This is a genomic window from Cupriavidus sp. 86D6, assembly GCF_057815095.1.
Window position 1 is genome coordinate 57,672 of sequence record NZ_JBYPSB010000007.1, and the last position, 55,465, is coordinate 113,136.

Sequence of the window (55,465 nt, forward strand, 5' to 3'; positions counted from 1 at the left end):
AGCGCTCCGCGAACTCGCGGACGCCGGCATGATCGCCATGGAATACGGCGCCATCCATATCCTGAATCTCGAAGGACTCCGACAATTCGCTCACATGGGCGATTGATCAAACAATTGCAGCTAACCTGGCCGCATTGCATCCGGACAAGGAGGATGCAATGCGGCTTTCTTCTTACACGATCTCAACGGCTACGGCCGTGGCTTCACCACCGCCGATACACAGGCTTGCAATGCCTCGGTGGCCACCGGTCTTGCGAAGCGCACCAATAAGCGTGACCAGGATTCGCGCACCCGATGCGCCAATGGGATGACCCAGCGCACATGCCCCGCCGTGGATATTGACCTTCGCCCGGTCTAGCTGCAGGTCTTGCACGGCGGCCATGGCAACGACGGCAAACGCCTCGTTAATTTCCCAAAGATCGACCTCGGATGCGGCCCATCCCAATCCGTCAAGAAGCTTCCGGATCGCGCCAATCGGCGCGGTAGTGAACGTCGCCGGAGTCTGTGCGTGCGTCGCATGGCCCATGATCCTCGCAACCGGCTGCAGTTGCATCTTGTCGGCAATGGACTGCCGGGTAAGGACCATCGCTGCCGCCCCGTCCGAGATCGAACTCGAAGTGGCGGCCGTCACCGTCCCGTCTTTATTGAAAGCCGGCTTCAAGGTGGGCACACGATTCAGATCAGCCTTCAAGGGCTGTTCATCACGCGTTACCGACACCGGCCCCTTCCGTGTATCGACGGAAATCGGCACCGTCTCCCACGCGAAACTACCCGCGTCGATCGCAGCCTGCGCACGCAGGGTCGACATCACCGCCCATTCGTCCTGCGCCTCCCGCGTGAAGCCATACATCGCAGCGCAATCCTCGGCGAACGTGCCCATCAGGCGCCCGCGCGTGTCGTCGCTGTAGTGGTCCTCAAGTCCGTCCAGGAACATATGGTCCATGACCTTGCCATGGCCGAGCCGATAGCCAGCTCTCGCTTTCGGCAGCAGGTAGGGCGCATTCGACATGGACTCCATGCCGCCAGCGACCATGATGTCATTACTGTTTGCCAGCAGCAGATCGTGGGCCAACATGACCGCCTTCATCCCGGATCCACAAACCTTGCTGATGGTGGTGCTGGGCGTAGAGAGCTCCAGCCCACCACGAATACCGGCCTGCCGGGTGGGCGCCTGTCCAATGCCCGCCGGTAGGACGCAACCCATGAGCAGTTCCTGAATGCATGACGGAGTCACGCCGGCCCGCTCCACAGCCGCACGGATGGCCGTCCCGCCCAGCTCCGGCGCCGTCAAGGATGACAGCTCGCCCTGAAACCCGCCGATAGGCGTGCGCGCCGCCGAAAGTACCACGATAGGGTCGTTTGTCGCGTTTAACATGAATCCCTCACTTCGCTGCCATACGAATGGCGCCGTCCAGTCGAATCACCTCACCATTAAGGTACGAATTGCCGATAACGTGCCGCACAAGATCTGCAAACTCCTGCGGCCTGCCCATGCGCTGGGGAAACGGTACGGATGCTCCCAGCGATTTCTGCACCTCCTCGGGCATCGCGAGCAACATAGGCGTGCCCATGATCCCCGGTGCAATAGTTACCACCCGCACACCGAATCGCGCCAGTTCGCGCGCCAGCGGCAGTGTCATTGCCACGACAGCGCCCTTGGAGGCGGCATATGCGCATTGACCGACCTGGCCGTCGAAGGCTGCAACGGACGCCGTATTAACGATGACGCCCCGTTCGCCGTCAGCCGACGGTTGCTGCTCTGCCATCAGTGCCGCCCCAAGGCGAAGGACGTTAAACGTGCCTGCAACATTGATCTGAAGCGTGCGGCTGAACGATGCCAGGCCATGTACGCCGTTCTTGCCAATCACCTTTTCAGCAGGAGCAACGCCAGCACAGTTGACGAGGCCACGCAACGGTCCGAGCGCAGCAGCGAAATCGAACACCTCCTTAACGCTATCCTCGTTAGTGATATCGGCCCTGACAAAGACACCGCCAGTCTTGCGCGCGACGTCCTGTCCGTTGTTCGAATCGAGGTCGACGATAACGACCTTCGCCCCCTGCTCAGCGAGTGCTGTAGCGGTAGCAGCACCGAGGCCAGAGCCGGCCCCGGTCACCACAAATACGTTGTCCTGAATCTGCATGTCTAGGGAAATATCCGGTTCAGCGGTTGGTGGATGGGTGCACGTCGAGCGAGGAAAGTGAACCTTCCTGCGGGGGTTGCACGGATGCGCTTTGGCGGTGGTCGATGAGCATGACCGCCAGGGTCCCGACCAGGCCGGCAAAGCCGATGGCCAAGAAATTCTGTTCAAGTGGAAGCTTCATTGCCACGAGTGCGCCGATGAGCACGGGTGCCGCGATGGCGCCGAGGCGGCCAATGCCCGAGGCGAAGCCCACGCCGGTCGAACGGATGGAGCCCCGGGTAGAACTCCCCTGCGTAGGCATAGGCAAGCAACTGCGTGCCGAGCGTTGAGGCGCCGACGACGAACACGAGCACGAACAACAGTTCGGTCACCTTCGTATACCCCATCAGCGAAAGCGACACCGCACCCGTGGCGTAGAACACCACCAGCACGTGTTTGATATTAAAACGGTCACCCAGCCAGCCCCCGCCGATCGCACCACATACGGCACCAATGTTGAACACCAGTACAAAGTTCAGAGCCGAGCCGAGGCTGTAGCCGGACATCGCCATGAGCTTCGTCAACCACGAGCTGAGCGAATAGACCATGAAGAGGCCGGTAAAGAAGGCCACCCAGATCATCAGTGTGCTAAGGGCGCGTCCGCGGGCGAAAAGCGCCGCGACCGGGGCGTTGGAAGCCATCGCCTCCTGGGGCAAAACCAGACGATCACTTGGCGAAATCTGCAGCTCAGGGGCAAGCTTGCGAACGACAGCACGAAGTGCGTCATTCCGCTGCTTCCTTGCGAGAAACGCCATGGATTCCGGCATGGTCCACAAGATGAATGGGATGAAAAGCACCGGCAGCCCGGCAACGAAGAACACTGCCTGCCAGCCGTATGCTTCAATCAGCCCCTTACCAGTCAGAGCGACCAGAATTCCGCCGATCGAATACCCCGCGAACACAATGGTGACGAGCCGAGCTCGGATCTTGCTGGGTGCGAACTCTCCCATCTGGGCCGTCACGACAGGCAGCACGCCCCCAATACCTAGGCCTGCCAGGAAACGCGTGACACTGAAGCTGATCGGTTCAGTCGTCAGACCTGCGGCAGCGGTAAAGACGCTGAACAAGGCAACGCACAAGCAAATGGACAACTTGCGGCCGATCTTGTCGGCGAGCGTGCCCAGATAGATTGCGCCAAACATCATGCCGAACAGTGCAGAACTCGCCATGAAGCCTGCCTTCGTTGCGTCGACTCCCATCTGCTTCATGATCGACGGCAGTGCCGCACCCACTACCGCCAGATCGTAGCCATCCAGCACGAGGATCATTACGCACCAGAAGAGAATCGTCCGGTGAAAGCCGGAGAACTTGGCTGCGTCAGCCACCTTTTGAACGTCAATTTCTTTTGTCATCGTCTCCTCCATTCTTGATGGATCAAATCATTTTTGAACTGCAGTCATTCGTTGTGAAACGTCGTAAAGCTTGAGGCGGGTTCGCGCTCTGATGCCAGTGAGTTCTCGATGCGCTCCTCGTCGGCATATCCGAGACTCATCCCGACCACGAACTTCTCCTGGGCACCCATTGCCAGCTCCTGTTCGATGATCCGGTGGTACTTCATGAACGCAGCCTGAGGACAAGTACTCAGGCCGTAGGTGCGCGCCACGATCATGATGTTTTGCAGGAACATCCCGTAGTCCAGGAGGCTCCCCTCGTTCATCACGCGGTCCACCGTGAAAAATAGGCCGACAGGCGCATCAAAGAAGCGGTAGTTGCGGCCGTGCTGTGTGTGCATGCGGGCCTTGTCGCCCTTTTCGATGCCAAGCAGGCTGTAGAGCTTCCAACCCACCGCGCGACGGCGATCGAGATAGGGAGCCGTCCATTCAACCGGGTAATACGCCCACTCGTCGCCGTGCTCCGCGGCAAGTGCCGGATCGTCATCCACGGTCCGAATCGCGGTGCAGACTCTGTCCTTGGCGGCACCCATCAGCACGTGCACCTTCCAGGGCTGTATATTCACGCCGCTCGCAGCAAACCGAGCGGTATTCAGGATCGCCTCGACGACGTCAGCGGGTACGGGCTGCGGGAGGAAGGCGCGGACGCTACGGCGCGTCGTAATCGCCCATTCGACCGCGCCACGCACCGCAGGAAGCTCATCAGGAGGGGGACTCAATCTGTTCAGGTTCACGCTAACGCTCTCTACTCAAAATGGCTGCAACAGCCTTTCGGGTAAGAGACTAGGATTCGCGCTGAACGGGTACTGTCACATAGCCGACAATTCCGGGTTATTCCTGCTGTCGACGCCGAACGTGTCAGCACTGTCCTGTGCAAGACAGTGTCGCAACAGGAATCGACTTACTTTGCGGGTTCCATGTGTGCGCGTATCGCAGTACTCATAGAACTTATAGAACTCGGTAGGAGACAGTCGTGAGCAACAACATTTACGAAATCGGCCTGGAGCGCAATAACGCCAACCACGTGCCATTGACCCCACTGCACTTCTTGGACCGCTGCGCGGAGCAGTATCCGGACAGGGATGCCATTGTTCATGGCAACTTCCGCCAGCCCTGGAGCACGACCAGGGAGCGCTGTCGCCGCCTTGCGAGCGCTCTTGTCAAGCTCGGCATCGGAAAAGGCGACACCGTGTCGATCCTCGCGCCCAACACTCCGGCAATGGTGGAAGCCCATCATGGCATCCCGCTGAGCGGTGCGGTACTAAACGCAATCAACTGCCGGCTCGATGCCGACGGCGTGCGCTTCATCCTCAAACACGGCGAAGCCAAGGTCCTGTTGGTGGACCGGGAATTTTCCTCTCTGGTGACAGCCGCCCTTGAGGGGCTCGACAATCCTCCGCTGATCATCGATATCGTCGATACATTGGCGCCTGAAGGTGATCTTATCGGCGAGTTGGAATATGAGCAGTTCCTCCGGCAAGGCGATGCCGATTTCCCGGGAATCTATCCGAAGGACGAATGGGATGCCATTGCGCTCAACTACACCTCCGGAACGACCTCCGATCCCAAGGGGGTCGTCCCGAGCCATCGTGGTGCATATCTGATGAGCCTGCTGCAACTTACGGACTGGGGCATGCCGCGCGGGCCGAAGTACCTGTGGACGCTGCCGCTCTTCCATGCCAATGGCTGGTGCTTCGCTTGGGCCATCACTGCGGCGGCGGGCACGCATGTGTGTCTGCGCAAGGTGACGGCGGCAAACATCTTCCAGGCAATCGACGCACACGCGGTGGACCATTTTTGCGCGGCGCCTATTGTGCTCGCCTCTCTCGCGAACGCGACCGAAGAGGAGCGCCGAGCGTTTTCGCATCCCGTTCGCATCCGTACGGCGGGCTCGCCGCCCCCCGCCACGGTGCTAAAGGCCGTAGGCGAGATGGGCTTCGATGTCGAGCACGTTTATGGGATCACGGAGGCTTCCGGCACGCCGGTCAGTTCATACGCCAACCCCGCATGGAACGCCATGTCGCCGGACGGCAAGGCGCGGCTGATGGCTCGACAAGGCAATCGTGCCGCCGCTCTCGAGGGGCTATATGTTGCCGATCCCGACACCATGCGCGCCGTCCCTTGGGATGGCCGGACGCAAGGCGAACTCCTGCTGCGAGGCAACATCGTCATGAAGGGTTACCTGAAGAATCCCGAAGCTACCGAACGTGCCTTCGCAGGCGGATGGTTTCACACTGGCGACGTGGCTGTCGTCCACCCCGACGGGTACATCCAGATTACCGACCGCTCCAAGGACGTCATCATCTCAGGCGGGGAGAACATTTCTTCTGTAGAAGTGGAGGATGTCCTCCATCAACACCCGGCCGTCCTGATCGCGGCGGTCGTCGCCCAGCCCCATCCGAAATGGGGCGAATCGCCCTGTGCCTTCATCGAACTCAAGGATGGCTGCGCCGCGCCATCAGAGGCCGAAGTCATTGCATTTTGCCGAGAGCGCTTGGCGCACTACAAGTGCCCGGTACGCGTTGTCTATGGAGCGCTACCCAAAACAGGCACCGGAAAGATCCAGAAATTTCGCCTGCGTGAGATGGCCGGCAGCCGCGAAGCCATCACCGACCTGGCAGGCTCACGCTAACCCATCTGCCGCACTGAACTATGATTGACTGCATTATTGACGGGCATACCGCACTGGTGTCGCTGAAGCGCCCTCCGGTCAACGCCTTCAACATTGAGAGCCTCGTCGCCCTCGACGCGTTGATCGGCCGGCTGAACGCCAATGTCGAAGTCCGGGCAATTGTAATCACCGGCGAAGGGAAGTTCTTCAGCGCAGGTGCAGACCTCAAGGAGATCGCCACTGGCGATCCCAATCACCCCCGACGCGTCGCCCAGCACTTTGGGCGCGCCTTCGAAGCACTCCAGAACGCTAGGCCTGTAGTCATTGCCGCGATCAATGGGTATGCCCTTGGAGGAGGTCTGGAATGTGCGTTGTCATGCGACATCCGCATCGCCGAAGCACACGTCCAGATGGCGCTGCCCGAGAACGCGGTCGGGCTTCTGCCTGCTGGTTGCGGTACCCAGACCTTGCCGGCACTCGTGGGCGAAGGCTGGGCGAAGCGCATGATCCTGTGCAATGAGCGCGTGGATGCCGAAACGGCGTTAAGGATAGGCCTGATTGAAGAGCTCGTGCCAACCGGCACCAGCTTGGAGACCGCGATTGCGCTAGCGCAGCGAGCATCCTCGGTAAGCCCTACCGCGGCCGCAGCCAGCAAGAAGCTTATCCAACTGGCGCGCGAGGGCGTACCGAGAAACGCCGCCTTGGCCATCGAACGCGAACAATTCCTGGGCCTGTTTGATGGCGAGGACCAGAAGGAAGGTGTGGCCGCGTTCCTCGAAAAACGATCGCCCCGTTGGCGTAGCCGTTAGTCTTCGCTACCGTCCCCAACTTTGGAACTCGCCTCGTTCTGAGTCAGGTTCAGACGACCGCTTGGCTCAGTACTTCCGTCACTCTAATCCAATGTGCCGAACGACAAAGGGTTGGGAACGGCCGATTGGAGGCGGATAGCAGTAGTTCGAGCGAATTCGGGGCTATGCGGCGCCCGTTATCTCCGTGCGTGTGCGTCGGGCGCGTGACTCACGGTTAAGCTCCCGCGACAGCTCTGCGTGCTCACGCATGCGATAGCTGTTACCCTTGATGTTCACGAGATGGCAGTGGTGGAGCACTCGGTCAATGAGCGCGGCAGCCATCACTTCATCCCCGAAAACAGCTCCCCATTCTTCGAATCCCTTGTTGGAAGTCAGCACGGTGGAAGCATGTTCATAGCGTCGGCTGATGAGCTGGAAGAACAGCACAGCGCCGCCGTGTGTGATCGGCAGGTAGCCAATCTCGTCGACGACCAGCAACGCCGGATGGGTTAGCACCGTGAGACGACGAAGCAGTTGTCCCGTCGCCTGCGCTTCCTCAGGTGACGAGATCAAGTCGATCAAGGTCCCGTAGTAGACGCGACGGCCCCGCTTGGCTGCGGCGACGGCCAGGCTGATCGCGAGGTGGCTTTTGCCAACGCCAGGAGGGCCAAGCAGGACGACGTTCTCCTTGCGCTCGACAAAGCCGAGCTCGTGCAAGCTCTCAATTTGTTCGCGCTTGATCGATGGCTGAAAGGCGAAATCGAAATCCTCCAGGGTCTTGATAGCAGGGAGCCGGGAAGAGTGCATTGCCGCCATCAGACGGCGGTTGTTACGCAGCTTTATCTGCGCTCCCAGGAGGCGCTGAATTGCTTCAGACGCCGTTAGTTGGCCGCTGTCGACCGCGCTGAGGATCTGGTCGATCGCCTCGAGCGAGCCTGGCATCTTCAGATCCGCCAGCATATCGCGGATAGCTTCGCGCGGTGACCTGGCGGCGCTCATCGTTGATCTCCCGCCAGTCTGCCGTATTCGGTCAGGGAACGCCTCTCCACCCTAGGCAAGTCCGCGGCGGGTATCCGGCAAGTCGGGCGGTCTGACAGGGTTGCCACGCCTCTATACGGTGCTCGTGCCGACGGCTGAAGTAAGGCCAACTCGTCGCGTAGAAAGCGGGCGTCGGGCGCCTCTCCAGTGGTCCGATGTTTCCGCTGGTTGGCTTTGCGCATTACCCACGACAACGCCTGGGTATTCAGATCTGCATCATTGAGGAATTCCCGACCGTAGAAGAAGCTCTGTCGGACATATCTGATGGGCCGCTCCACCTTGCCTTTGGTCCTGGCCCGATACGGGCGACAAGCGCGGATGCGAAAGCCCCAATGACGAGCAAAGCGCGAGAACTCGACGTTCTCTAGCACCCTGCCGCCGGCGCCACGCTGATCGTCGACCACAACGGCCTTCATTTGGTCGAACAGTAGCTCCAAGGGAACGCCACCATGGAAGGCAAAGGCCTCTTCCAGGCCTTGCATGAGCACCTCCATGCTTTGGCGCGGGTAAAACTGAAGCCACATGCGCCGCGAATAGCTCAGCACCACGAACAAGGCGTACCGTTTGCCCCACGGCAGCCGAAACTCGGCGAAATCAACTTGCGCCTGCCGTCCGGGCGGCGTCTCGAAACGCACGACTGGCTCTGGGACCGCACCTGGGCGAATTTGTCGCACGAACTCCTTGACCTGCGAATAACCGCCCTCCTAGCCGGCAGCGCAGATCTCCTCGAACAGCCGCATCGCGGTCAGCCTCGGGTATTCCGCCAAGCGTGCCGTGATGATGCCGCGGAACTTATCAATCTTGTGCGGCACCGGTGGGCGGCACCGGTACCGCAGTGACTCGTTATCCCGTGAGCGATCGAGTTGCCCTGTGTCAATCCAGTAGTAGAGGGTGCGCAGGCTCACGCCCAATTGCCGCGCGATCTCCGTTTTGGACAGGCCTTGTTCCAGATAGTGTCGTAGCAACACGCGTTGTTCCCTCCCGTACATAGGCGGCTCCAAAGGCTCTTTCGGAGCTGCCACCTTGCCCTAGCGTGCAATTTTCGTCCGCCAGTTCTGTGCAATTTACGTCCGCCACCCACACCCTGCCGAATGACAAGGGTGAGAGGCAGTGGATGGGACGTCTGACCGAAGCCAATCCCTGTATCATTCGCCGTGGGCGCATGGGAGTAGGCGCAGTAGTCGCCACACCGTCAGGCCGAATGGCGGCGCGACGGCACTTTCGCTTGAAATATGGATACCGACCCCGTTGAAATGATGAACCTCGACGACAAGACGATCCGCAAGTTTTTGATCGCAAGGCTTGCTTCCCTATCGAACAAACCGAAAGCAATTATCGAAGAATTGCGTGTGCACAACGGTAACGCCATTGCAGACGTTGTGACGGTTCACAAATACGCACACTGCTATGAAATAAAGGGCGACACGGATGCAGTGCGTCGAATCCTCGTTCAGCGCCAGTTCTACGACTTAGCTTTTCGCCGAATCACGCTAGTGACGACGGATCGTCACCTTGACAACGCGCTTTGCTTGGCACCCGCACATTGGGGCATTATGGTCGCATCCCAATCAAGAGGAAGCGTAGCGATCCGTTACGTACGAAACGCCAGTCGGAATCCGCTGTATGACACGCGTGTGGCGTTAATGACGCTTTGGAAATCGGAGTTGCTCGAGGTTGCGCTACCGATTTCGCCCAAAAAATTGGATAAGCTAAACCGCGCGCAACTGACAGACCTCATTTCGCTTAACGTCTGCCAAGGAATGCTATGCGAAAAAATCGGTGATCGCCTCGTAGGGCGATCCAGCTACGCCGAGAAGCTTTTAAACATATAACTAATATGCGCATTGATTGTCGGCTTTAGCACACTGGCCGGCGTCACCATGACCCCTGTGGCAGCAGTCCTGTCCCAGATAAATTGATCGCCAAACGAAAATACCGGCTTACGGTAGAACGTCTTGGTGACGATTTGCGCAAAAATATCGTTGTACTGCAAGTTACCGCGCGGATGGGATTTCAAGGCACCGCCGCGCGCAACGTAATGTATGTCGCCATGGGAATAGACTACTTTCGCAGTCATGACGTTATACATAACCTCCGGCGCTAGCTTAACGTCCGAATACAATGGACTAACAATCGTATAGTCGCCACAAAATAGCTTTGAACCAACCACTTGCTTTCGCAGCGCCCGATAAATAGCCAATTCGACGCGGGAATGATCGCGCTCAGTCAACACTCCAGTGACATCGCCTATCGAAGGGGGCATTGACGAGCCCGTCACAATGATTGCGGCGAATTTCGCTGTCGCAGAGGAGTCCTGGATGAATTTCGCCAACATGTCGGCGCGCTTAATTGGCGCCACATCGGCACAAACACGATTATCTAGAACAAGAATCCAATGCGAAAATAACCCCTCGCCGCGTTTAAAAAATTGCTCAACTTCATGAGCAATTAGCGCATAATTTTCGAAATCCTCTGGCTGAAGGCGAAGAGCAATTGTATTCGCAATCAACGCGCCCGCTTCCTTGGCCTTGAATACTGCCTCGTTTCTTCCTGCTGCGCGATCAAGACCCACGACTGGCGCAAAATTTATTTGGCCAAACGTCTTCAGTACGTAACTATAATTGTGCTCGCCATCTATCATCAGCGAGTCATCAATATCAAAATTGTCCAGAAAGAACAACGGAAACAGCTTGAGATGCTTCGCAATGCTTCTCGCACCTTTGTCGACCATGCTCTTGAACTTATCCGCCGTCATTCCGTCTTTCTTTGGCAAATCGATAAACGGCACGATAGAAGGCTTGATCTGGTCCTCCAAGGTGGAGAGGGCACCGATCTCGCCCGACTTTAGTTTCAGAAACGGAACATAATTATTCATGGCCGAAAAGCACCCTACGAACATTCACTTCATTGAGTATTGCCGCGAACATATTCTTTCGTGACGATTCGCGTTGGAGTCGTCCCGCGACAATGGCAGGGTGAACACCGACGCGACGCGCAAAGTCAAGTAAGTTCTCTTCTGTTGGAGAATACTTTACATTTGCGCTACGCCAGTCACTGCGGCTAATCAGCGATTCGCCAGCGAGGCGGTCGGCCTGTTCTTCAGTTAAACCCTCGGGCGCAGCATCCAAGTCTTCCAGGATAGGTTCCGTCAACATCTCTAGATGTAATACGATGTGAGCCAACTCGTGCATCAAGGTGAACCAAAAGATGTCGAATCGAGGATATCGGAGGCTGAGTCCTATCACAGGTCGACCGTCCTCAAGACAAAAAACTGCGCCATCAAGCTTCATGCCCGGGATCGCGGCTTCGTAAATGAGGACGATTCCCTTATCCAACAGTAGCTGCTGTAACGAAAATAGCTTTTGCGGATCGACACACAGTCGAGCGATCTCGGTCAACTCGCCCACGGAAAGTCCGTTGAATGGGGCGATTTCCGTCGATGCGGCAAGCAGTAGGGCTTGCTGACGAATTCTCGAAAGCCACAGACGACCGAGCGCTTCGCTTGCATCCATTCGTCTGCGATAAAGCGCGCCTTTAGCCGTCCGTGCAGTGTGTACCTCACGAAAGAGATCATACTCCGCCAGCGTAGGATTCTCCCCCAAGTGCTTTTTTGGAACTTGCGCCAGCAAGATTTCAAATTCCAAAAAAGACTGGTACAAGTCCTTTGCATCGGCGCTGCCTGCGGAACTCACAGGGAAGTCGTCGAATTGATCTGATATCACTGGCCCACCTCAAACTGAGTAGCTGTAGCCTGCGGCATTTCGAAATACTTTAGCGTCTGCTTATCCAAAGCGGCGAACGGCTTCATTCCAATCTGCTCGTAAAACGGCACGGCGCGCGGTAAAGCATGCAACGAAAAACCCTGGCGAAGCTTCAACTCATTGGTGGCGTGTGCCATGGCTGCCTTGATCAAGAGACTTCCAATCCCGCCGAAACGGCGCGTCGACAGTGGATTCTTACGGTTCCAAGGCGCAGACGCGATGTATTCGATGTAGAAAATGTCTCCAGCCTCTAGCTCGCTTTTCTTCGGGTGGTAGATCAGGCAGGCACCCTGAGGAACGCCATCTGCCATAAGGAACAACCAGACATACTCGGACGTTCGATAGGCGAGGGCCTTTTTCAACCACTCCCAGTGACTATCATCGATCTGAATGGACTCCAGTACCCTCCCCCTCTCTTCGTCGGAGTAGGACTGTTCCTTATGAATTTCAACAGATGAAGGTTGAAGATCCCCCAGTTCTTATCGCACCAGTGTGCTTTACCTAGGTCCCAGCCGGCTTGGATCTCGAAGGGCACCTGTGCGCCGTCACTCCGCTGTATCTGGCCCGCTTTCACAACAACGCCCACGTCGAAAACAGGAGTTTTGCGGTCCAGGAATACCTTGATGTCTTCGAGTGTCATTGACTGCGCCGGCCTATTTTAATGTGCGTAAAAAATATACAGAAGCATTCACTTTGTCCACCCGCCGAACGATGGGTGAAGTTATCGCCTTGGCCTTTTCGTTGATGTCGCAATGAGCAAAACTTGGCATGGATACCGTGCTTCAATCGCGTCGATTGAATGACGATTGGATTGCATAGATCTCCCAAGTTCCGATCGTGTATATCAGGGCCAGGCTTTCCTTCTTGCCTTGCCAGAAAGGCCTTGGCTTGCTTAACAAGCCAAGGCAAAACGCGCCCAAGGAAAGGTAGGCGCGCGCCCAAGCTCTGTACTTAGGCCTTCTTAGCGGCGACGGCCTTGATCTCGATGAGGAGGTTGGGCCGCGCCAGCGAGGCGACACCCAGGATGGTCCAAGCGGGGAAATCACGCGTGATGTAGCGCTCCTTCACTTCGCGGAACGTAGTCAATTGCTCGTCGATGCGCACGTGGTACGATACCAGTTCGACCAGGTCCTCGAAACCGAGGCCCTGTTGTTCCAGGATGGCGCCCAGGCGCTGGAACGCGAGGTCGATCGCCGCTGCCTCCTTGCGAAGCCATGTGCGGATGGTGTTTCGAGATAGGCCCGTGCGCCTAGCGATGTCTCTGAGTGGAACGCCGTCGCGGAAGTGCATCCGCCTGATTTTGGCCAACATGTTCACCGTAATCACTCCGGTTCTCCTGCTCGGCATCGAGCAGGCATTGGAACACGTGGGTCAAATTTCGATGAAAACTACGTACGGCAGTGGGTCAGTTTTGCGTGCACATCAACAGCGGAGAGGATGATCGCCATCTCGGGCTGCCTCCTGGATATGACGATGAAGACTGGCCATTTCCCACACTGGCGGAACTGCTTCGTCGACAACAGGGTCGGTGACTGCAATTTGAGGCGCAGACTGGGTTCCCTTCATCTTGAAAGGAGACCATCATGGGAACCACCCTTGCCCAGGCGCCTAAAACTCGGTCGAAACGACCGGTGCCCCTGCGGTAGCGGACTCAAGTCTTACCTATGCGCGAGGGTTCAAGTTGCCAAGTCCCAATCTCACTGGGGAACTGAAGACCGTCGAGGTCCATCACGGTCTTGACGTCGCGGACGCTGTAGGGAACCGACTTCGCCCCGATAATTAGCGTCTGGCCGTTCCGATAATGCGCCCCCTTCACAAGTAGATGCCACGCCACCGTTCCGACAGCCTCATCGCAGTCTGCCGTGCGAATCGGGAGGCAAACTTCCTTCAGGCCAAAACTATTCATGCCACAACTGTAAGCCCCGCTCGCCGCAGCATCGACCGTGACGACGAATGCGCGGAACACGCCGCTGAGGCCATCGCTGTCGAACTTCAGCCACTGCTTTGCCGCATGTGCGATGCCAACGTTCTCTACGTGCACGCCCAGTCCACCGGCTCTTATGACAGTGCTCGCCGCGACCATAACCCGTTGCATCTGCTCTGGGCTACCTGCTGCAGCAGTTAGGGTGACATGGGATGCATGCCGCTCTATAGCACGCATGTCGCTCGTCTCCCACCAATGCGCACCGTAAAAACTGAAGTCTTGGACGACCTTTGGGCGGCGGCCCTTCTGAAACCGGAGTTTTACACCGTCTTGCAGATCTGCGTTACCGAGCAAATCGCCATAGAGGCGGCAATCGTGGGCATGGTCATCGATGGAAGCTGCGAGTGCTTCACGGGAGGGCCAAGACCCTGGAATAGTAAGAACGATGGAGCTGGTTTGCATGAACGGCAGATGAAACGGGCACACCGACGCAGCAGCATAGTGCGCGACAGAGGTGCGGTAGACAGGCTGGCGGTGTAGTTGAAGAGCGCGTTGCGCTCACATGGAAACGTGCTTGTCACGCGGCAACGCGGCGACTCGCTCGCCGACTTCGGCCAGATCGAGACGATAATGCAGTGTCTCGGTCAGCCAGGAGAGAAATGCGTGCCAGCCGGTTGCTGACAGCGCCAGGCCGTTGGGCGTATCAACCAACAAATTTGGCACGTCATGAGAGTTGTCATCGTCCTGTCGACGAAGCCATCGCCGCACAGCGGACTCCAGCTCAAAGGGCACGTTGAAGAGATAAATGTAGTCCAGCTGGTCAATAACAACGGTGGGAAGCCCAGCGGGCAGAAAAGCGGCCAGCGATCGTCGCTGCTCCTCCGCAGTGGCCGCTTCGATACACGGGGTCGGCACGTTCACTATGGACTGAGCCACTTCTGCGACGAAACCTTCCTCGGAGGATGCGCTGGATGCGTTGACGTGTTCGATTTTCTGCAAAATCTCGTTGGTCCGAAGATATCGTCGCTCCGAGATTTCGCAATGCAACCTTAGTCTGCGGTTTGTTTGGTACAGCAACTCCAATGGATATCGTTGCGCAAGATCGACGACGTCATATAGCGTAGGAGCCGCAAGTACGACAGGAATTTCGGCCGGCGTGCCGCGTAGCCTCGGATTCGACCAAAGGTGTGTTCCCGGCCTAAATTCCGCCTCGAAGTGTGTGAACTCGTTTGCCATTGCAGTTTCCCGTCGCGCTTCGCCGAACCTTACGTCACACCTCGCCGCGCCACAGCACGACGCCATCCGCATCTTGCTGAGAGCGATGCATAGTACGTTTCACCGGCGCCACCACGCCTAGAACCATGCCGACTAATTGCATAGGACGAACGATATCGCGCTCGACATTGCTCAGGGCTGCGGTCGTGCGAAAAGTTGATCGTCGACCGGGAATCCGATCGTCGAACTCGTCCATGATTACGGCATAGTTGCCGGTGTGCATTGACTCAGGGGCGACGTTGACGATGTCGACGCGGCCTAGCTCTCGGCGGCGCCCCGGATCGCCGTCCGGCACAAGTTCCACAATTATTCTCAACATACCGACTTGGCTCTATAGGTCAGACGCGGCCAACAACCGCAGCCGACGTGCAAGTTCGAGCTGCACAGCGCGACTCGAAATGCCAATTGCACCGTCGGTGTGGATAAGATGGTTACGGAGTTCTCTCGGCCAGCCATCGCCGTCATCATCAATGGCGATCCATTTTTCGGCGCGTGGCCCAACGCGCGCGACATAGCGAGCGATCTGCGCGTACCTGGATAGTTCATTGAACCAGCTCACCTCGGCGCGATGACTGCCTTCATGGTGTCGGCCCATAGCCGAATGCCACGTAGCACCTACTACGCGTGTCTGGATAGAAGCGGGCAGGTATGCGCGCACGCGAGTGAAGCTCTTAAGCACTCGAACCCACGACGTGGAAAGGACGATCCGAACGTCTGGGTATGGAGCGAGGATGCGCTCAAGAACTGGAGCCCACATGAACAGCTCCCCCATAGCGTGCAGTTCAGGACGACCGTTGACTAGGTAAGCGGCGTCAGGGTGCAAGACGCCGTCATAGTCCAAAAACAGAATCATTTGTCGTCCCGCCTTTCTTGCGTCGCAGCGCGACCCTCAAAAACCCCATTATAGATGTATAACCAGTATATGTATATCCAGTAGAGCCAAGCGTGTGTAGATTTTTAAACCTAGTTTGCGCACTCTGCACCTATGTCAAAAAGTGCAGAGAAGACCTACGCGCGGCTCAGAGTTGCCTCTAATCTTCGGAGGTTGAGGGAGGCGGCTGGCCTTTCTCAGGAAGACCTCGCCATAAAGGCAGGATTCCATCGGACCTATGTCAGTCAGATTGAGCGTGCCGTGAACAACGCCACAATTGACAACATCTGCAGGCTTGCGGAGTTTCTGGGCATAGACGTCCACGAGTTGTTCATCGATACAACCACCCCTGAGCTTCGCCCAACTTCCTGTTAGCTGCTCACGCGAATCGCGAAGGGAGTGCGGGATCACCTACGCAGGCGGCGCTACGACCAAGTACCCAGTCCCCCAACATAAGTCAGACGACGTGAGCTGCCGGTAACCTTTTGTTGAATCGATGGGTTGCCCGGCATCCCGATTGGTCTGACCGGCTGGACTTTCCCAACTGTTGAACCTTGGTTGAAAAGCCGCTTGGTCTATGCTGTACGCATCGGGCACTGCGAGGGGGCACCATGGCGAAGCAAGTTTTTAGTCGTGTGCAGTATCTGCAAATACTCAATGAGGCGTTGCGGCATCATCCTAGTTGGCAACCGGGCATGGAGTTCGTGTTCTTTCCCATCGGATCACGAGCGCGCGATGCAAAGCTAATCACCTGCACAGGGCCGACAAATTGCCATGCGATTTACGCTCAAGTCGAGCGCGTGGCATCGCATTTGTGTGAGGTAGCAGAGTAAGGTGTGTTTGACAGTTAGAACAACCGTCGAGAAGGGGTTTTTAAAACGAATCCAACAGTTTTCAAGGCTCGGCGGTCTTTCTGTGGAGATATTCCTAACACGTCGGCACCGACAATAAACTGAGGCAAATCCTCGCTAGGCAAGGACTCGCCGTCAGCTCGATGTTCAGCCTGCCTCGCTTTATTGTGGGAGATTGCCCCACTTAATTGCGCAGCGGCAACAGGTGGCGCAACGCCACCTCACCGCATCATCCCAGGAACCTGAACAGGTTCATCTGCTGGATCTGCATGAAGGATTGCTGCGCGCCCTGCAGTGCCGTCTGACGCTGGTAGTACTCGGTAATGGCCGATGCGTAATCCAGTTCGGTCAGGTCCGAGAGCGTCTTGGAATTGCTCAAGTCGCGGTTCGAGCCGATGGTGTCCAGCGCATCGAGTTCGTTCATGCGCGAGCCCACCGACGCACGCACCGTCAGCACGTTGTCCAGCGAGTTGTTGTTCTGGCGCAGGCCGGTCGAGATCGCGTTCTGCAGGTTGGCCGCGGCCACGTCCTGGGCAGTGCCGGAGTCGATCGGTGTGCGCAGGGCGGTAATCACGTCCTTCAGGTTGGCGAACATGTCGGCGCCTGCCTGCTGGGCCGGTTGGGCCAGGAACGTGTCGTTATTGGCGGGAGTGCCCTTGATCGAAAACGACACGCCGGCCACGTTGATGGAGCCGCCATCGACGTAGTTCGTTGCCGGGCCGACGGGGTTGCCCGTGGTCAGGTCGTTGACCGTGTATTGCGTGACGCCGGCAGCGACCGAGAACGTCACGCTCAAGTTGTGGCCGTACAGTGCGTTGCTCGGATCAGTCACCGAAATCGCGCTGAAGGTGCCCGTGCCGGCGTTGGTGCTGCTGCCCTTGATGACGTAGCCAGCATTGGCCGTGACGGTCTGGAAGATCTCCGCGCCGTTGTTGCCGGCTTCCATCTGGCGCGCCACGTCAACCTGTAGCAGCTGGTGGCCGGTGTCGCCCTGGTACGTGAGGTTGCCGGCGGCATCGGTCGCGAAGGGGGCGGTGCCGGTCTTCAGGCCCGCGAACAGGTAGTTGCCATTGCCGTCATCGGCGTTGGCCAGGCCCACCAGTTGATCGTACTGGCCTTGCAGGGCCGTTGCCAGCGATGCGCGATCGTTGTCGCTCAGCGTGCCGTTACCGGCGTTCACCAGCAGCGACTTGATGTTCTGCAGCACGGTGGTTACCGTCGACAGCGTGTTTTCTTCCAGGCCCAGCGACGCATTGGCCTGCTTGCGCGAAGCGGTGTACTGGCCGTTCACGGCGACCGATTGCGACACGCCCAGCGCGCGCGTGGCCGCGACGGGGTCGTCCGACGGCGTCAGCACGCGGCGGCCGGTGGCCAGCTGCTGTTGCACGTGCAGCAGGTTGGACTGCTGGCTGTTCATCGAGGACAGGCCCTGGTGATACAGGGTGGAGGTTGCGACGCGCATGGCGTGATTCCTTCTTTTCCGGTGTTGTCAGGGATGTCCGCGATCAGCCGATGCTGACCAGCGTGTCGAAGATCGTACTGGCCGCCTGGATGACCTTGGCGTTGGCCTGGTACAGCTGCTGGAACTTCAGCAGGTTCACGGTTTCCTCGTCCATGTTCACGCCCGACACCGACTGCTGGGCCGTGTAGATCTGGTCCGTGATGCTGTCCTGCGATGCCGACGCGATGTCGGTCGACTTGGCCTTGCTGCCCACGTCGTTGACCAGCTGGGCATACGCGTCGTTGAAGCTCGACGTGCCGTTGATGGTCTTGGCGGTCTGCAGCTTGGCCAGCTTGAGCATGTTGCCGTTGTCGGCCACCGCGCCCGTGTTGTTCGACAGCGTGAACTGGTCGCCATTCTTGGGCGTGCCGTTCAGGCTGAACGTCATGTTGTTGATCGTGATATCCGTACCCGTGGCCGTGGTGGTCACGGTGGGCGCCGGGGCCAGCGGATTGCCGGTGACGGAATCCACGATCACGTAGGCGCCACCGGTGTACGTAACCTTGACCGGATTGGTCAGCAGCGAGTAACCCGGGGTCACGTTGGACAGCGACGCCTTCACCGTGCCGGTATTCTGCGTGCTGGCATCCACGCGTGCCGGCGATGCCGCGGCAATCTTGGCCGGATCGGTAATCAGCGCGTTGAAGCTCGACGCAACGTTGCGCGTCGGCTGGATCTCGAACGAGTCGTTCGGATTCATCGGCGCGCTCAGCGTGATGTTCATGCCGTCCGCGGTAAAGGTCGGGAGCGCCGGCCCCGGGAAGCTCTGCACCACCACGTTGTCGGTCTTGCGCGTCAGCGAGTATTGGCCGCCCACGAAACTCAGCGTGTAGTCGCTGGTGGTCAGGTTGCTGGCGTTGCTGATCGTCGCCGTCACCACCGAAGTGGACGTGTTGTTGTTGTTCGCGTACACCACCGGCGAACCCATGGCAAACATGTCGGTGCCGATGGCGCCGTTCAGATCGATACCGAGCTTGTGCTGGGCATTGAACGTCTGGCCGATGGCCAGCGAGATGCGGCCGATGGCGCTTTGCGCCGTGTCCAGCGTCTCGCTGCGGAAGCGCATCAGGCCGCCGATGGAGCCGCCGGTGACCGCGCCGGGTTCGGCCTCGATCGCATTCGACGTGCCCGGAATCGTGTAGGCGATGACCGTGCGGCTGGGGTCGGCTGCCGAAGCCACGGCCTTGATGTCGTACGAATCGCTGCCCATCACCAGCGGCTGGCCATTGCCCACGAACACGTTGTACGTGCCGCCGTCCTGCACCACCACCTTGGCGCCCACCAGTTCGGTCAGCTTGGCCACGGCCTGGTCGCGCTGGTCGAGCAGGTCGTTGGGGGGCTGGCCGCCGGCGGAGGCGGTCATGCGGGTGATTTCCTTGTTCAGGCTGGCGATCTGCTTGGTGTAGTCATTGACCTGCGTAACCGACGACTGCAGCTGGGTATTGATGCCGTCCTGCAACTGCTTGAAGTAGTCGCTCGACGACTTGATCTGGCCGGCCAGTGCCTGCGCCGACGAGATCAGGCCCTGGCGCGTGGCCGGGTCCGACGGCGTGTCCGACACGGCCTGCACGGCCGCGAAGAACTTCTGCATCAGCGGCGCCAGGCCACCCTTTTCGTCTGCCAGCAGGTTGTCGATCTGGCGGATCTGGTCGGAATACGTCGACAGGTCGTGACTGGCCGACGTGGCGCCACGCAGCTGGCCGGTCAGGAAGCTGTCGTACACGCGCTGCACGGTGACCGTGTTCGCGCCCATGCCGTAGAAGCCCGAACCAGTGGCCTGGCCGCCGGCCGACGCAATGATCGTGTTCTGGCGCGTATAGCCCGCGGTGGCCGCGTTGCTGAAGTTGTGGCCGACCGTGGTAAGCCCGTTCTGGGCGACGTTCAGGCCCGACAGACCGATATTAAACAGAGACATGTTTGTCTGACTCCGGATCGAATGGCTAGCCAGCGGCGAACGGCCGACGGCGGTGGATGTGTTGGTTATCGGCGGAAATGCGGCGCGACTTTAGCGGCGCAATGCCTTGGAATACCCGGCATTTGTGAGCGATCACTCTCATCGAAATGCAATGCAGAAGCGCAAACAGCGCGACCGCTACACGGTCACGCTGGATGGGGAACGGGGCGGCGACGTATGTTGCTGTCATCACCGCCGGCGGCGTCAGGTCGAGACTTTCTTCATGATCCGCACGAGCTTCTCGCCGTAGGCCGGATCGGTGGCATACCCGGCGCGTTGCAGGCCATGGGCAGCTTCCTCGGCGTTCGAGGCGGTCACCACGCCCGCATAGCGCGGGTTGTTGCTGATCAGCTTCGCGTAATCGTTGCAGGCTTCCTCATACGAGCCGTAGGCGCGGAATTTCGCGCGCACCTTCTGCGGCTGGCCGTCCACGTACTCGGTGGTCAGGATCTCGGTGGTCGGTCCCTTCCAGTTGGCGCCTGCCTTGATGCCGAATACGTTGAAGGTGCTCGAACCATCGGGATTGCGGATCTCCCGGCGGCCCCAGCCCGACTCCAGCGCGGCCTGGCCCACGATCAGCTTGGCCGGCACGCCCGAGGCGCGCGACGCCGCCATGGCCGGCTCGGCCATGCGGTTGACGAAGTTGCTGATGTGCTCCGGCGAATCGTCCGGCAACTGGCCCAGCTGCGCCTGGCCATTGCCTTGCCAGTCGGCCTGGTTCTGGTATTGGCGCAAACCGGCGGTCGGGTTCCACGCCGCGCCCGGCAGCGTGGTGCCGACTGGCGGCGGACCATCGGCGTCGGTGGCGCCGCGGCTATCGAGCATCTGCGCCATTTGCGCGTCGCGCACGCTCGCGCCCGTGATCCCGCCGGCGCCATTCATGCCGGCCGGCAGTGGCGTGCCGGTGGCGCGTGCCAGCTGGCGAATCATGACATCGGCCAAGCCGATGCCGCGCGACGACAACTGCTGGGACATCTGCTGGTCCATCATCGACATGTAGAGCTTGGTCTGCTCGTTGTCGAAAAGGCCGTCGGACGGCGTGGCGTCGCGCATGCTCTTGAGCACCATCTGCGTGAACACCGCCTCGAACTGCTTGGCAGCGGCCTGCAGCGTCGTCGCGTTGTTGCCGGCGCGGGCCTGGTTCTTGAGCGACTCGAATCCCTGCGTATCCAGGGCAAACCGCTGCGAGATATCGGCCTGGCCGCCAAGCGTGGTACCCGCCGACATCAGATGATCTCCAGTTCGGCGCGCAGCGCGCCGGCGGAGCGCATGGCCTCCAGGATGGTCTGCAGGTCGGCCGGCGTGGCGCCCAGCGCGTTCAGGCCCTTGACCACGGCGGCCAGTGACGCACCCGCCTTGACGATCTGCAGCGAACCGCCGTCACGCTTGAGGTCGATCTGCGACACCGGCGCCACCACGGTCTGGCCCTGGCTGAACGGAGCCGGCTGGCTGATCACCGGCTGCGTATTGATGACCACCGACAGGTTGCCGTGAGCAATCGCGCAGTCTTCCACGGTGACCGCCTGGTTCATCACGATCGAGCCAGTCCGCGCGTTCAGGATGACCTTGGCGGCGGCCTTGGCCGGCGTCACATCGATACTCTCGATACGGGCCATGAAGCCCACGCGTGCGGTCGGCGTCTGCGGCATGCGAACCTGTACCACGCGGCCGTCCATCGCGGCGGCGGTGCCCGGGCCCATGTTGCGGTTGATCGCCTCGACCACGCGTTCGGCCGTGCCGAAGTCCGTGTCCTTCAGCTCCAGGTTCGTGAAGCCGTTTTCGGGCTGGAACGACGCCACGGCGCGTTCGACGATCGCGCCGTTGGCGATGCGGCCCACGGCCAGCTGGTTGATCTGCACCTTGCTGCCGTTGGCCGACGCGCCCGCGCCGCCCACCAGCATGTTGCCCTGGGCGATGGCGTAGACCTGGCCGTCGGCGCCCTTGAGCGGCGTCATCAGCAGCGTGCCGCCGCGCAGGCTCTTGGCGTTACCCATCGACGACACCACGATGTCGAGCTGGCTGCCCGGCTGGGCATAGGCCGGCAACGTGGCGGTGACCATCACGGCAGCCACGTTCTTGAGCTGCATGTTCTTGCCGGCGGGCAGCGTAATGCCCAGCTGCGACAGCATGTTGCTCAAGCTTTGCGTGGTGAACGGCGTCTGCATGGTCTGGTCGCCGGTATTGTCCAGGCCCACGACCAGGCCGTAGCCCACCAGCGGGTTGTCGCGCACGCCCTGGAACGTCGCCAGGTTCTTCAGGCGTTCCGCATGCGCGGCGCCGGCGCCCAGACCCAGTACGAGCAGGAGCAGCAGGCAGGCAAAAGATACCGCGCGACCTGAGCGGGAAAGACGGCCGGGCGGGTTGCCAAAATACGAGCCTGGCTTGTGGAAAGGCATCGGAGGCAGAAACATGGCGGGATCAGTACGGTAAGACATTGAGGAAGAAACGCTGCAGCCAGCCCATGTTCTGCGCCTCGTCGATATACCCCTTCGCGGTGTATTCGATGCGCGCATCCGCCACCTGGGTGGACGGTACTGCGTTGTCGCCGGTAATCGTGCGCGGATTGACCACGCCCGAGAAACGAATGAACTCGGCGCCCTGGTTGATCGCCATCTGCTTCTCGCCGGACACCACCAGATTGCTGTTGGGCAGCACCTCGATCACCGTCACGGTGATCGTGCCGTTGAAGGTGTTGGCGGCACTGGCGCCGCCCCCGGCCTTCAGCGAGTTGGCACCGTTGATGTCGGCGTTCTGGCTGGTGCTGAACAGGCCGCTCAGGGCACGCGGTACCGCATTGAACGCCAGCGCGGTGCTGCCGGTGCGGTTGGCGTTGGTGGCAGAGTTCTTGCTCGCGTTGACGTTCTCGCTGATCACGATGGTGAGAATGTCGCCAACATTACGCGGCCGCCGATCCTCGAACAGCGGATTTCCCGCGTACGAGGATGCGTAGATCGAGCCCGTGGCAGGGGCCATCGCGCGCGGCTCGGCGCGTGCGGTGGTGGGCATCTGCACAAGCGGCTCCCTGGGCATCATCGCGCAGCCGCCGCTTGCCAGCGCGGCCAGGCCGACGATGGCACGAACGACGAGTGGGCTGATGCGATACTGCGTGGCGGCCATGATCATTCCCGTTCTTAGCCCATCTGGCTCAGACGCTGCAGCATCTGGTCCGAGGTCTGTACCGCCTTGCTGTTGATTTCGTAAGCGCGCTGGGTCTGGATCATGCTGACCAGCTCTTCCACCACGTTCACGTTCGAAGCTTCGACGTAGTTGTTCTGCAGCGTGCCGGCGCCATTCAGGCCAGGCACCGACGTGTTCGGCGCGCCGGAGGCATCGGTCTGCACGTACAGGTTTTCACCCAGGCTTTCCAGGCCGGCCGGGTTCGGGAACGTGGCGACCTGGATCTGGCCCACCGTCGCGGCGTTGGTCGAGCCCGGCTGCATCACGGTCACCGTGCCGTCGCGTGCGATGTTCACCGACGTGTAGTTGGCCGGCAGCGTGATGGCCGGGTTCAGCACAAAGCCGCTGGACGTCACCAGCTGGCCGTTCGGATCCACCTGGAACGAGCCGTCGCGCGTGTACGAGGTGGTGCCGTCCGGCATCGTCACCTGGAAGAAGCCCTGGCCGATGATGGCCACGTCGCGCGAATTGCCCGTTTGCGTCGGGTTGCCTTGCGTGTGGATGCGTTCCGTGGCCACGGGGCGCACGCCGGTACCCAGCTGCATGCCCGACGGCAGCACGGTCTGGTCCGACGACAGCGCGCCCGGCTGGCGGATCGTCTGGTACATCAGTTCCTCGAAGACCGCGCGGCTGCGCTTGAAGCCCGTGGTCGACACGTTGGCCAGGTTGTTCGAGATCACGTCCATCTGCGTCTGCTGCGCATCGAGGCCGGTCTTGGCGATCCAGAGAGAGCGAATCATGGAGTTGTCCTGGTTCGAGAGTTCGTTATGCGTGCGACGGGTGCCGCGCGCGTCATCAGTTGTTCGACAGCAGCGAATTGGCCCGCTGGTCGTTGGTATCGGTGCCCGAGATCATCTTCATCTGCATCTCGAAGCGGCGCGCGTTGGCGATCATGTCCACCATGGCCTCCACCGGATTGACGTTGCTGCCTTCGATCGCGCCGGCAATCACGCGCACGTTGGGGTCCTGCTGCAGCGCGTCCACGCCGGGACGCAGGCGGAAGTAGCCGTCGTCGCCGCGCGCCAGCCCTTCGGGCGGTGGCGTGACCACGCGCAGCTTGCCCACCTGGGCCAGGCCGTTGGCAGCCTCGCCCGGCCCGCGCGCCACGATGCTGCCATCGGTACCGATCGACACCGTCGAGCCGGGCGGCACGGCAATCGGGCCGCCGTCGCCCAGCACGGGCCGGCCGGCCGACGTCTGGAGCTGGCCGTCGGCCGACACCTGCAGCGAACCCGCGCGGGTGTAGGCCTCGGAACCGTCAGGCATCTGCACCGCCAGCCAGCCATTGCCCTGCAGCGCCACGTCGAGATTGCGGCCGGTGTAGGTCAGCGGGCCGGCCCTCATGTCGGCGCCGGGCGTGGACGCAAGCGTGAACGCCCGCGTCTGCATTTCCTGGCCCTGCACCGGGACGGCCCGGTACAGGTTCACCTGCGCCTTGAAGGCGGGCGTCGAGGCGTTGGCCAGGTTGTTCGATACCGCGGCCTGCTGGTCGAGTATCTGCTTGGCGCCCGACAGGGCGGTGTAGAGCATGCGGTCCATGGCGAGTGCTTCTGGCTAGGCGTCGATCAGATGTTCACCAGGGTCTGCAGGACGGTGTCCTGTGCCTTGATGGTCTGTGCGTTGGCCTGGTAGTTGCGCTGGGCCACGATCAGGTTCACCAGCTGGCCGGACAGGTCGACGTTCGACTCTTCCACGGCGTTCGACTTCAGCGTACCCATCGCGCCGCCTGCCGTCCCCAGCAGTTCCTGGCCCGACGCGCCGGTGGCCGACCACACGTTGTCGCCTTCCGGCTTCAGGCCTTCGACGTTGCCGAACGATGCCATGGCGATCTGGCCCAGCGACTGGGTCTTCTCGTTCGAGTACGAGCCCAGGATCGTGCCGTCTTCCTGCACCGAGAAGCCCAGCAGCGCGCCGGACGCATAACCGTCCTGCACGATCTTCTTCGGGTCGTTGTCCGAACCGAACTGCGTCGAGCCGGTCAGGTCCAGCGTGGCCGACATCGCGGCAGCGCCGTTCTTGGGCGGCAGGGTAACGGTAGCCAGCGCGGCCGGCGTGACCATCTTGCCGCTGTTGTCGAATTCGACCGGAATGGCCGCGGGCGCGGCCGGCGTGGGGTTGCCCACGGGCGTGCCGTCCGGCAACGTCAGGTACATGTTCCAGATCGTGCCCTGGGTGTTCGGGGCGGCCGGCGTGGTGTTCGTCTTGGCGAAGTACGCGGTCAGCTGCTGCTTGTTGCCCAGCGAGTCGTACACCGTGATCGACGTGCTGTAGTTGAACATCGACGAGGTCGGCGGGTTGCCCGCGCTCGACGTAAACGCCGGGTTGGTCGGCAGCGTGCTGCGCGAATCGAGCTGGAACTGGGCCTGGATCTTGGTCGTCGGCTGCGGGTTCATCTGCGCGTTGCTGATGACGATCGGTTGCGGTGCCACGCCGCCGGCGGTGGTGCCTGCCGGGTAGCCCGTCACCTGCAGGCCCGTGGCGTTCACCAGGCGGCCGTCGTCCAGGCGGTTCAGCTGGCCGTTACGCGAGTAGAACACCGAGCCGTCGGTGTTCGTCAGGCGGAAGAAGCCGTTGCCGTTGCTGATGGCCACGTCGAGGTTGCGGCCCGACGTCGAGATGTTGCCGTTGGTGAACGACTGCACGACGGCGTTCACGCGCGTGCCCAGGCCGATCTTCGAGCCTGCATACACGTCCGCGAACTGTGCCGTCGATTGCTTGAAACCAACGGTGTTCGCGTTGGCGATGTTGTTACCGATCACGTCCAGGTTGGACGCCGCGGCGTTGAGGCCGCTTACCCCTTGACCAAAACCCATGATGTTTCCCCTAAGTAGGCTGTCGTTCGTGAAATGCCCGCGCGTATGCCCGGACCGGGTGAATCGTTATCAGGAAATGCGGCGCACGTCGTCGACGTTGGCCTTCTTGCCGTCGCCCAGTTCCACCAGCACGCCCGAGCTGTCGCCGCTGATGGCCTGCACCTTGCCGTAGACCAGCGCGACCGGCGCCACGTCCTTGCCGTTGGCGGTGGCGGCCACCTTGAAGGTGTAGTCGCCGTTTTCCACGGCGTTGCCCTGGTCGTTCTTGCCGTCCCAGGCGATGTCGTGCACGCCGGCGGTCTGGCCCTTCATGTCGATGTTGCGCACCACGTTGCCGTTCTTGTCCAGCACCTGCACGGTGACGGCATCGGCCGTCGACGGAATGTCCACGCCGATCTTGCCGACGGCGCCGTCGGCCACGCTCACGGTGGAGCCCGGCACCATCACGGTCTTGCCGATCAGGCTGGCGGAATCCATGGCGCGGCTGGCGGCGGTCTGCGTCAGCAGCTGCGTCATGGTTTCGTTCATGGTCTGCAGGCCGCTCACGGTGCTGATCTGCGCCAGTTGCGACGTCAGCTGCGCGTTGTCCATCGGATTGAGCGGATCCTGGTTGTTCATCTGCGTGACCAGCATCTTCAGGAAGTTGCTTTGCAGGTCGGCGGCGCTGGCGCTGCCGCTTTGCAGGGCCTGGTTCACGCCCGAGTTGGAGGTGCTGTTGCCTACGGTGGAAGTTGCCATGGTTGTGCGGTTTATTCCGGAAGAGATTTCGATCGGGACTTGCTGCCGTTACTGACCGATGGTCAGCGTCTTGAGCATCATGTTCTTGGCGGTGTTGAGCACCTCCACGTTGGCCTGGTAAGAACGCGACGCCGAGATCATGTTGACCATCTCTTCCACCGGGTTCACGTTGGGCATCGTCACGTAGCCGTTGGCGTCAGCCAGCGGATGCGTGGGGTTGTGGATCATCCGCGCGGGCGCGGAATCCTCCATCACGCCGGCCACCTGCACCCCGCCCACGTCGGACTGCCCGGGCGTGGGCGCCATCTCGAAGATGACCTGCTTGGCGCGGTACGGCTGGCCGTTCGGCGCCACGGCGCTGTCGGCGTTGGCCAGGTTCGACGCCGTCACGTTCATGCGCTGCGACTGCGCGGCCATGGCCGAGCCGGCCACGTCGAAAATGTTCATGGAAGCCATGGTGTCTCCTTCCTTACTGCTGGATCGCGGACAGCATCGTCTTGATCTTCGAGCTCATCACGGTGAGGCCCGCTTCGTAGTGCACCGTGTTGTCGGCAAACGCCACGCGCTCGGTATCCATTTCCACGGTGTTGCCGTCGATGCTCGACTGCAGCGGAATGCGGTACTGCAGGTCGCGGTCGCTCGTGCTCATGGCCGGCGCCTGGGCGGGCAGATGACGCGCGGACGTAGTCGACAGCGACACGCCGTCGCGCTGCTGGTTGCCGCGCTCCACCGACTGGGCCAGCGTGCTGGCGAAGTCGAAATCGCGCGCCTTGTAGCCCGGCGTATCCGCATGGGCGATGTTGGAGGCAATGACCCCTTGCCGCTGGGTCCGCAGGCTCAGTGCTTCCTGCTGGAAGCGGAACGCCGCATCGAGTCTGTCCATGATGTCTGCCTTTCCTGCAATGGCTTCATTTCGGGGAGAGAGCTGCCGTAGACCTGGGTATACCTGCTGGTTACCGCCGGCCGGGCTTCTTCAGGGTTGCCATCTTAGGGGCCGGGTTGTCACGCCAATCGTCTGAATAGGGCCGAGAAACCTGTGCATTTCCGGTTCGGCTTCCCGCGCGAGGCTGCCTACAATGGGTCCCACTGACTGGCATGGCCGGACGCCGCATCGCGGTGCCAGGCGGCGCCACGCAAGGCGCCCCGGTCAGCGCGCGGCGAGGCTTTCATTCACGGTGGGCAGGCGGCGCGCGACGTTTACAGATGTTCAACTGTTGTGCGACGGCATCGCACGCCTGACGGGTATACGACGCCCCGGCCACCGCTGCCGTCTACATCCTTGCTGGGATGCCCTATGAATTTCCATCGACAGGCCGTCACGCTGATGGCACTGGCCAGCATTGCGCTGGCGGGCCCGGTACTGGCCGCCGCACAGGCCACGCCGGTCGCGCCGCCGGGCGCCGCCCAGGCGCAGGCCGCCCGCAATCCTTTTGCCAACGACGACCCGGCCCGGGTTGCCGTCGAACAGTTCCTGCTGCGCCAGTCCGCCGGGCTGCCGGGCAAGGTCAGCGTGCAGGTGGTGCCGCCCTCGGGCGGCCGCGCGCCCGAATGCGTGGACCCCGAACCGTTCCTCCCCGCCGGTGCCGCGCCGTATGGGCGCGTCAACGTGGGGCTGCGCTGCGGCGGCGAACGCCCATGGACGCGCTATATGCAGGCCCGTGTGTCAGTGCTGACTGACTACTACGTGGCCGCGCGCGCCATGGGCCCGGGCGAAACCGTGACCGTGGCGGACCTTGAATTGCGTCAGGGCGACCTGGGCGCACTGCCGCGTGCGGTGGTGACGGATGCGTCGCAACTGGAAGGGTCGGTCGTGGCCAACCGCATCGCTGCCGGCTCGCCGATGCGCACCGACCTGATTCGGAAGCCGATCGCCGTGAAGTCCGGACAGACCGTCAACGTGACCGTGATGGGCGATTCGTTCCAGCTGTCGAGCGAAGGCAAGGTGCTGACCGACGCCGCCACGGGAAACCCGGTGCAGGTGCGTCTGCGCAACGGCCAGGTGGTCAGCGGCGTGGTCCGCAGCGGCGACACGGTCGTGCTGCAGCAGTAGGCCATAAAGCATCACATACGTCACTTTTTCTAGGTTTTCGCAGTAACGGGAAGTTAGTCATCACACGGGCTGGGATCCCCGAAACAGCAGGAAGCAGACAGCCGTATCCACTGGCGCAGGCGGACCGTGCGAGAATGCGGGCCACCTGCTCCGAGGTCGACCCGAAAACCGGCGAATCCGCCGGCAGACAGCCTAAAGTTTCCGGTGGCCAGGTCGATAACTCAGAGGAACCCAGCAAGGATTTCACCGTGAAGATCAACAACTCCACTCCGTCCCGGCCCGCCGACACTGCGGCTACCGAAGGCAACGCCCGTGCGGGCGCCAACGGTGCCACGTCTACGGACCCCTCCGCCCTGACCGGCGTGCGCGTCAGCCCCCTGGCCGCACAGGTGCGCGACATCGGTGCGCGCCTGATGCAGGACAGCGATAGCGACATCGACGCTGCCAAGGTTGCGGAAGTCCGTCAGGCCATTGCGGAAGGCCGGATCAAGATCGATCCAAGCAAGATCGCCGATGGCCTGCTCGCCTCTTTGCATGAGCTGAGCCAGGGCGGTAGCCAATCCTGAACCTGACATGAGCCAAGCTGCACTGATCCAGTCCCTTTCGGTTGAAGCCAACGCCATCGCCGCTTTCGGGCGCGCCCTATCTGAAGAGCGCGACGCCATCAAGCGGCAGGATTTCCAGGCACTGAGCGAACTGCTCAACAAGAAGGTGGAACTGGCTCAGGCGCTGACCCGCGCCTCGGCCTCCCGCGAGGCGCAGATGATCGCGCTTGGCCTGCGTGTCGGCGACGGCGGCCTGCTGGTGGGGCGCGAAGTCGAACCGGCCGTCACCGAGGCATGGCGCAAGGTGGTGTTCTTCGCCCACAAGGCCAACGACGCCAACGAGCTGAATGGCGCCATCGTCAACGCCCATTTGGAATTCACGCAGGAAGCCATCCAGGTGCTGCGCCAGGGCGGCATGGGACCGAACGAGATGTACGGCCGCGATGGCAAGGCACAGGCGGCCGCCAGCGGCGTGAGCCTGGCGGCAGGCTGAAGCGCCACCTCGCGCCGTCGGCGCGTCAGAGCCTGCCTACGTCAGGCTCGGCCATTGCCTGATCGCAAACGACAGGCATCCTCCCTACATTGACATTGAGCCACCCGCTGTTGCCTGCCCGGCGCAGCGGCGTGACGTCCGGTAACCAAAAGAATCTCCGGAGGTACAGCCATGTCATTCCTGCTCTATGTAATCGGTCTCGTGGTGCTCGTGGGCGGCATCGCCTGGGGGCTATCCGTGGCCGGCGTCGCGCATGTCTATATCGGCATCGCCTGCGTGATCGTGCTCGGCATCGGCATCATGATGGCGGTGTCGCGTACCCGCGCCAAAGATCCGTCATGATTGCCGCGGCTGGCCGACACCGCCGTGGATCTCGAACGCACAACGCCGGGTCTGGCCCGGCCCGCCCACCCGCAGAATGTAAACATTGCGGAACATGGGCCTCGCTCTATACACTCGAAGCGTTCAGATCTCCGCACGGTGATCGCCGCCATGTTCGAGGCACTGCGAAAAACAACCAGCGCGCTGCTAGACCCCGACCGACGATTCCGGCAGGCCCGCATCTTCCACGCCACGCGTGTGGCGCTGGCCCTGCTGGTATCGATTGCGCTCACCACCGGCATCAACATCCCCCACGGCGAATGGGCCACCATTACCGTGCTGGTGGTCATCGGCGGGCTGCAGCACCACGGCAATATCCGCCGCCGGGCCGCCGAGCGCGGCGCCGGTACCCTGATCGGCGCATTGATCGGGCTATTCCTGATCATCCAGGAAACCTACTTCGGCATCCCGACACTGACCTGGGGCCTGATGGCCGTCATCTGCGGCTACTGCGCCTACCACGCCGTAGGCAAGGGTGGATACATCGCCCTGCTGACGGCGGTGACGGTGGTCATCACGGCAGGCCACGGCAACCAGGATGTCTATGACGCGCTGTGGCGCACCGTGGATGTCCTGATCGGCACCGCCATCGCACTGGTCTTCTCGTTCGCATTTCCGGCGTATGCGTCATATTCCTGGCGATTCAAGCTGGCCAGCCTGCTGCGCGCCTGCGCCGCCGTGCATGCCAAGATCGAGCGCGGCGAGCGCGACGAGAAGGAACGGCAGCAGGACATGATGAAGCTGTCTGGCCTCCTGGTGCAGATGCGCAGCCTGATTCCATCGGTGTCGAAGGAAACCCGGGTGCCGACGGCCGACCTGGAAGAGGTTCAGCACAGCGCCCGGGTCTGCATCAGCGCCCTGGAGATGCTGGCCGCCATCGATCCCGACGCCACCGAAGAAACCAGCGGCGAGCGCAATATCCGCGACCTGCTGCTGGAGATGGCGGCCGCGCTGGAAGCTGCGGACGAGACGATGGTGCACCAGCACGCCTCGCTGCCGTCGCCGCACCCCGACGATCCTTCGATCGGACACAGCTCCCATGCTTTTCTGACGCTGCAGCTTTCGGCCGAACTGGCTCACCTGCGCGATCACCTGTCGACGATGGCGGCGCAAACCCGGTTTCCGTACGGACGCCGCTGAACGGGCGCCGCCTCTCCTGGTGGCGCCGTGTCAGACAACATCCCCTTGCCTTGCGCGCCGCCCTCGGCCACATTGAGGGCACCCCGTCCCGGTGTGCCGCCATGCAACTCCTCGACGCCCGCATCCGCCTGGTGCTTCGGCAGCCCTGGCGTTTCCTGCTCGATGCGCTGGTCCACTTTCGCGCCAACCAGGGCCTGTTGCTGGCTGGCGCCGTGGCTTACTACGCGCTGCTGTCCATCGTGCCGCTGCTGATCCTGATGCTTATCGGGCTGTCGCAGCTGGTTGACCCTGTCGAACTGCTGGAAACCGTGGAACGCTATCTCGAATGGCTGTTGCCCGGGCAATCGCACGCGCTGGTCACGGAACTGGCCCGGTTTCTTAACAATCGCGGCGTTATCGGGTGGGTGCTGGCGATCACGATGGTTTTCTTCAGTTCGCTGGCGTTCACGGTGCTGGAAAACGCGATGTCGGTGATCTTCATCCATCGCGTGGCCATCCGGCGGCGCCATTTCCTGGTGTCCGCGATCCTGCCCTACTGCTACATCCTCGTGCTCAGCGTGGGGCTGCTGATCGTGACCGTGGTGGCGGGGGGCCTGCAGACCATCGGGGAACGGCATCTGGAGGTGCTGGGCCACGACTGGTCGCTGGGCCGCCTGTCCGGCTGGCTGCTATATGGGCTGGGCTTCGTGGGCGAGATCCTGCTGCTGACGTCGATCTACCTGGTGATGCCGGTCGGTCGGCTATCGGTGCGGCATGCGCTGGTCGGCGCGGTCTTTGCCGCCGTCCTCTGGGAAATCTCGCGCCATGTGCTGGTCTGGTACTTTTCGACACTTTCCCAGGTCGGCAAGGTCTATGGGTCGTTGACCACGGCCATCGTGGTGCTGCTGAGCCTGGAGATCGCCGCCACGCTGCTGCTGTTCGGCGCGCAGATCATCGCCGACTTCGAGCGCGGCGGCGAGGCAACGCCGGTGGCAACCGATGGCGAAACCTTTCGCACGTGATCGCCACGCGCGAAAGTTGACAAAGGATCACACGACCCTCCGAAATACCCGAGCACCTTACTCGAACTCTTCTATAAGACATAAGAATCAGGAATTTTGCAGGTTCCTGATTCCGACCTAAATTGATGAACTTGCGTGCCAATGCGCGCCGAAGCCGGCCAGATGCGCAAATCGGCGATGAATGCCGCTGCATACAGCACACAAATTTCACATGAAGGAGCGTACCTCCGCCATGCAAAATCAGGCAAAATTCGAATCTTGCCCCGCACCGCGACCCGGGCGTGGCATTTCCCAACCCGAATTTGATGCGAGATAAGCGATGAGTAACCAGCAGCCCACCATCATCTACACCCTAACCGACGAAGCTCCGCTGCTGGCGACCAGTGCCTTCCTGCCTATCATTCGCACGTTCACCGGCCCGGCCGGCGTCAACGTGGTAACCAGCGACATCTCGGTGGCTGGCCGTATCCTGGGCGAATTCCCCGAATACCTGACCGAGGAACAGCGCGTGCCGGACAACCTGGCCGAGCTGGGCCGTCTGACGCAGGACCCGGACACCAACATCATCAAGCTGCCGAACATCAGTGCGTCGGTGTTCCAGCTGGTCAGCGCGATCAAGGAACTGCAGTCCAAGGGTTACAAGATTCCCGACTTCCCGGAAGATCCGAAGACCGACGAAGAGAAGGCCATCCAGAAACGCTACTCGAAGTGCCTGGGCAGCGCCGTGAACCCGGTTCTGCGCGAAGGCAATTCCGATCGCCGCGCCCCGGCCGCCGTCAAGAATTACGCCCGCAAGCACCCGCACAGCATGGGCGAGTGGAGCATGGCTTCGCGCACGCACGTGGCCCACATGAAGCATGGCGACTTCTACCACGGCGAAAAGTCGATCACGCTCGACCGCGCGCGTGAAGTCCGCATGGAACTGGTGACCAAGAGCGGCAAGACCGTGGTCCTGAAGCCGAAGGTCGCGCTGCAGGACGGCGAGGTCGTCGACAGCATGTTCATGAGCAAGAAGGCCCTGCTGGCCTTCTACGAAGACCAGATGGAAGACGCGCGCAAGACCGGCGTCATGCTGAGCCTGCACGTCAAGGCCACCATGATGAAGGTGTCGCACCCGATCGTGTTCGGCCACGCCGTCAAGGTCTTCTACAAGGACGCCTTCGCCAAGCACCAGAAACTGTTCGACGAACTGGGCGTGAACGTCAACAACGGCCTGGTGGACCTGTACACCAAGATCGAGGCGCTGCCCGAGTCGAAGAAGGAAGAAGTCATCCGCGACATGCACGCCTGCCACGAACATCGTCCGGAGCTGGCGATGGTGGATTCGGCCAAGGGCATCTCGAACCTGCACGCGCCGAACGACGTGATCGTCGACGCGTCGATGCCCGCCATGATCCGTATCGGCGGCAAGATGTGGGGCGCCGACGGCCGCACCAAGGACACCAAGTGCCTGATCCCGGAATCGACGTTCGCCCGCATCTATCAGGAAATCATCAACTTCTGCAAGACCAACGGCGCATTCGACCCGGTGACCATGGGTACGGTGCCGAACGTCGGCCTGATGGCGCAGAAGGCTGAAGAGTACGGTTCGCACGACAAGACGTTCGAGATTCCCGAAGACGGCGAAGCCCGCATCGTCGACAACGCCACCGGCGAAGTGCTCACGGCGCTGACGCAGCAGGTCGAGCAGGGCGACATCTGGCGCATGTGCCAGGTCAAGGACGCGCCGATCCGCGACTGGGTGAAGCTGGCCGTCACGCGCGCCCGCAACTCGGGCATGCCGGCCGTGTTCTGGCTGGACCCGTACCGTCCGCACGAGGCCGAGCTGATCAAGAAGGTGGAAACCTACCTGAAGGATTACGACACCAAGGGCCTGGACATCCAGATCATGTCGCAGGTGCGTGCCATGCGTTACACGCTGGAACGCGTGATCCGCGGCCTGGACACCATCTCGGTGACCGGCAACATCCTGCGCGACTACCTGACCGACCTGTTCCCGATCATGGAACTGGGCACCAGCGCCAAGATGCTGTCGATCGTGCCGCTGATGGCCGGTGGCGGCATGTACGAAACGGGCGCGGGCGGTTCGGCACCGAAGCACGTGCAGCAGCTGGTGGAAGAAAACCATCTGCGCTGGGATTCGCTCGGCGAATTCCTGGCCCTGGCCGTATCGCTGGAAGAGCTCGGCATCAAGTCGGGCAACAACCGCGCCAAGCTGCTGGCCAAGACGCTGGACGCCGCAACCGGCAAGCTGCTGGACAACGCCAAGAGCCCGTCGCCGAAGACCGGCCAGCTCGACAACCGCGGCAGCCAGTTCTACCTGGCCATGTACTGGGCCCAGGAACTGGCCGCGCAAACGGAAGACGCCGACCTGGCGAAGACGTTCGCGCCGCTGGCCAAGACGCTGACGGAAAACGAGAAGACCATCATCGGCGAACTGGGCGACGTACAGGGCAAGCCGGTGGATATCGGCGGCTACTACAAGCCGGACGAAGCCAAGCTCGAAGCCATCATGCGCCCGAGCAAGACGCTGAACGCAGCACTGGAAGCGGTCAAGGGCTAAGCCTGATCCGACCCACCGTCATGCGGGCTGCCCGGCAGGCGCACGACGGAGAAGCACCCAACGAAACGCCCCGTGGCAGAAATGCCCCGGGGCGTTTTTTCTGGCTTGACCACGCCGCCGAACGGCATCACGGCTGCATGGCCCAGGCTGCGCGCGTCAGCCGGTAGAGCACATGCCGTTCCAGCCGATGGCCGGGCGGCAGCGCGGGATGATCGAAATCGCCGGCGGCGTCATGGTGCATGCCCAGCCGCTGCATCACGCGTTCGGACCGCCGGTTGATCGCCGCCGTGAACGATACGATCTCGTCGAGATGCAGGACATCGAATCCATAGGCCAGCGATGCCCGGGCCGCTTCCTGGGCATAGCCTTGCCCCCAATTGTCATGGCTCAGACGCCAGCCGATCTCCACGCAGGGGCCGAAGGGTGTCTGCCATGCCGGGATGCTGAGTCCCGTAAAGCCGATGAACGTGGCGGCCCCCGACGCTTCCTTCCGCACCACCGCCCACAGGCCGAAGCCATGCTGCGCGTGATGGGCCACGATGCGGTCGAACAGCGCATCGCTCTGCACATCGGTCAACGTGGATGGAAAGCATGCCATGACGCGTGGATCGGCATTCATGGCGCGAAACGGCGCACGGTCTGCCTCGCACCAGGCCCGCAGCTGCAGCCGCGCCGTCGGCGCGGGCGAATGCACGGTCATCGGGAATGTACCTTGAAGGCGTTGTCCTGCGTGGTCATGGCTGGATCGGGTGACAGCCGAGTGACGGGAGGCGGCTATGATGGCACGAACACCGACACGAACACCAACACCGACACGAGTAGGAAAGGAGACACCCATGCTGGAACTGCGCCCCACGTGCGAACACTGCAACACTGCCCTGCCGCCGGCCTCCACGCTGGCCCGCATCTGCAGTTTCGAATGCACGTTCTGCGCCGATTGCGTGGACAACGTGCTCGACAACGTCTGCCCTAACTGCGGCGGCGGCTTTACGGCGCGACCCATCCGCCCGTCGCGCGACTGGAAGAATGGCAACACCGTGGGCAAATACCCGCCGTCCGCCACCATCAAGCACCGCCCGGTGGACGCCGCCACACATGAAACGTTCGCGGCCGCCATCCGCGGCGTCGCGCCGCAGGATCGGTAGCATCGGCGCCGGGATTCCGCGACCGAAGACGATCGCCGAGGCCGCCCATATCAATGCGGACTGACGCCCCGCCCGCCGGGATCGCCGCCGCGCTGTCCCTCCCGCTCCGCAGATCGCGGCATCGGACACGCAGCTTGACAAGTCCCAGCCTTTCGGCGCAGCATTAACGGAACAACGTTCTAAACAATAGAACGAAGACTGTTAGATGCTGCAGGAGACTCCATGACACGCCGCGCCTTCCTGGGTGCCGTTGCGCTGGCCGCCGCCAGTGCAATCGCCCCTGTCCACGCCATTGCCGCCGATACCTTCCCGTCCAGGCCGATCACCGTGATCGTGCCGTACGCCGTGGGCGGCTCGGCCGACCTGATTACCCGCCTGGTGACCACGGGCATGAGCGCCAACGGCACCAACACCGTGGTGGACAACCGCACCGGCGGAGGCGGCGTGATCGGCTGGAGCACCGCGGCGCGCGCCAATCCGGACGGCTACACGCTGCTGACCACGGAGATGTCCTACGCCATCGCGGCCACGCTGCAGCCCAAGCTGCTGCCGTTCGATCCGAAGACCGCCTTCCGCCATATCTCCGTCGTCGCATCGGTGCCGCACGTGCTGGTGGTCAATCCCAACGTGCCCGCCAAGACCGTGCAGGAGTTTGTCGCACTGGCCAAGGCCAACCCGGGCAAGTACTACTATGGTTCGGGCGGCAATGGCACCAATACCCATCTGGGCGGCGCGCTGTTCAACAGCGTGGCTGGCGTCAACCTGGTTCACGTGCCGTATCGCGGCGCCGGTGCCGCGCTGCAGGACGTGATGGGCGGCCAGATTCAGGCGCTGATCACATCACTGCCGACAGCACTGCAATACATCAAGAGCGGCAAGCTGCGTGCGCTGATGCTGGCCAACGATGTGCGCTCGCCCGTGCTGCCAGACGTGCCGGCCGCGCCTGAAGTGGGCATGCCAAAGATGGTGATGAAATACTGGGTGGCGTTTTCGGCGCCGGCCGGCACGCCGCAGCCCGTGATCGACCGCCTGAACAAGGACATCGTGGCCGCCGTCAACACGCCCCAGGTCAGGAAGCAGTTGCAATCGCAAGGTCTGGACCCGGAAGGCAGCACCCCCGCGCAGGCGACCAAACTGGTCGACGACGAGATCAAACGCTGGGCCGCCGTGATCAAGGCCGCCAACATCAAGGCAGACTGACATCGCCATGTGGAACGTCAACTTCACGCCGCCACAGATCATTGAAGCGCGCGTGCTCACGCGCATGCCGGACCCGCTGCGGCTGCCCCAGCGCAGCGCCTGGGCCGACGCGAACAAGCCCGGACAGATCGCCGACAGCTTCCTGGAAGGCCCGACCTTCGACCGCGACGGCAATCTGTACCTGACCGATATCCCGCACGGCCGGCTGTTCCGCATCACACCGGACCTGCAATGGCAACTCGTCGGCGATACCGGCGGCTGGCCGAACGGCATCGCGCTGCATCGGGACGGCAGTCTGTGGATTGCCGACTATCGTCGCGGCATCCTGCGAATGACCCCGGGCCAGGGCGATGTCGAAGTGGTGCTGGGCCATCGCAATTCGGAAAGCTTCAAGGGGGTCAACGACCTGACGTTCGATGCGCAGGGCAACCTATATTTCACCGATCAGGGCCAGACCGGCCTGCACGACCCGTCCGGGCGCGTCTACCGGCTGCGCCCATCCGGCCAGCTCGACCTGCTGCTGTCCAACGTGCCGAGCCCCAACGGCATCGTCATCGATCCGTCAGGCCGCTTCCTGTTCGTGGCCGCCACGCGCGGCAACGCGGTATGGCGCATGCCGCTGCTGCCCGACGGATCGGTATCGAAGGCCGGCGCCTTCCAGACCTTCTTCGGCACCAGCGGCCCAGACGGCCTGGCGATGGATGCCGACGGCCGGCTGGTCGTGGCCCATGCCAGCCTGGGCGGCGCGTTTGTCATCGACGCGCACGGCTGGTGTACCCATTTCGTGCGCAGCCCGCTGGGCGGCACGGTGACCAACGTGGCATTCCGGCCCGGCACGAACCGCCTCGTCATGACCGAATCGGCCAGCGGCTCCGTCCTGGAAGCGGAGTTGCCAGGGGTGGGGGCGACGTTGTTTGGGGATGGCGCAATGGCTTAGTGCTGCCGCCCGAGCGCCTCGCCCATAGAAAAGGTCGGGTGCCGCGAAGGCTCAGAACTCCACCATCGCGAAGTCTTCCTTGCCGACATCGCATTCCGGGCAACGCCAATCGTCCGGAATGTCTTCCCAGCGCGTGCCGGGTGCGATGCCGTCTTCGGGCAGGCCAGCGGCCTCGTCGTAGACCCAGCCGCAGATGATGCAGACCCATTGCTTGAACTCGGCCTCCGCTGCGGCCGGCGCCGGCTGCTTGTCCGATGTCGGGGCTGCCTTGGATTCCGGCGCCGCCGGCCCTACGAGACTGAACACCAGCGGTGCAGCGGTGCCTTGGGTGGCCTGGGCCAGATGCGCCTGCAGGCGTTCGAGCAGCGCCTGCGCCTCATCGATCGACAAATCCAACCAATAAGGGTCGCCGGCGGCGTCGTTCAGGCGTTGCGGGGGAAACTGGATTTCGACGGAAGTGCCTTTCTGGTACATGCGGGGGGCTGTTGGAAACTTGAGGGCGTGAGAAAGCAAACAGGCCCCATCTGGGGCCTGATCGCCAAACTTCAAGATTTCGGTGGGACGCCGTGCCGTGTCCGGCTCACAGCCTTGCTGGCGTCGCCCCCACTGGCAACGCCGCACAAGCCACCCGAAACACATTGCCCTCAGGGTCTTGCAGCACGATTTGCCATTGTCCATAGTACGTGGCGAACGCCGGCTTGATCACGGCGCCGCCCAAGGCTTCAACGGACCTGCCGGCATCGTCCACGCGTGCCGGTGTTTCCACCATGAAGGTCGCATAGGCAATGACCGGGGAGACACATCCCGGCGTGGGACGCCGATCCGCCATTCCCAGCAGCTCATACGCCGCCGCAGCATTGAACCCCAGCTGAAAAGTTGGCGTCTCCAGCGCGCGGTAGATAGCCGACCGGCTCTGTACGGCCTCGGGTAGGCCGAGCATCTGCCGATAGAACGCACACTGCGCGTCGATATCGCGGCAGAGCAGGTTGAACCACAGCTTCATGCGGGCACCTCTGGTACATAGGTCTTCCGGTACATCTCGGTCAGATGTTCTCCGGCCGTGCAGGGTGCAAAGCGCGGCGTCTCGCCGTCTTGCAGGGTGCCAGGCACCGGCTCGATGCGGGCCAGGTAGTCAGGCTCGTAGAAGAACGGAATCGAATAGCGTGGCGCGCCGCCGGAGTGGACGTTACGCACGCGGTGGGGATTCGAGTGGTACCGGCCATTGGTCCAGCGAGGCACCATGTCGCCCAGGTTGACGACAAAGCAGCCGGGCATCGGCGTGGCCGGCACCCAGTCGCCATTCGGCATCTGGACTTCGAGCCCGCCATGCGCGTCCTGCGCCAGGATCGTTACGGCGCCCCAATCCGTATGCGCCCCCGCGCCAAAGGTGCGCGCGTCGGCATCGGCGGGATGCGCGGGATAGCGAATCATGCGCAGCGTCACCATCGGACTTTCGCTGGTGTGGTCGAAATAGTGTTCCGGCAGATCGAGCGAGAGGGCCATCAGTTGCATAAGCCTGCGCGACAGCACGAGCATCGCGTCGATATAGGCCTGGCATTGCGCCGGCGCCTGCGGCAGTTCCCGGGGCCACTGGTTATGGCCGTAGGTCTGATATCCCGCCTTCACGTAAGGATGATCGTCCGGATAGGCCATGCCGCAGTAGAAGCTCTCTTTCAGATCGGGCCTGGCTGCGGCATCGAGCCGTTGGTCGCCGAGGTTTTCGAAGCCGCGCATGGTGGGCGAATTGGCCATGGCCAACGCTTGCCGTGTAGCAACCGGAAGGTCAAGCAGCGCCTGGGCCAGCGAGAATTGCCGGGCGACCATCTCCGTCGCCACGCCGTGATGGCGGACATAGAAGAAGCCAGACGACATGGCTGCGGCACGGAATGCCTGCGCCACCTCGGCGCTGCGCGCGCCACCGGGGCGCAGCGCATCGGAGAGATCGATGACAGGAATCGACATGGGCGCTCCGCGTCAGGCCTTGAGCTTGCGATCCGCCGCCGACGGCAGGAACTGATCGGTCCAGATGTCGCTGACGGTCATGCCCGGCTTGATGCCGAACGCACCCACGGTCTCGTCCACCGTGGCCTGCAGCCGCGACTGCGTGGCCGCGCCCCATCCGTCGCGCAACGTATCGGGGGTCCGCATTGCACCCTCGACGATCAGCTTCAGCCGCTCGAACTCCAGCGTCTGGTCGGCCAGCGGCTCACGGGCCTTGACGGCCGCCGCGCCGGCCTTCGGGTCCGCCATGGCTTCGATCCAGCCGCGCGTCGACGCCTTCACGAATGCCTTCATGGCCTCTGGCTGCTCGGCCATGCTCTTGCGATTGGCCACCAGACCGTTGCCATACGATTTCATGCCGTAGTCCGAAAAGCGGAACACCGTCAGCTTCTCGGGCCCCATGCCACGCGCCTTCAGGTTGAGCAGGCCCGTAAAGTAGAAGTAGGCGGCGGCGTCGAAATCACCCTTCACAAAGCGCGTGTCGCCAATATCCGGGGTGACGCTTTCCCACTTGACCGTCGACGGATCGAAGCCCTGCGCCTTGGCGAACACCGGAAACAGCTTGCGCGACGCATTGAACGGCTGGCCGAGAATGGACTTTCCCGCCAAGTCGCCCGGCTTAACGATGCCGCCGCCCTTGCGCACGATCACCGCGTTCGGGTTCAGGTCGTACTGGATGGCCACCGCCTTCAGGGCGGAGGCCGGGTTGGCCGCGTTGAATTCGATGATCGCCGCCAGGTCGGCCGACGCGCAGTCGTAGGCACCGCCGGCCACCAGGCTGATGGCCGAAGCCGATCCGTTGCCGGTATCGATCACGACATCCAGCCCGGCGTCCTTGTAGTAGCCCCGCTGCAGCGCCAGCAGGAATCCCGCGCCGGAGGCTTCCACCTTCCAGCCAAGGTTGAACTTGAACTTCTGCAGCGACCCGGTGGCGCGCACGATGGCCGGCGCGGCGAACAGCGAGGAAATGGCGGTGGCGCCAGTGGCGCGCAGGAAGGAACGACGGCGCATGGAGAGCTCCGGAAACAGATGTGTGGGCACATTGGCGAGCAATTTCCGGGCGGCGCGCGGCCGCTGAACGCTTCTACTCTCCGCTGTCCTGTCGAGCACGTTCCGTGCCATCCGTATTCACGCATTTGGCGCGCAGATTGCACCGGGATGCGCCCATGCGTAGGCCGGCATGCGCCGGGACGGCGCACAGCGCCGCCTGCAAGGCCTTCCACTGCCACCAGACAAGTGGAACCCGATTGAACATGGCCACCCAGGACCCAATGCCGCCATGAATCCACTGAAGGAGCTCCATCCCGTCCTGATGAATTGCCTCCGGGCTGCCTTCGATCCATAGCAGGGGTTCGTGGTGGAACGTGCGATTGCGCAGATGACGTATCCGGTTGACGATCCCCGAGATGGTGGCGCGCTTGCGTCGCGCTTTCGGACAGTGCGGAAAGGCCTTGCGAATTCGCGGCCACAGACTTGCATGGAATTCGGCGTTGAACAAAGTCGACCAGAACCCAAATGTCAGCTCGGCGACAATCTTGTCAGGAGTCGGCACCTCGTTCCTGATGGTCAATTTGCGACGCGCCTGTGATATGTACTTGAGTTGCTGTTGAAACTGCAAATCCTCCCGCCAGCATTCCCACCAGTCATCACGACGATGATGCTGGCAAAGCTGCCTGTGCACGGCGTTACGCAGCGCGATCTCGAATGTGCTCAGGAATGGTGTCAGTGCCTCAGACAGCAACAGATTGAGATGGTAGGCGGCCATGGCGAATCTCTCGTTGCCATGACATCTTGCCTTGTACCGTCCCACCCTCGCGGCGGAAAAGATGCTCTCCAGTTCAGTCCACTCCACTGTCAACCTCGTCGTCAGCCAGTACAAGCCATTGAATCATCGACAACGATTGAAATCCATGAGACAGCGGCGCATAATTGCCCCGCTGCCCTAATCTGTCCACTCCCGGATGTCCATGCCGGTGATGACTCTAGGTCCGATCGGCCCGCCTCGCGCGGGCCAACTTATTTGCGCGGAAGCGTCGTGCCTCGAGCAATGGTCGCGGCTCCGCAATGGCTTCACCGGTTCGGCGCCCTCCGCAACCTTTGCGTACCATGTCCGCCATGACTACCCCCGCCCCCACCCCTTCCGCCCCGCGCATCGCGGTCATTGGCGCCGGCATCGTCGGCAGTTGCATCGCGCTGACGCTGCGCAAGCGTGGCGCCACGGTGACGCTGATTGACCGGGAGGGGCCGGCCAGTGGTTGCAGCTTTGGCAACTCGGGGGCGATCAGCGTCAGTTCCATCGCGCCGCTGGCCATGCCCGGCGTGCTGGCGTCGGTGCCGAAGATGCTCGCCGATCCGGACAGCCCGCTGCGTCTGCCGCTCAGCTATCTGCCTGCCGCCATGCCATGGCTCACCCGCTTCGTACTGTCTGCCACCCCGCAGCGGGTCGAACGCGCCGCCGCCGCGCTGGCGGCGCTGCATGCGGGGGCTGTGGACAAGCACGAGGCGCTGGCACGCGACATCGGCGTGCCCGAGCTGTTCATGCGCCGCGGCCACTTGCACCTGTATCCCGGCGCCACGGCGCTGCAGGCCGATGGCGCGGCATGGCAACTGCGGCAGCGGTTCGGCTTCCGCTTCGAGACCCTCGATCGCGCCGGCATCGACGCGCTGGAGCCCGGCGTCGCGGCGCGCTATCAGGCGGCGATCTACCTGCCCGATCACGGCACGATCCTGAACCCGGCGCGCTATACCCGTGCGATTGCCGATGCGTTCGTGTCGCGCGGCGGCCAGCTGTTGCGTGACGATATCCAGCGGATAACCTCGGGCGCCGATGGCTGGACGCTGCATGGGGCCAACGGCACGCATGCCGCCGACCACGTGGTGGTGGCGGCCGGCGCCTGGTCGCGTTGCCTGCTCGATCCGCTCGGCGTGCGGCTGCAACTCGAAAGTCAGCGCGGCTACCACGTGCAGTTCACCGGCATGCGCGACGTGGTGACGCGCACGGTTGTGCTGACTGACCACAAGATCTTCGTCACGCCAATGGAAGACGGGCTTCGCGTCGGCGGCACCGTCGAGATCGCGGGCTTGAAGCGGCCGCCCGATCCGCGCCGTGCCGCCAGCCTCGAACGGATTGCACGACAGACCTTCCAGGGCCTGGCGGACTGCCCCGTGACCACCTGGATGGGGCATCGCCCCTGCATGCCCGACTCGGTGCCAGTGGTGGGCCAGGCCGCCGGCCACCGGGGCTTGTGGCTTGCCGTCGGCCACGGCCATCTGGGGCTGACCGACTCCATCCCCACTGCCGAACGCATTGCCGACGCATTGCTTGCCATGTGAAGCTCAGGGAAATCGCTAGATTCGGCCGCCGCGAACTCGTTATACAGTAGAACAATCCGGCCGCGGCGCCGGGGAGGAAACACATGAAGATCGCGATCGCCGGCGGTGGTATCGGCGGGCTCACGCTTGCCCTGCTCTGTCATCAGCAGGGGCTCGATGTCGAAGTCTGGGAGGCCAGCGAACAACTGCGGCCGCTGGGTGTCGGCATCAATCTGCTGCCGCATGCGGTGCGCGAGCTGTCGGCCGTGGGCTTGCAGGATGACCTGGCGCGCATCGCTATCGAGACCTCTTCACTGTCCTACTACAACAAGCACGGCCAGCCAATCTGGCATGAGCTGCGCGGGCGCGCCGCTGGCTACGACTGGCCGCAGTTTTCCGTACATCGCGGCGAGTTCCAGATGCTGCTGTACCAGACCGCGCTGGCCCGTCTTGGCGCCGCTCGCGTCCACACCGGCCACGCGCTGGAATCGATTACCAGCCCTGGCGGCAATGGCGAGCCGGCACGCTTTACGCTCCGGCGCCGCAGCGACGATGCCCTGGTTGAAGCCAGCGCCGACGTGCTGGTAGGCGCCGACGGCATCCATTCCGCCGTGCGCCGCCATTTCTACGCGACCGGCGATGCCCCACGGTTCTCGCGCCGTCTGCTGTGGCGTGCCACCACCGACGCCGCGCCCTATCTCGACGGCCGCTCGATGTTCATGGCCGGTCATCAGGACCAGAAGTTCGTGGCCTATCCGATCTCCGAGCCGCTACGCGCCCAGGGCCGGTCACGCATCAACTGGATTGCCGAACTGCGCGTACCCGACGACTATCCGGACACCCCACCGCGCAGCGACTGGAACCGCCAGGTCGACAAGTCGGTCTTCCGGGCGGCGTTCGAGCATTGGCGCTGGGACTGGATCGACATCCCCGCGCTGATCGACGGCGCCCAAGCCATCTATGAATTTCCGATGGTCGACAAGGACCCCTTGCCGCGCTGGACGTTCGGCCGCGTCACGCTGCTGGGCGACGCGGCGCACCCGATGTATCCGATCGGTTCGAACGGCAGCGCGCAAGCCATTGTGGATGCGCGCTACCTGACCGACTGCCTGCTGGCGGAGCCCGACCTCGACTACGCGCTGCGCGAGTACGAGGCCGAGCGGCTGCCGCGCACGGCCGGCATCGTGTTGCGCAACCGCATGAACGGGCCCGAGCAGGTCATGCAGCTGGCCGAAGTCCGTGCGCCGCAAGGCTTCGCCCGCATCGACGATGTGATACCGCGCAGCGAACTCGAAGCCATTTCCCAACGCTACAAGACACTGGCCGGCTTCGGGCAGCAGCAGCTGCAGGCCCGAAAGCCATAAGCCATAAGCCCTAAGACTTCAACAGAACAAGACCGCAGGAGACCCCGCCATGCCCCAGTTCCGTATGCCTCGCGCCGGCCTTGCGCTGGGCGCCCTTGCCCTCGTCCTGGGCGCCGGCGCCGCGCAGGCCGACGTGACCGTTGGTGTCAGCATCGCGTCCACAGGGCCGTCGGCGTCGCTCGGCATTCCGCAGAAAAACACCATGCCGTTCCTGCCAACGTCGATTGCCGGCGAGACAATCCACTACATCGTCATGGACGACGGATCGGACCCGACACAGGGCACCAAGATCGCCCGTCGCTTTGTCACGGAAGACAAGGTCGACATCATTCTGGGGTCGTCCGCCGTGGCGCCTTCGATTGCGATCTCCGAAGTGGCCGATGAAAGCCAGACCGTGCAACTGGCGTTCTCGCCGATCGAACTGAAGCCGGGCCGGGGTGCATGGACGTATCGGCTGGCACAGCCGGTGCGGCTGATGGCTGATGCGGTGGCTGGCGCCGCCAAGGCGAACGGCGTGAAGACGGTCGCATTCATCGGCTTTGCCGATGCCTACGGCGAGACCTGGCTCAAGGAGTTCACCTCGGCCGCGCAGGCCAACGGCATTCGCGTGATCGCCACCGAACGCTATGCCCGTTCCGATACCAGCGTCACGGCCCAGGCGCTGAAGCTGATTGCCGCCCGTGCCGACGCCGTGCTGATTGCCGGGGCCGGCACCGGCGCCGCGCTGCCGCACACCACCTTGCGCGAGCGCGGCTATACCGGGCCGATCTACCAGACCCACGGTGCGGCCACGCGCGACCTGATCCGGATCGGCGGCAAGGCCGTGAACGGCGCGATCCTGCCGGCCGGGCCGGTCATCGTGGCTGAACAGTTGCCGGCGTCCAGCCCCGTCAAGAAGCCCGCCATGGATTACGTGACGCGCTACGAAAAGCAGTATGGCCCCGACACCCGCACGCAGTTCGGTGCGCATCCCTATGATGCCGGCCTGGTTCTGCAGCGCATCGTGCCGGTCGCGCTGAAGAAGGCCAAGCCCGGCACGCCGGCGTTTCGCAAGGCGCTCAAGGACGCCCTGGAAAGCGAGCGCGACATCGTGGTATCCCACGGCGTGCTGAACTACACCGCCGAGGACCACTTCGGATTCGACCAGCGCGGCCGCGTGCTGCTCACCATCGACAACGGCAACTGGAAGCTCGTCAAATGATTTCCGCCTCCCCGGCCATTGCACTGCCCACACTGGAACCCATTGCCGACTTCAGCCTGCAGGTGGCGGCCCCCACCGAGGTGGGCGTCACGGCGCTGGGCCAGCGGCGCGTGATCCCGATCCTGTCGGGCACGGTGCGCGGGCCGCGCCTGAACGGGCGCATCCTGCCCGGCGGTGCCGACTTCCAGCTGATCCGTCATGACGACGGCAGCGACGTCACCACCGCCGACATCGAAGCGCGATACGTGCTGGAAACCGACGACGCCGCACGCATCTACATCGTCAATGCCGGCGTGCGCACTGGTAGTGCCCACGTGATCGCGCGGCTCAACCGGGGGGAGCAGGTGGACCCGTCCGAGATCTACTTCCGCACCGCACCGCGCTTCGAAACGGCCGCGCCACAGTATCGCTGGCTGATGCAGCACCTGTTCGTAGCGGCCGGCGCACGTTACCCGGATCGCGTCGAGCTGCGTTATTTCCTGGTCAACTAGGCATGGCGCCACCCCGCAAACCGCGCGACACGCTCGCGCCCGACCCCAACGGCAGCCACTTTGAACCGCACCTGCCAAATGTCGACTATGGCGTGCTCGACTCGCTGATCGGATACGCGATTCGTCGGGCGCAGATTCGCGTGTACGAAGACTTCGTGGCATCGCTGGCCGCGTGGAACATCACGCCACCGCGTTTTTCGGCGCTGCAGATCATCGCGCGCAATCCCGACCTTAAGCTCACCGAGCTGGCCCGGATCCTGGGCATTGCGCGTTCCGGCGCCGTGTTGCTGGTGGACACGCTGGAGTCGATGGAACTGGTGAAGCGGTTGCCGTCGCCCACCGACCGGCGCGCGTTCGGCCTGGTGCTGACCGAGGCCGGCCGCAACACGCTGAAGGAGGCCACCGCCGCCGTATGCGCGCACGACGCGCGCATGGCGGCGGGGTTGTCCGATACAGAACAGACCGTGCTGAAGGGGTTGCTGGAGAAGCTCGGACGGTAACTGCCTGGGGTCGCTACCCTCAGGCCACCACCGGCATGCCCGCCAGCAGCTTGTCCAGCGTTGCCGGATAGTCGCGCACGCGCACGCCGGTGGCGTGATACACGGCATTCAGCACCGCAGCCGCCACGCCGCAGATCCCCAGTTCGCCCACGCCCTTGGCCTTCATCGGCGACGAGATCGGATCGGTCTCGTCGAGGAAGATCACCTCCTGGTGCGGGATGTCGGCGTGTACCGGCACCTCGTAGCCAGCCAGGTCGTGATTGGCGAAGAAGCCCACGCGCTTGTCGACGTGCAGGGCCTCCATCAGCGCCGCGCCCACGCCCATCGTCATCGCCCCGATCACCTGGCTGCGCGCCGACTTCGGATTCAGGATCCGCCCAGCCGAGCACACGGCCAGCATCCGCTGGACGCGCACTTCCGCCGTGGCCAGGTCCACGGCCACTTCCACGAAGTGACCGCCGAAGGTGGACTGCTGGTATTTCTTGTCGAGTTCGCCGAACTCGATCGAGTCCTCGACCGACGCGCCCGCGAACTGCGCCAGCGGCACGCTGCGTCCGCCGCCGCGCACCTGGCCCTCCTCGAATACCGCGTCTTCGGCCTTCAGGCCGGCGCGTTCGGCAATGGTCTGGCGCAGCTTCGCGCAGGCCGCGTAGACACCGGAGGTGGAACTGTTGCCGCCCCACTGGCCGCCCGAGCCGGACGACACCGGGAAGGCCGAATCGCCCAGCCGCACCACCACGCGGTCGAGCGGCACGCCCATCATTTCCGCAGCGGTCTGCGCGATGATCGTGTAGCTGCCGGTGCCGATATCGGTCATGTCGGTTTCCACCACGACCATCCCGCTCGAATCGATGCCGACCCGCGCGCCCGACTTGGTCACCAGGTTGTTCCGGAATGCGGATGCCATGCCCATGCCGATCAGCCATTGGCCTTCGCGCATCGACCCCGGCTGCGGGTTGCGACGGCTCCAGCCAAAACGTTCCGCCCCCAGGCGCAGGCATTCCACGAAGTGGCGCTGCGAGAACGGCCGCTCAGGCTTTTCCGGGTCCACCTGCGTGTCGTTGAGGATGCGGAACTGCACCGGGTCCATGCCCAGCTTCACGGCCATCTCGTCGATGGCGATTTCCAGCGCCATCAGGCCCGGTGCCTCGCCTGGCGCGCGCATGGCATTGCCTTCGGGCAGGTCCAGCGTTGCGAGCTGCATCGATGTCATGCGGTTGGCGCCGGCATAGAGCAGGCGCGTCTGCATCACGGCGGACTCGGGCTGGCCGCCTTCGAGATCGCCAGACCAGCTCTCGTGGCCAATGGCCGTGATCCTGCCGTCGCGGCTCGCACCGATGCGGATGCGCTGGATCGTCGCGGGCCGGTGGGTGGTGTTGTTCGGTATCTGCGGCCGCGTCAGCGCCACCTTGACCGGCCGGTGTACGGCGCGCGCGCCCAGCACGGCCAGCAGCGATTCGGCGCGCAGGAACAGCTTGCCGCCGAAGCCGCCGCCAATGAACGGCGAGACGATGCGCACCTTTTCCTTCGGGATGCCCAGCGTGGTCGCCATATCTTCGTGGGCCCACGCCACCATCTGGTTCGATGTCCACACCGTGACCTCGTCGCCGGACCAGGCCGCCATCGACGCATGCGGCTCCATCATGCAGTGCGACTGATCGGGCGTGGTGTAGCGGGCATCCAGCTGCACGGGGGCCGCGGCAAAGGCGCCAGCGAAATCGCCCACGGACGTATCGGGAATCGCGTCCTTCTTCGGCTTGCTGTCAAAGCAGCACGCGGCCTCCAGGTCGAAGCGGCCCTTCTCCTGGGCGTAGTCCACGCGAATCAACTGCGCAGCGGCGCGGGCCTGCTCGAACGTGTCGGCCACCACCAGCGCAATGGCCTGGTGATAGTGCTGGATCTCGGGGCCGCCCAGCAGTTTGGCGGTATTGCGCTTGGCCTTGCCCAGCTTGCCGGCGTTCTGCGCGGTTACGATGGCCAGCACGCCCGGCGCGCGGCGCGCATCGTCCAGATGCATGGCCCGGATGCGCCCCTTGCCGATGCCGGCGCCCACGATGTAGCCATAGGCGGGGTTCGGCGCCACGTCATGCCATTCGTAGGCATAGGTGGCCGTGCCCGTGGTTTTACGCGCGCCGTCGATACGGTCCACCGCCTGGCCGACCACGCGGCCCGTGTCGATGGGATTGGTAGTGGCGGGTGTGTCGAATTTCATGGCTTGGCCCCGTTTGCCTGCGTGATCACGGCGGCCAGCGTGCGCCGCACCAGTTGCACCTTGAACGCGTTGTCGGGCTGCGGCGACGCACCGTCCAGCAGCCGTTGCGTCACGGCCGTGGGGCCATGCGGCAATTCCGCATCGGCGGCGTCCGTGCGCCACGGCTTGTGGGCCACGCCGCCGAGCGCCACGCGCCCGGTACCGTCCGGCTGCAGGATGGCGGCCACCGAGACCAGCGCGAACGCGTACGAGGCCCGGTCGCGCACCTTGCGATAAAGCTGCGAGCCGCCCACCGGCGGCGGCAGTGTCACCGCGGTAATCAGCTCGCCCGGTTCCAGCGCCGTTTCGATGTGCGGCGTATTGCCCGGCAGACGGTGGAAATCGGCGATCGGGATCACGCGCTGCTGCCCGCCGGGGCGTACCGTCTCCACGCTGGCATCGAGCACGCGCATGGCCACTGCCATATCGCTGGGATGCGTGGCGATGCACGCGTTGCTTCCGCCGATCACGGCCAGCTGACGGCTGAAGCCGCCAATCGCCGCGCAGCCGCTGCCCGGCTGGCGTTTGTTGCAGGGCTGGGCCGTGTCGTAGAAGTAGGGACAGCGCGTGCGCTGCAGCAGGTTGCCCGCCGTGGTGGCGCGATTGCGCAACTGGCCCGATGCGCCCGCCAGCAGCGCGCGCGACAGTACGCCGTAATCGCGCCGCACGCGTGGATCGGCGGCCAGGTCGGTATTGCGCACCAGCGCACCGATACGCAGGCCGCCTTGCTGCGATGGCTCGATCTTGTCCAGCGCCAGGCCGTTCACGTCGATCAGATGGGTTGGCGATTCGATGCCAAGCTTCATCAGGTCGAGCAGGTTGGTGCCACCGGCGATAAAGCGGGCACCGGGTGTCTTCATGGCAGCCCCCGCCGCGTCCGCGGGCGTGGCCACGCGCTCGTAGGTGAACGGGTTCATGTCTGGCTCCCCGCGACCTCGGTGATGGCGTCGAGGATATTCGAGTACGCGCCGCAGCGGCAGATATTGCCGCTCATCCGCTCCCGGATCTCGCCGGGCGACAGCTGCGGCCGCGTGTTCAGGTCCGGCGTGACGTGGCTCGGGATGCCGGCGCGCACCTCGTCGAGCACGGCAACGGCCGAACAGATCTGGCCCGGCGTGCAATAGCCGCACTGGTAGCCGTCATGCTTGACGAAGGCCACCTGCATCGGATGCATGTTGTTCGGCGTGCCGAGTCCTTCCACGGTGGTGATTCTGGCACCCTCGTGCATGACGGCGAGGGTCAGGCAGGAATTGAGGCGCCGGCCGTCGACGATCACCGTGCAGGCGCCGCACTGGCCGTGGTCGCAGCCCTTCTTGGTGCCGGACAGGTGCAGATGCTCGCGCAGCGCGTCGAGCAACGTGGTGCGCGTGTCCAGCGTCAGCGAGCGCGGTTGCCCGTTGACGACAAATGATACGTTCGAAGCCACCGGCTTGAGGGCGCCGGGGCTGACCCGCGATGGCGGCGCGGTGGCGGTGGCGGCACCGGCAGGCAAGGCGGCGGCGCTCACCGACGCCGCGCCTGCCATCACGAATTCCCGCCGCGAAAGCTTGATGTCGCTGAAATCTTCCATGTCGTTGGATCCTTCCTGGCTGACAGATGACGGACAGAGGACGGCAACGTGGCGAGACTTGCACGTAGGAATTACATGGCGCCAGCGGGCATGGCAGACACAATGCCGCCGGGGATATGCGCGGGAATACCGCGCAGGGGACGAATGTAGCGCTTGCCGCACGTTGCTTGGGCGGAAAGGCGCAGGAAGCGTGCCACCGGCCGCGCGGGGACAGCGGCGGGGGTGGGAATGCGGGGGGTTCGCCGGAAGTATCGGCGTGGATCTGCGGGCCCGGGACAGGCCGTGGCGCTCAACGGTAGCTGACGGTCACCTCGTTGCTGCGGCCCTGGAGCATTGGCGTGAGTCCGCCCTGGCCCGGTACGCGATAGGCAAAGACGAAGCCCTTGGTGGCATCGTCGCCGACGAAGGCATCGGTCTTGCCCTCGGCGCCCGCCAGCAGCACGCAACGGTCGGCATTGCACAGGTATGCCTGCAGGTCGACGGGCGGGGTGCGCGTGAAGCTGTAGCGCCAGCGCACCGATGTGATGCGGCCCATGGCCTGCGGCATCGTGGCCAGCGGCACCACGGGCGAGGACAGCGCACGCTGGCCCTTGTTCGTGATCTGCGGCCCCACTGACGATGCCGTCCACGCAAAGCGCGAGCCGGTCAGTTCATAGGTGGCCTTCGTAAAGACCGGCGCATAGGTCTGCGCATGGGCTGCCGCCGGACCCATCGCGCACACCACGGCCAGGACCAGGGCGCGCCGCATCACAGCATCCCGCGCAGCTGGGTGCGCAGGCGCCCGATGGCCTGGCTGCGGATCTGGCACACGCGCGATTCGGTCACTTCCAGCACCGCGCCGATCTCGCGCAGGTTCAGTTCCTGGTCGTAGCACAGCGACAGCACCAGCTTTTCGCGCTCGGGCAGCTTGTCGATGGCTCGGATCAGCGCCTCGCGCATGCCCGATTCCATCAGCACGGTCAGCGGGTTGCCGTCGTCGGTGACACCCAGGTGGCGATCGAGGAAGTCTTCCTCGCCCGAGCGTTCGAAATCTTCATAGTGCAGCAGCTGGCAGCCATAGACCTCGTTCAGCAGCTCCTGGTATTCCTCGAGCGGCATCTCCAGTTCCTTGGCCACCTCGGAATCGATCGGCGTGCGGCCAAGCTTCTGTTCCAGCTGGCGCTGCGTGCGCTCGATCTTGCGGGTGAACTGGCGCAGGCTGCGCGATTGCCAATCGTTGGCACGCACCTCGTCGAGCATGGCGCCGCGAATGCGCTGGCTTGCGTAGGTCTCGAACCGGGCGCCATGGTTGTCTTCATACCGTTTGGCGGCGTCGAGAAGGCCGATCATGCCGGCCTGTATCAGGTCGTCGATCTGTACGCTGGCGGGCAGCTTGGCCGCCAGCTGCAGCGCGATGCGCCGCACCAGTGGCGCGTGTGACTTGACCACGTCGGCCTGCTCGAGCTTTCCCTGAATCGTATACATGGTGGAACTCTCGTTAAATGCTTACTGTTTGTGCCAGCGCCGGAGAGGCTGAAAATCGGCGGCTGGCAGGCTGAGTTTCCGGTCTTGTCGAGACTTCTTGTTCTTCGCGTTCATGCGGCAACGGCCGAGGCCATTCCCAGGGGCGATGCTTCGTGACGCAACGGCCATGCGCCGATACCGCTGGCGATGTGCCGCAATGCACCGGTGGCCGCAGCGGCGGGATACGCCTCCACCACGCACCGCCCAAGCTGGAGCGCACGCGCCACCAGCGGATCCATCGGCAGGTACCCTGCCAGGCTGGCCTCCACGCCCAGGTACTGGCTCGCCGTGCGGGCCAGGTTGCGCGCGAGCGCCGTGACCGTCCCCTCGGCGGCCGCCAGATTGACGACCAGCTGGAAGTGACGACATGCGTATTCGTGGTGCAGCCGCTTGATGCATGCATAGGCCGCGGTGATCGACGTGGCCTCCGGGCGCATGACGATCACGAAGTTGTGGGCCATGCCCGCCAGCGGCGACAGTGCGCCGGTGATGTCGCGGCGGGTGTCGATCAGCATCGAGCGCACGTCAGGCAGTCGCGCCGCCAGCGCGCGCTCGTCGGGACGAACGGTCATCGCGCCTGCCTGCAGCACGGCAATGCCGCTGGCTCCGCGCGTGCCGGCCGCGGCGGCCAGCGGCGCGCGGCCATCGAGCACATCGGCCAGCGTGGCCGCCGGCGCAGCGCCGGCAAGCCGCATCGCCCGGGCGCCGTACATGTCTTCGTCCGCCAGCAGCACGCGCTCGCCCTGCATCGACAGCGCGTTGGCCAGGCCCAGCGCCACCGTGGTGGTGCCGACGCCCTGTTCCGCCCCTACCACGGCGATCCGCCGCGTCACGCGCGGTGCCAGCAGGCGGCGCAGGCTTTCGGCCTGATCGGTGGCCATCGTGTTCAATCCTTACTCCCCGGCGGCCGCAAGCTGCGGCGTGGCGTCGATGGCATCCAGCGCGTCCATGGCTGCCATGGCGTGCGTGGCCGACGCGGCCGGCTCCGGCGCGTCTGCCATGGGCGGTACAGGCGCCGCCATGCCGCGGCCCGGATAGTTTTCAAGTACGTCGAGCAGTGCCAGCAAGCGGCCCATGCCTTCGTTGAGCACTGCACCCGGCACCGGCGCATTGACGCGTGCCGAAGCCCGGCCAGCCAGGCGGGACAGAAATGCCGGGGCCGTAGGCGTGGGCGTGTGTTGCAGGCGCAGCGCGGTCAGGCCCAGCTGCACCGCCACCATGCCGGCGCACAGCGACGCGTCAGCATCGCCTTCCTGTGCAAAGTGCTCGATGGCGTGGCGCAGCGTGCGGAACTGTTCTTCGGCGGCAACCGTCCAGTGCAACCAGCGTGCGACTTGCGCGGCATCGTCGGCAAGCGCGGGATCGCACAGCACATATTCGACGGACAGCGTGTCGCCGGTTTCGTGGTCGATCATGCGCGACACCACCAGGCAGGCCTCGATGCCGGCCTCGGCGGCGTTGCCGCGGCCACGCGCGGCGGTGCGCACCTGGCCTTCGGGAATGCGGACCGGGCAGTGTGCCAGCCAGTGGGCGGCGGCGCGGTCGCGGCAGGTCACATCGCCCACGGCATGGAACGTCAGCGTGTCGGCAACGGTGTCGAGCTTGTTGGCCAGGCCCTCTGCGATCACCCGCGTGGTCTTGCGCGTGCCGGCGATCCAGCGTTCGCCCAGTTGCTGCCAGCGTGCCAGCGTGGCCGGGCTCGGCAGTGACGTATTCAGGTTGACCACGGTCCGGGCGGCGGCCAGCGTGGCGCGCACGGTGGCGGCTTCGGCATCGGCCTCGGCTTCGGCCAGCGACTGGCGGGCGCGGCCCGCCGGCACTACGGTGCTGGCCAGCGGCATGCCGTCACGGTCGGCCAGCCACAGCGTGTGTTGCATCATCTGCGGCGCGCGGCGGCCCTGCACGGTCTGTGCCACGCTCTGCGTGATGGCCAGCACATAGCGATCGCACGCACGGCTGGCGTCGCGGCACATGGCCAGGCGCACTTGCTGCACCATCGGGCGCAGCGCCGACACACCGGCCGAGCGATGCTGCCAGAGCTGGCGGGCCACGTCGAAGCCGTACCGTGCCGCGTTGAGTTCGTCGACACACACCCCCACCGCGTTGGCGCTGTCGGTCAGCGAGCGCAGCATGTCGTCCGCGCCACTACGTTCGGCCTTGACCGGCGCGGCGGCCTCGGCGCTGCCCGCCTGGCGGCGCGCCACGTCCGCGTCATTGAACAGCGAGCCACGGCGCGGCGTCAGGAAGGCGCGCTCGACCAGCGCGCCGGCCTGTGCCAGTTCCAGGTGTTCCGGCACGCGCTGGCCGGTGGACGCATAAAACACGGGCAGGCGATGGCGGATCACCACGTCCAGCACCGATCCCAGGTGCGTGGCTTCGTCGAGCTTGCTGATGATGCAGCCGTCGATGCCGCCGGCGGCGCCCGCGGCGTCGTTGCGATAGGCGTGCACCACCTCGTTGAGCGTGTCGCCGTGGGCCGCGCCGTTGAGCAGCAGCACGCGCTGCATCGGCGCCTGCACGCCAGCCAGCATGCCGATCTGGTCCGACAGGCTGCGGTCGCGCTGGCTCATGCCGACGGTGTCGATGATGACCAGGTGCTTGTCCTTCATGGCCGACAGCGCAAAGCGCAGATCGGCGGCGTCCTTCACCGCATGCACGGGCACGCCCAGGATGTCACCGTAGATGCGCAACTGCTCATGGGCGCCGATCCGGAAACGGTCGGTCGTCAGCAGCGCCAGGCTTTGCGGCCCGTGGCGCAGCACAAAGCGCGCGGCCAGCTTGGCGGTGGTGGTGGTCTTGCCCACACCGGTCGGGCCGATCAGCGCCAGCACGCCGCCCTGGGCGAACAGCGAATCCTCGTCGGTCAGCACCGGCACCTTGCTGGCCAGCTCCTGGCGGATCCAGGCCATGGCCGCCGGGCGATCGGTGCCGACCGGCAGGCGCG

General features: G+C 63.3%; 59 protein-coding genes and 2 pseudogenes (2 of these 61 only partly in view). 21 read left to right on the plus strand and 40 right to left on the minus strand.

What is annotated here, in order from left to right:
• Positions 1-106 carry the 3' end of a Crp/Fnr family transcriptional regulator gene (locus AC3G88_RS17920; RefSeq protein WP_488893738.1) on the plus strand. Its footprint begins 647 nt before the window's first position, so only the last 106 of its 753 coding nucleotides appear in the window; the start codon falls outside the window, past its left edge; it ends in the stop codon at positions 104-106.
• Positions 107-172: 66 nt separating this feature from the next.
• Here the strand turns inward: AC3G88_RS17920 and AC3G88_RS17925 are convergent, their stop codons facing one another.
• The 4 genes and pseudogenes from AC3G88_RS17925 to AC3G88_RS17940 all read right to left on the minus strand — a co-directional run bounded on the left by AC3G88_RS17925 (position 173) and on the right by AC3G88_RS17940 (position 4,299).
• On the minus strand, positions 173-1,375 hold the full coding sequence (locus tag AC3G88_RS17925; protein WP_488893739.1) for an acetyl-CoA C-acyltransferase: 1,203 nt from the start codon (positions 1,373-1,375) through the stop codon (positions 173-175).
• Between the two features lie 7 nt (positions 1,376-1,382).
• On the minus strand, positions 1,383-2,141 hold the full coding sequence (locus AC3G88_RS17930) for an SDR family NAD(P)-dependent oxidoreductase (RefSeq protein ID WP_488893740.1): 759 nt from the start codon (positions 2,139-2,141) through the stop codon (positions 1,383-1,385).
• 19 nt (positions 2,142-2,160) lie between these two features.
• Positions 2,161-3,532, minus strand: a pseudogene (locus tag AC3G88_RS17935) (MFS transporter).
• A 44-nt stretch (positions 3,533-3,576) separates the two neighbouring features.
• Positions 3,577-4,299, minus strand: coding sequence for a nitroreductase (locus tag AC3G88_RS17940; protein WP_488893763.1), 723 nt, complete (start codon positions 4,297-4,299; stop codon positions 3,577-3,579).
• Between the two features lie 245 nt (positions 4,300-4,544).
• Here AC3G88_RS17940 and AC3G88_RS17945 point away from each other — a divergent pair, with 245 nt between their 5' ends.
• Positions 4,545-6,203 carry an acyl-CoA synthetase gene (locus tag AC3G88_RS17945; protein WP_488893741.1) on the plus strand — a complete coding sequence of 553 codons (1,659 nt, stop codon included), beginning with the start codon at positions 4,545-4,547 and terminating at the stop codon, positions 6,201-6,203.
• A gap of 20 nt (positions 6,204-6,223) precedes the next feature.
• On the plus strand, positions 6,224-6,991 hold the full coding sequence (locus AC3G88_RS17950; RefSeq protein WP_488893742.1) for an enoyl-CoA hydratase: 768 nt from the start codon (positions 6,224-6,226) through the stop codon (positions 6,989-6,991).
• 162 nt (positions 6,992-7,153) lie between these two features.
• Here AC3G88_RS17950 and istB read toward each other — a convergent pair whose 3' ends face one another.
• The 3 genes and pseudogenes from istB to AC3G88_RS17965 all read right to left on the minus strand — a co-directional run bounded on the left by istB (position 7,154) and on the right by AC3G88_RS17965 (position 8,976).
• Complete coding sequence (istB, locus tag AC3G88_RS17955) at positions 7,154-7,969, minus strand: IS21-like element helper ATPase IstB (RefSeq protein ID WP_488893743.1); 816 nt, start codon at positions 7,967-7,969, stop codon at positions 7,154-7,156.
• Positions 7,966-8,697 (minus strand): annotated as a pseudogene (gene istA / locus AC3G88_RS17960) (IS21 family transposase); the annotation flags it as partial. The pseudogene istA and the gene istB, both read right to left, overlap by 4 nt.
• Positions 8,698-8,712: 15 nt before the next feature.
• Positions 8,713-8,976, minus strand: coding sequence for a helix-turn-helix domain-containing protein (locus AC3G88_RS17965; protein WP_488893744.1), 264 nt, complete (start codon positions 8,974-8,976; stop codon positions 8,713-8,715).
• A 264-nt stretch (positions 8,977-9,240) separates the two neighbouring features.
• On the opposite strand from AC3G88_RS17965, the gene AC3G88_RS17970 reads away from it, so the two are divergent.
• A complete protein-coding gene (locus tag AC3G88_RS17970) occupies positions 9,241-9,840 on the plus strand; it encodes a sce7726 family protein (RefSeq protein ID WP_488893745.1) in 600 nt (199 codons plus the stop codon).
• Here AC3G88_RS17970 and AC3G88_RS17975 read toward each other — a convergent pair.
• The 5 genes from AC3G88_RS17975 to AC3G88_RS17995 form a co-directional block, all read right to left on the minus strand.
• On the minus strand, positions 9,813-10,883 hold the full coding sequence (locus tag AC3G88_RS17975; protein WP_488893746.1) for a beta family protein: 1,071 nt from the start codon (positions 10,881-10,883) through the stop codon (positions 9,813-9,815). The genes AC3G88_RS17970 and AC3G88_RS17975 overlap by 28 nt on opposite strands.
• Positions 10,876-11,700 carry an ImmA/IrrE family metallo-endopeptidase gene (locus tag AC3G88_RS17980; protein WP_488893747.1) on the minus strand — a complete coding sequence of 275 codons (825 nt, stop codon included), beginning with the start codon at positions 11,698-11,700 and terminating at the stop codon, positions 10,876-10,878. The genes AC3G88_RS17975 and AC3G88_RS17980 overlap by 8 nt, the downstream gene beginning before the upstream one ends.
• A gap of 26 nt (positions 11,701-11,726) precedes the next feature.
• The gene (locus tag AC3G88_RS17985; RefSeq protein WP_488893748.1) at positions 11,727-12,131 is read right to left on the minus strand and encodes a GNAT family N-acetyltransferase; all 405 of its coding nucleotides are present in this window, start codon (positions 12,129-12,131) and stop codon (positions 11,727-11,729) included.
• Positions 12,128-12,409, minus strand: coding sequence for a hypothetical protein (locus AC3G88_RS17990; protein WP_488893749.1), 282 nt, complete (start codon positions 12,407-12,409; stop codon positions 12,128-12,130). The genes AC3G88_RS17985 and AC3G88_RS17990 overlap by 4 nt, the downstream gene beginning before the upstream one ends.
• A 311-nt stretch (positions 12,410-12,720) precedes the next feature.
• The gene (locus AC3G88_RS17995; protein WP_488893764.1) at positions 12,721-13,086 is read right to left on the minus strand and encodes a Rid family hydrolase; all 366 of its coding nucleotides are present in this window, start codon (positions 13,084-13,086) and stop codon (positions 12,721-12,723) included.
• Between the two features lie 156 nt (positions 13,087-13,242).
• On the opposite strand from AC3G88_RS17995, the gene AC3G88_RS18000 reads away from it, so the two are divergent.
• Entirely contained in the window at positions 13,243-13,509 is a 267-nt protein-coding gene (locus AC3G88_RS18000) for an SEC-C metal-binding domain-containing protein (RefSeq protein WP_488893765.1), read from the plus strand.
• Here the strand turns inward: AC3G88_RS18000 and AC3G88_RS18005 are convergent.
• The 4 genes from AC3G88_RS18005 to AC3G88_RS18020 form a co-directional block, all read right to left on the minus strand.
• Positions 13,421-14,155 (minus strand): hypothetical protein, encoded by a 735-nt coding sequence (locus AC3G88_RS18005; RefSeq protein WP_488893766.1) that lies wholly within the window; start codon positions 14,153-14,155, stop codon positions 13,421-13,423. The genes AC3G88_RS18000 and AC3G88_RS18005 overlap by 89 nt on opposite strands.
• Before the next feature lie 96 nt (positions 14,156-14,251).
• Complete coding sequence (locus AC3G88_RS18010; RefSeq protein WP_488893750.1) at positions 14,252-14,929, minus strand: hypothetical protein; 678 nt, start codon at positions 14,927-14,929, stop codon at positions 14,252-14,254.
• A gap of 34 nt (positions 14,930-14,963) precedes the next feature.
• Positions 14,964-15,272, minus strand: coding sequence for a hypothetical protein (locus tag AC3G88_RS18015; protein WP_488893751.1), 309 nt, complete (start codon positions 15,270-15,272; stop codon positions 14,964-14,966).
• A 27-nt stretch (positions 15,273-15,299) separates the two neighbouring features.
• Positions 15,300-15,821 (minus strand): HAD domain-containing protein, encoded by a 522-nt coding sequence (locus AC3G88_RS18020; protein ID WP_488893752.1) that lies wholly within the window; start codon positions 15,819-15,821, stop codon positions 15,300-15,302.
• A gap of 132 nt (positions 15,822-15,953) precedes the next feature.
• Here AC3G88_RS18020 and AC3G88_RS18025 point away from each other — a divergent pair, with 132 nt between their 5' ends.
• Complete coding sequence (locus tag AC3G88_RS18025; RefSeq protein ID WP_477101502.1) at positions 15,954-16,214, plus strand: helix-turn-helix domain-containing protein; 261 nt, start codon at positions 15,954-15,956, stop codon at positions 16,212-16,214.
• 705 nt (positions 16,215-16,919) lie between these two features.
• Here AC3G88_RS18025 and flgL read toward each other — a convergent pair.
• The 11 genes from flgL to flgB all read right to left on the minus strand — a co-directional run bounded on the left by flgL (position 16,920) and on the right by flgB (position 27,759).
• Entirely contained in the window at positions 16,920-18,152 is a 1,233-nt protein-coding gene (flgL, locus tag AC3G88_RS18030; RefSeq protein ID WP_488772263.1) for a flagellar hook-associated protein FlgL, read from the minus strand.
• 43 nt (positions 18,153-18,195) lie between these two features.
• Entirely contained in the window at positions 18,196-20,106 is a 1,911-nt protein-coding gene (flgK, locus tag AC3G88_RS18035; RefSeq protein ID WP_488772264.1) for a flagellar hook-associated protein FlgK, read from the minus strand.
• 243 nt (positions 20,107-20,349) lie between these two features.
• Entirely contained in the window at positions 20,350-21,372 is a 1,023-nt protein-coding gene (gene flgJ, locus AC3G88_RS18040) for a flagellar assembly peptidoglycan hydrolase FlgJ (RefSeq protein ID WP_488772266.1), read from the minus strand.
• A complete protein-coding gene (locus AC3G88_RS18045; protein ID WP_488772267.1) occupies positions 21,372-22,556 on the minus strand; it encodes a flagellar basal body P-ring protein FlgI in 1,185 nt (394 codons plus the stop codon). The genes flgJ and AC3G88_RS18045 overlap by 1 nt, the downstream gene beginning before the upstream one ends.
• Before the next feature lie 7 nt (positions 22,557-22,563).
• The gene (gene flgH, locus AC3G88_RS18050) at positions 22,564-23,268 is read right to left on the minus strand and encodes a flagellar basal body L-ring protein FlgH (RefSeq protein WP_153950103.1); all 705 of its coding nucleotides are present in this window, start codon (positions 23,266-23,268) and stop codon (positions 22,564-22,566) included.
• Between the two features lie 8 nt (positions 23,269-23,276).
• The gene (gene flgG / locus AC3G88_RS18055) at positions 23,277-24,062 is read right to left on the minus strand and encodes a flagellar basal-body rod protein FlgG (protein WP_092598974.1); all 786 of its coding nucleotides are present in this window, start codon (positions 24,060-24,062) and stop codon (positions 23,277-23,279) included.
• A 55-nt stretch (positions 24,063-24,117) separates the two neighbouring features.
• Positions 24,118-24,861 carry a flagellar basal-body rod protein FlgF gene (gene flgF, locus AC3G88_RS18060; RefSeq protein ID WP_153950102.1) on the minus strand — a complete coding sequence of 248 codons (744 nt, stop codon included), beginning with the start codon at positions 24,859-24,861 and terminating at the stop codon, positions 24,118-24,120.
• 26 nt (positions 24,862-24,887) lie between these two features.
• Positions 24,888-26,135 (minus strand): flagellar hook protein FlgE, encoded by a 1,248-nt coding sequence (gene flgE / locus AC3G88_RS18065; RefSeq protein ID WP_487522453.1) that lies wholly within the window; start codon positions 26,133-26,135, stop codon positions 24,888-24,890.
• 69 nt (positions 26,136-26,204) lie between these two features.
• The gene (locus AC3G88_RS18070; protein ID WP_153950100.1) at positions 26,205-26,873 is read right to left on the minus strand and encodes a flagellar hook assembly protein FlgD; all 669 of its coding nucleotides are present in this window, start codon (positions 26,871-26,873) and stop codon (positions 26,205-26,207) included.
• A gap of 48 nt (positions 26,874-26,921) precedes the next feature.
• Positions 26,922-27,329, minus strand: coding sequence for a flagellar basal body rod protein FlgC (flgC, locus tag AC3G88_RS18075; RefSeq protein ID WP_092598962.1), 408 nt, complete (start codon positions 27,327-27,329; stop codon positions 26,922-26,924).
• A gap of 13 nt (positions 27,330-27,342) precedes the next feature.
• The gene (flgB, locus tag AC3G88_RS18080; protein ID WP_066742590.1) at positions 27,343-27,759 is read right to left on the minus strand and encodes a flagellar basal body rod protein FlgB; all 417 of its coding nucleotides are present in this window, start codon (positions 27,757-27,759) and stop codon (positions 27,343-27,345) included.
• A 408-nt stretch (positions 27,760-28,167) separates the two neighbouring features.
• Here flgB and flgA point away from each other — a divergent pair, with 408 nt between their 5' ends.
• From flgA to AC3G88_RS18115, 7 genes are all read left to right on the plus strand, one after another.
• Entirely contained in the window at positions 28,168-28,923 is a 756-nt protein-coding gene (gene flgA, locus AC3G88_RS18085; protein WP_488893753.1) for a flagellar basal body P-ring formation chaperone FlgA, read from the plus strand.
• Positions 28,924-29,171: 248 nt separating this feature from the next.
• On the plus strand, positions 29,172-29,489 hold the full coding sequence (flgM, locus tag AC3G88_RS18090) for a flagellar biosynthesis anti-sigma factor FlgM (RefSeq protein WP_180862899.1): 318 nt from the start codon (positions 29,172-29,174) through the stop codon (positions 29,487-29,489).
• A gap of 7 nt (positions 29,490-29,496) precedes the next feature.
• Positions 29,497-29,961 (plus strand): flagellar protein FlgN, encoded by a 465-nt coding sequence (locus AC3G88_RS18095; RefSeq protein WP_488772269.1) that lies wholly within the window; start codon positions 29,497-29,499, stop codon positions 29,959-29,961.
• A gap of 171 nt (positions 29,962-30,132) precedes the next feature.
• Entirely contained in the window at positions 30,133-30,303 is a 171-nt protein-coding gene (locus AC3G88_RS18100) for a hypothetical protein (protein ID WP_175459908.1), read from the plus strand.
• Between the two features lie 150 nt (positions 30,304-30,453).
• Complete coding sequence (locus AC3G88_RS18105) at positions 30,454-31,482, plus strand: FUSC family protein (RefSeq protein ID WP_488772270.1); 1,029 nt, start codon at positions 30,454-30,456, stop codon at positions 31,480-31,482.
• A 101-nt stretch (positions 31,483-31,583) separates the two neighbouring features.
• On the plus strand, positions 31,584-32,483 hold the full coding sequence (locus AC3G88_RS18110; protein ID WP_488772271.1) for a YihY/virulence factor BrkB family protein: 900 nt from the start codon (positions 31,584-31,586) through the stop codon (positions 32,481-32,483).
• Positions 32,484-32,802: 319 nt separating this feature from the next.
• The gene (locus tag AC3G88_RS18115) at positions 32,803-35,046 is read left to right on the plus strand and encodes an NADP-dependent isocitrate dehydrogenase (protein WP_400396250.1); all 2,244 of its coding nucleotides are present in this window, start codon (positions 32,803-32,805) and stop codon (positions 35,044-35,046) included.
• A gap of 127 nt (positions 35,047-35,173) precedes the next feature.
• On the opposite strand, the gene AC3G88_RS18120 is transcribed toward AC3G88_RS18115, so the two are convergent.
• Positions 35,174-35,746 carry a GNAT family N-acetyltransferase gene (locus AC3G88_RS18120; RefSeq protein WP_488772272.1) on the minus strand — a complete coding sequence of 191 codons (573 nt, stop codon included), beginning with the start codon at positions 35,744-35,746 and terminating at the stop codon, positions 35,174-35,176.
• A gap of 136 nt (positions 35,747-35,882) precedes the next feature.
• Here AC3G88_RS18120 and AC3G88_RS18125 point away from each other — a divergent pair, with 136 nt between their 5' ends.
• The 3 genes from AC3G88_RS18125 to AC3G88_RS18135 all read left to right on the plus strand — a co-directional run bounded on the left by AC3G88_RS18125 (position 35,883) and on the right by AC3G88_RS18135 (position 38,328).
• Complete coding sequence (locus tag AC3G88_RS18125) at positions 35,883-36,191, plus strand: DUF1272 domain-containing protein (protein ID WP_488772273.1); 309 nt, start codon at positions 35,883-35,885, stop codon at positions 36,189-36,191.
• Between the two features lie 222 nt (positions 36,192-36,413).
• Positions 36,414-37,391 (plus strand): Bug family tripartite tricarboxylate transporter substrate binding protein, encoded by a 978-nt coding sequence (locus AC3G88_RS18130; RefSeq protein WP_488772274.1) that lies wholly within the window; start codon positions 36,414-36,416, stop codon positions 37,389-37,391.
• A 7-nt stretch (positions 37,392-37,398) separates the two neighbouring features.
• A complete protein-coding gene (locus AC3G88_RS18135; RefSeq protein ID WP_488772275.1) occupies positions 37,399-38,328 on the plus strand; it encodes an SMP-30/gluconolactonase/LRE family protein in 930 nt (309 codons plus the stop codon).
• A 51-nt stretch (positions 38,329-38,379) separates the two neighbouring features.
• Here the strand turns inward: AC3G88_RS18135 and AC3G88_RS18140 are convergent, their stop codons facing one another.
• From AC3G88_RS18140 to AC3G88_RS18160, 5 genes are all read right to left on the minus strand, one after another.
• Positions 38,380-38,802, minus strand: a complete 423-nt coding sequence (locus tag AC3G88_RS18140) for a rubredoxin (protein ID WP_488772384.1) — start codon at positions 38,800-38,802, stop codon at positions 38,380-38,382.
• A gap of 106 nt (positions 38,803-38,908) precedes the next feature.
• Positions 38,909-39,331, minus strand: a complete 423-nt coding sequence (locus tag AC3G88_RS18145) for a VOC family protein (RefSeq protein WP_488772276.1) — start codon at positions 39,329-39,331, stop codon at positions 38,909-38,911.
• Positions 39,328-40,290 (minus strand): isopenicillin N synthase family dioxygenase, encoded by a 963-nt coding sequence (locus AC3G88_RS18150; protein WP_488772277.1) that lies wholly within the window; start codon positions 40,288-40,290, stop codon positions 39,328-39,330. The genes AC3G88_RS18145 and AC3G88_RS18150 overlap by 4 nt, the downstream gene beginning before the upstream one ends.
• A 12-nt stretch (positions 40,291-40,302) precedes the next feature.
• Positions 40,303-41,340: an ABC transporter substrate-binding protein gene (locus AC3G88_RS18155; protein WP_488772278.1), complete on the minus strand. Its 1,038-nt coding sequence runs from the start codon at positions 41,338-41,340 to the stop codon at positions 40,303-40,305.
• Positions 41,341-41,413: 73 nt separating this feature from the next.
• The gene (locus AC3G88_RS18160; RefSeq protein WP_488772279.1) at positions 41,414-42,094 is read right to left on the minus strand and encodes a hypothetical protein; all 681 of its coding nucleotides are present in this window, start codon (positions 42,092-42,094) and stop codon (positions 41,414-41,416) included.
• Positions 42,095-42,444: 350 nt separating this feature from the next.
• On the opposite strand from AC3G88_RS18160, the gene AC3G88_RS18165 reads away from it, so the two are divergent.
• The 5 genes from AC3G88_RS18165 to AC3G88_RS18185 all read left to right on the plus strand — a co-directional run bounded on the left by AC3G88_RS18165 (position 42,445) and on the right by AC3G88_RS18185 (position 47,197).
• On the plus strand, positions 42,445-43,662 hold the full coding sequence (locus AC3G88_RS18165) for an NAD(P)/FAD-dependent oxidoreductase (protein WP_488772280.1): 1,218 nt from the start codon (positions 42,445-42,447) through the stop codon (positions 43,660-43,662).
• Positions 43,663-43,745: 83 nt separating this feature from the next.
• A complete protein-coding gene (locus AC3G88_RS18170) occupies positions 43,746-45,005 on the plus strand; it encodes a flavin-dependent oxidoreductase (protein WP_488893754.1) in 1,260 nt (419 codons plus the stop codon).
• A gap of 49 nt (positions 45,006-45,054) precedes the next feature.
• Entirely contained in the window at positions 45,055-46,206 is a 1,152-nt protein-coding gene (locus AC3G88_RS18175) for an ABC transporter substrate-binding protein (RefSeq protein WP_488772282.1), read from the plus strand.
• Positions 46,203-46,697 carry a DUF3237 domain-containing protein gene (locus AC3G88_RS18180; protein ID WP_488893755.1) on the plus strand — a complete coding sequence of 165 codons (495 nt, stop codon included), beginning with the start codon at positions 46,203-46,205 and terminating at the stop codon, positions 46,695-46,697. Before AC3G88_RS18175 ends, AC3G88_RS18180 begins: the two co-directional genes overlap by 4 nt.
• A gap of 2 nt (positions 46,698-46,699) precedes the next feature.
• Entirely contained in the window at positions 46,700-47,197 is a 498-nt protein-coding gene (locus AC3G88_RS18185) for a MarR family winged helix-turn-helix transcriptional regulator (protein ID WP_488772284.1), read from the plus strand.
• Between the two features lie 19 nt (positions 47,198-47,216).
• Here AC3G88_RS18185 and paoC read toward each other — a convergent pair whose 3' ends face one another.
• From paoC to flhF, 7 genes are all read right to left on the minus strand, one after another.
• Positions 47,217-49,409, minus strand: a complete 2,193-nt coding sequence (gene paoC / locus AC3G88_RS18190; RefSeq protein ID WP_488893756.1) for an aldehyde oxidoreductase molybdenum-binding subunit PaoC — start codon at positions 49,407-49,409, stop codon at positions 47,217-47,219.
• Entirely contained in the window at positions 49,406-50,365 is a 960-nt protein-coding gene (locus AC3G88_RS18195) for an FAD binding domain-containing protein (RefSeq protein ID WP_488772286.1), read from the minus strand. Before AC3G88_RS18195 ends, paoC begins: the two co-directional genes overlap by 4 nt.
• Complete coding sequence (paoA, locus tag AC3G88_RS18200) at positions 50,362-51,018, minus strand: aldehyde dehydrogenase iron-sulfur subunit PaoA (protein WP_488772287.1); 657 nt, start codon at positions 51,016-51,018, stop codon at positions 50,362-50,364. Before paoA ends, AC3G88_RS18195 begins: the two co-directional genes overlap by 4 nt.
• 289 nt (positions 51,019-51,307) lie before the next feature.
• Positions 51,308-51,766: a flagellar protein FlhE gene (locus AC3G88_RS18205; RefSeq protein WP_400394026.1), complete on the minus strand. Its 459-nt coding sequence runs from the start codon at positions 51,764-51,766 to the stop codon at positions 51,308-51,310.
• Entirely contained in the window at positions 51,766-52,482 is a 717-nt protein-coding gene (locus tag AC3G88_RS18210; RefSeq protein ID WP_092598868.1) for an RNA polymerase sigma factor FliA, read from the minus strand. The genes AC3G88_RS18205 and AC3G88_RS18210 overlap by 1 nt, the downstream gene beginning before the upstream one ends.
• Positions 52,483-52,592: 110 nt before the next feature.
• A complete protein-coding gene (locus tag AC3G88_RS18215) occupies positions 52,593-53,402 on the minus strand; it encodes a MinD/ParA family ATP-binding protein (RefSeq protein ID WP_488772288.1) in 810 nt (269 codons plus the stop codon).
• A 12-nt stretch (positions 53,403-53,414) separates the two neighbouring features.
• A protein-coding gene (gene flhF / locus AC3G88_RS18220; RefSeq protein ID WP_488772289.1) for a flagellar biosynthesis GTPase FlhF crosses the window boundary here: on the minus strand, positions 53,415-55,465 show its 3' portion. The gene runs 523 nt beyond the window's last position; 2,051 of the gene's 2,574 nt are visible here — the last part of the coding sequence; its start codon lies off the right edge, out of view; its stop codon occupies positions 53,415-53,417.

Bases quoted from the DNA above. Each gene is read 5' to 3' on its own strand.
- AC3G88_RS17925 (WP_488893739.1), bottom strand. From the start codon at position 1,375: ATGTTAAACGCGACAAACGACCCTATCGTGGTACTTTCGGCGGCGCGC.
- AC3G88_RS17930 (WP_488893740.1), bottom strand. From the start codon at position 2,141: ATGCAGATTCAGGACAACGTATTTGTGGTGACCGGGGCCGGCTCTGGC.
- AC3G88_RS17950 (WP_488893742.1), top strand. From the start codon at position 6,224: ATGATTGACTGCATTATTGACGGGCATACCGCACTGGTGTCGCTGAAG.
- istB (WP_488893743.1), bottom strand. From the start codon at position 7,969: ATGAGCGCCGCCAGGTCACCGCGCGAAGCTATCCGCGATATGCTGGCG.
- AC3G88_RS17970 (WP_488893745.1), top strand. From the start codon at position 9,241: ATGGATACCGACCCCGTTGAAATGATGAACCTCGACGACAAGACGATC.
- AC3G88_RS17975 (WP_488893746.1), bottom strand. From the start codon at position 10,883: ATGAATAATTATGTTCCGTTTCTGAAACTAAAGTCGGGCGAGATCGGT.
- AC3G88_RS17990 (WP_488893749.1), bottom strand. From the start codon at position 12,409: ATGACACTCGAAGACATCAAGGTATTCCTGGACCGCAAAACTCCTGTT.
- AC3G88_RS18000 (WP_488893765.1), top strand. From the start codon at position 13,243: ATGAAGACTGGCCATTTCCCACACTGGCGGAACTGCTTCGTCGACAAC.
- AC3G88_RS18005 (WP_488893766.1), bottom strand. From the start codon at position 14,155: ATGCAAACCAGCTCCATCGTTCTTACTATTCCAGGGTCTTGGCCCTCC.
- AC3G88_RS18010 (WP_488893750.1), bottom strand. From the start codon at position 14,929: ATGGCAAACGAGTTCACACACTTCGAGGCGGAATTTAGGCCGGGAACA.
- AC3G88_RS18020 (WP_488893752.1), bottom strand. From the start codon at position 15,821: ATGATTCTGTTTTTGGACTATGACGGCGTCTTGCACCCTGACGCCGCT.
- AC3G88_RS18025 (WP_477101502.1), top strand. From the start codon at position 15,954: ATGTCAAAAAGTGCAGAGAAGACCTACGCGCGGCTCAGAGTTGCCTCT.
- flgL (WP_488772263.1), bottom strand. From the start codon at position 18,152: ATGCGCGTCGCAACCTCCACCCTGTATCACCAGGGCCTGTCCTCGATG.
- flgK (WP_488772264.1), bottom strand. From the start codon at position 20,106: ATGTCTCTGTTTAATATCGGTCTGTCGGGCCTGAACGTCGCCCAGAAC.
- flgJ (WP_488772266.1), bottom strand. From the start codon at position 21,372: ATGTCGGCGGGTACCACGCTTGGCGGCCAGGCCGATATCTCGCAGCGG.
- AC3G88_RS18045 (WP_488772267.1), bottom strand. From the start codon at position 22,556: ATGTTTCTGCCTCCGATGCCTTTCCACAAGCCAGGCTCGTATTTTGGC.
- flgH (WP_153950103.1), bottom strand. From the start codon at position 23,268: ATGATCATGGCCGCCACGCAGTATCGCATCAGCCCACTCGTCGTTCGT.
- flgG (WP_092598974.1), bottom strand. From the start codon at position 24,062: ATGATTCGCTCTCTCTGGATCGCCAAGACCGGCCTCGATGCGCAGCAG.
- flgF (WP_153950102.1), bottom strand. From the start codon at position 24,861: ATGGACCGCATGCTCTACACCGCCCTGTCGGGCGCCAAGCAGATACTC.
- flgE (WP_487522453.1), bottom strand. From the start codon at position 26,135: ATGGGTTTTGGTCAAGGGGTAAGCGGCCTCAACGCCGCGGCGTCCAAC.
- AC3G88_RS18070 (WP_153950100.1), bottom strand. From the start codon at position 26,873: ATGGCAACTTCCACCGTAGGCAACAGCACCTCCAACTCGGGCGTGAAC.
- flgC (WP_092598962.1), bottom strand. From the start codon at position 27,329: ATGGCTTCCATGAACATTTTCGACGTGGCCGGCTCGGCCATGGCCGCG.
- flgA (WP_488893753.1), top strand. From the start codon at position 28,168: ATGAATTTCCATCGACAGGCCGTCACGCTGATGGCACTGGCCAGCATT.
- AC3G88_RS18095 (WP_488772269.1), top strand. From the start codon at position 29,497: ATGAGCCAAGCTGCACTGATCCAGTCCCTTTCGGTTGAAGCCAACGCC.
- AC3G88_RS18100 (WP_175459908.1), top strand. From the start codon at position 30,133: ATGTCATTCCTGCTCTATGTAATCGGTCTCGTGGTGCTCGTGGGCGGC.
- AC3G88_RS18105 (WP_488772270.1), top strand. From the start codon at position 30,454: ATGTTCGAGGCACTGCGAAAAACAACCAGCGCGCTGCTAGACCCCGAC.
- AC3G88_RS18110 (WP_488772271.1), top strand. From the start codon at position 31,584: ATGCAACTCCTCGACGCCCGCATCCGCCTGGTGCTTCGGCAGCCCTGG.
- AC3G88_RS18115 (WP_400396250.1), top strand. From the start codon at position 32,803: ATGAGTAACCAGCAGCCCACCATCATCTACACCCTAACCGACGAAGCT.
- AC3G88_RS18120 (WP_488772272.1), bottom strand. From the start codon at position 35,746: ATGACCGTGCATTCGCCCGCGCCGACGGCGCGGCTGCAGCTGCGGGCC.
- AC3G88_RS18125 (WP_488772273.1), top strand. From the start codon at position 35,883: ATGCTGGAACTGCGCCCCACGTGCGAACACTGCAACACTGCCCTGCCG.
- AC3G88_RS18130 (WP_488772274.1), top strand. From the start codon at position 36,414: ATGACACGCCGCGCCTTCCTGGGTGCCGTTGCGCTGGCCGCCGCCAGT.
- AC3G88_RS18135 (WP_488772275.1), top strand. From the start codon at position 37,399: ATGTGGAACGTCAACTTCACGCCGCCACAGATCATTGAAGCGCGCGTG.
- AC3G88_RS18140 (WP_488772384.1), bottom strand. From the start codon at position 38,802: ATGTACCAGAAAGGCACTTCCGTCGAAATCCAGTTTCCCCCGCAACGC.
- AC3G88_RS18145 (WP_488772276.1), bottom strand. From the start codon at position 39,331: ATGAAGCTGTGGTTCAACCTGCTCTGCCGCGATATCGACGCGCAGTGT.
- AC3G88_RS18150 (WP_488772277.1), bottom strand. From the start codon at position 40,290: ATGTCGATTCCTGTCATCGATCTCTCCGATGCGCTGCGCCCCGGTGGC.
- AC3G88_RS18155 (WP_488772278.1), bottom strand. From the start codon at position 41,340: ATGCGCCGTCGTTCCTTCCTGCGCGCCACTGGCGCCACCGCCATTTCC.
- AC3G88_RS18160 (WP_488772279.1), bottom strand. From the start codon at position 42,094: ATGGCCGCCTACCATCTCAATCTGTTGCTGTCTGAGGCACTGACACCA.
- AC3G88_RS18165 (WP_488772280.1), top strand. From the start codon at position 42,445: ATGACTACCCCCGCCCCCACCCCTTCCGCCCCGCGCATCGCGGTCATT.
- AC3G88_RS18170 (WP_488893754.1), top strand. From the start codon at position 43,746: ATGAAGATCGCGATCGCCGGCGGTGGTATCGGCGGGCTCACGCTTGCC.
- AC3G88_RS18175 (WP_488772282.1), top strand. From the start codon at position 45,055: ATGCCCCAGTTCCGTATGCCTCGCGCCGGCCTTGCGCTGGGCGCCCTT.
- AC3G88_RS18180 (WP_488893755.1), top strand. From the start codon at position 46,203: ATGATTTCCGCCTCCCCGGCCATTGCACTGCCCACACTGGAACCCATT.
- AC3G88_RS18185 (WP_488772284.1), top strand. From the start codon at position 46,700: ATGGCGCCACCCCGCAAACCGCGCGACACGCTCGCGCCCGACCCCAAC.
- paoC (WP_488893756.1), bottom strand. From the start codon at position 49,409: ATGAAATTCGACACACCCGCCACTACCAATCCCATCGACACGGGCCGC.
- AC3G88_RS18195 (WP_488772286.1), bottom strand. From the start codon at position 50,365: ATGAACCCGTTCACCTACGAGCGCGTGGCCACGCCCGCGGACGCGGCG.
- paoA (WP_488772287.1), bottom strand. From the start codon at position 51,018: ATGGAAGATTTCAGCGACATCAAGCTTTCGCGGCGGGAATTCGTGATG.
- AC3G88_RS18205 (WP_400394026.1), bottom strand. From the start codon at position 51,766: ATGCGGCGCGCCCTGGTCCTGGCCGTGGTGTGCGCGATGGGTCCGGCG.
- AC3G88_RS18210 (WP_092598868.1), bottom strand. From the start codon at position 52,482: ATGTATACGATTCAGGGAAAGCTCGAGCAGGCCGACGTGGTCAAGTCA.
- AC3G88_RS18215 (WP_488772288.1), bottom strand. From the start codon at position 53,402: ATGGCCACCGATCAGGCCGAAAGCCTGCGCCGCCTGCTGGCACCGCGC.